General features: G+C 64.5%; 51 protein-coding genes, 1 tRNA gene and 2 pseudogenes. 35 read left to right on the top strand and 19 right to left on the bottom strand.

Features of this window, described 5'->3' with window-relative positions; all coding sequences use genetic code 11:
- The first annotated feature begins 179 nt into the window (after positions 1–179).
- Both ACWEKS_RS40515 and ACWEKS_RS40510 read left to right on the top strand, forming a co-directional pair.
- Entirely contained in the window at positions 180–752 is a 573-nt protein-coding gene (locus tag ACWEKS_RS40515; protein WP_452345016.1) for an ROK family transcriptional regulator, read from the top strand.
- A complete protein-coding gene (locus ACWEKS_RS40510) occupies positions 713–895 on the top strand; it encodes a hypothetical protein (protein ID WP_452345015.1) in 183 nt (60 codons plus the stop codon). The genes ACWEKS_RS40515 and ACWEKS_RS40510 overlap by 40 nt, the downstream gene beginning before the upstream one ends.
- Before the next feature lie 5 nt (positions 896–900).
- Here ACWEKS_RS40510 and ACWEKS_RS40505 read toward each other — a convergent pair whose 3' ends face one another.
- The 3 genes from ACWEKS_RS40505 to ACWEKS_RS40495 form a co-directional block, all read right to left on the bottom strand.
- Complete coding sequence (locus ACWEKS_RS40505) at positions 901–1932, bottom strand: zinc-binding metallopeptidase family protein (protein WP_452345014.1); 1032 nt, start codon at positions 1930–1932, stop codon at positions 901–903.
- Between the two features lie 129 nt (positions 1933–2061).
- Entirely contained in the window at positions 2062–2280 is a 219-nt protein-coding gene (locus ACWEKS_RS40500) for a hypothetical protein (protein WP_452345013.1), read from the bottom strand.
- Positions 2281–2569: 289 nt separating this feature from the next.
- Positions 2570–2872, bottom strand: a complete 303-nt coding sequence (locus ACWEKS_RS40495; protein WP_452345012.1) for a hypothetical protein — start codon at positions 2870–2872, stop codon at positions 2570–2572.
- A gap of 146 nt (positions 2873–3018) precedes the next feature.
- Here ACWEKS_RS40495 and ACWEKS_RS40490 point away from each other — a divergent pair, with 146 nt between their 5' ends.
- Positions 3019–4242, top strand: coding sequence for a hypothetical protein (locus tag ACWEKS_RS40490; protein ID WP_452345011.1), 1224 nt, complete (start codon positions 3019–3021; stop codon positions 4240–4242).
- A gap of 245 nt (positions 4243–4487) precedes the next feature.
- A tRNA-Val gene (locus ACWEKS_RS40485) sits at positions 4488–4562 on the top strand.
- An 8-nt stretch (positions 4563–4570) separates the two neighbouring features.
- On the opposite strand, the gene ACWEKS_RS40480 is transcribed toward ACWEKS_RS40485, so the two are convergent.
- Positions 4571–6211, bottom strand: coding sequence for a recombinase family protein (locus ACWEKS_RS40480; protein WP_452345010.1), 1641 nt, complete (start codon positions 6209–6211; stop codon positions 4571–4573).
- Between the two features lie 1195 nt (positions 6212–7406).
- A pseudogene (locus ACWEKS_RS40475) lies at positions 7407–7526 on the bottom strand (reverse transcriptase domain-containing protein); the annotation flags it as partial.
- A 273-nt stretch (positions 7527–7799) separates the two neighbouring features.
- Between ACWEKS_RS40475 and ACWEKS_RS40470 the strand changes: the two are divergent.
- The 5 genes from ACWEKS_RS40470 to ACWEKS_RS40450 all read left to right on the top strand — a co-directional run bounded on the left by ACWEKS_RS40470 (position 7800) and on the right by ACWEKS_RS40450 (position 11511).
- A complete protein-coding gene (locus ACWEKS_RS40470; RefSeq protein ID WP_452345009.1) occupies positions 7800–9890 on the top strand; it encodes an MMPL family transporter in 2091 nt (696 codons plus the stop codon).
- 222 nt (positions 9891–10112) lie between these two features.
- Entirely contained in the window at positions 10113–10397 is a 285-nt protein-coding gene (locus tag ACWEKS_RS40465) for an NAD(P)-binding protein (protein WP_452345008.1), read from the top strand.
- 196 nt (positions 10398–10593) lie between these two features.
- The gene (locus ACWEKS_RS40460) at positions 10594–10773 is read left to right on the top strand and encodes a hypothetical protein (protein WP_452345007.1); all 180 of its coding nucleotides are present in this window, start codon (positions 10594–10596) and stop codon (positions 10771–10773) included.
- 2 nt (positions 10774–10775) lie between these two features.
- Positions 10776–11291 (top strand): DDE-type integrase/transposase/recombinase, encoded by a 516-nt coding sequence (locus ACWEKS_RS40455; protein ID WP_452345006.1) that lies wholly within the window; start codon positions 10776–10778, stop codon positions 11289–11291.
- The gene (locus ACWEKS_RS40450; RefSeq protein ID WP_452345005.1) at positions 11284–11511 is read left to right on the top strand and encodes an integrase core domain-containing protein; all 228 of its coding nucleotides are present in this window, start codon (positions 11284–11286) and stop codon (positions 11509–11511) included. Before ACWEKS_RS40455 ends, ACWEKS_RS40450 begins: the two co-directional genes overlap by 8 nt.
- 533 nt (positions 11512–12044) lie before the next feature.
- Here ACWEKS_RS40450 and ACWEKS_RS40445 read toward each other — a convergent pair.
- The gene (locus tag ACWEKS_RS40445) at positions 12045–12875 is read right to left on the bottom strand and encodes an SDR family NAD(P)-dependent oxidoreductase (RefSeq protein ID WP_452345004.1); all 831 of its coding nucleotides are present in this window, start codon (positions 12873–12875) and stop codon (positions 12045–12047) included.
- A 195-nt stretch (positions 12876–13070) separates the two neighbouring features.
- Here ACWEKS_RS40445 and ACWEKS_RS40440 point away from each other — a divergent pair, with 195 nt between their 5' ends.
- From ACWEKS_RS40440 to ACWEKS_RS40420, 5 genes are read left to right on the top strand one after another with little or no spacing between them, the layout of a single operon-like run.
- Positions 13071–13622, top strand: coding sequence for a Chromate resistance protein ChrB (locus ACWEKS_RS40440; protein WP_452345003.1), 552 nt, complete (start codon positions 13071–13073; stop codon positions 13620–13622).
- A gap of 27 nt (positions 13623–13649) precedes the next feature.
- Positions 13650–13871 carry a hypothetical protein gene (locus ACWEKS_RS40435; RefSeq protein WP_452345002.1) on the top strand — a complete coding sequence of 74 codons (222 nt, stop codon included), beginning with the start codon at positions 13650–13652 and terminating at the stop codon, positions 13869–13871.
- Between the two features lie 3 nt (positions 13872–13874).
- Complete coding sequence (locus tag ACWEKS_RS40430) at positions 13875–14261, top strand: phosphatase PAP2 family protein (RefSeq protein WP_452345021.1); 387 nt, start codon at positions 13875–13877, stop codon at positions 14259–14261.
- Positions 14261–15394 carry an MFS transporter gene (locus ACWEKS_RS40425; RefSeq protein ID WP_452345001.1) on the top strand — a complete coding sequence of 378 codons (1134 nt, stop codon included), beginning with the start codon at positions 14261–14263 and terminating at the stop codon, positions 15392–15394. The genes ACWEKS_RS40430 and ACWEKS_RS40425 overlap by 1 nt, the downstream gene beginning before the upstream one ends.
- Positions 15391–15987, top strand: coding sequence for a hypothetical protein (locus ACWEKS_RS40420; protein ID WP_452345000.1), 597 nt, complete (start codon positions 15391–15393; stop codon positions 15985–15987). The genes ACWEKS_RS40425 and ACWEKS_RS40420 overlap by 4 nt, the downstream gene beginning before the upstream one ends.
- A 110-nt stretch (positions 15988–16097) precedes the next feature.
- On the opposite strand, the gene ACWEKS_RS40415 is transcribed toward ACWEKS_RS40420, so the two are convergent.
- Positions 16098–16919 (bottom strand): hypothetical protein, encoded by an 822-nt coding sequence (locus ACWEKS_RS40415; protein ID WP_452344999.1) that lies wholly within the window; start codon positions 16917–16919, stop codon positions 16098–16100.
- Between the two features lie 280 nt (positions 16920–17199).
- Between ACWEKS_RS40415 and ACWEKS_RS40410 the strand changes: the two genes are divergently transcribed.
- The 10 genes from ACWEKS_RS40410 to ACWEKS_RS40365 all read left to right on the top strand — a co-directional run bounded on the left by ACWEKS_RS40410 (position 17200) and on the right by ACWEKS_RS40365 (position 26695).
- On the top strand, positions 17200–18378 hold the full coding sequence (locus ACWEKS_RS40410) for a CaiB/BaiF CoA transferase family protein (protein ID WP_452344998.1): 1179 nt from the start codon (positions 17200–17202) through the stop codon (positions 18376–18378).
- A gap of 2 nt (positions 18379–18380) precedes the next feature.
- Positions 18381–18902, top strand: coding sequence for an FAS1-like dehydratase domain-containing protein (locus ACWEKS_RS40405; protein WP_452345020.1), 522 nt, complete (start codon positions 18381–18383; stop codon positions 18900–18902).
- Positions 18902–19357, top strand: coding sequence for a MaoC family dehydratase (locus ACWEKS_RS40400; RefSeq protein ID WP_452344997.1), 456 nt, complete (start codon positions 18902–18904; stop codon positions 19355–19357). The genes ACWEKS_RS40405 and ACWEKS_RS40400 overlap by 1 nt, the downstream gene beginning before the upstream one ends.
- Entirely contained in the window at positions 19350–21137 is a 1788-nt protein-coding gene (locus ACWEKS_RS40395) for an acyclic terpene utilization AtuA family protein (protein WP_452344996.1), read from the top strand. The genes ACWEKS_RS40400 and ACWEKS_RS40395 overlap by 8 nt, the downstream gene beginning before the upstream one ends.
- Positions 21134–21505 carry a DUF7508 domain-containing protein gene (locus ACWEKS_RS40390; protein ID WP_452344995.1) on the top strand — a complete coding sequence of 124 codons (372 nt, stop codon included), beginning with the start codon at positions 21134–21136 and terminating at the stop codon, positions 21503–21505. The genes ACWEKS_RS40395 and ACWEKS_RS40390 overlap by 4 nt, the downstream gene beginning before the upstream one ends.
- Positions 21502–22683 carry an acyl-CoA dehydrogenase family protein gene (locus tag ACWEKS_RS40385; protein WP_452344994.1) on the top strand — a complete coding sequence of 394 codons (1182 nt, stop codon included), beginning with the start codon at positions 21502–21504 and terminating at the stop codon, positions 22681–22683. Before ACWEKS_RS40390 ends, ACWEKS_RS40385 begins: the two co-directional genes overlap by 4 nt.
- A gap of 113 nt (positions 22684–22796) precedes the next feature.
- Positions 22797–23804, top strand: a complete 1008-nt coding sequence (locus tag ACWEKS_RS40380; RefSeq protein ID WP_452345019.1) for a phosphotransferase family protein — start codon at positions 22797–22799, stop codon at positions 23802–23804.
- Between the two features lie 28 nt (positions 23805–23832).
- On the top strand, positions 23833–25104 hold the full coding sequence (locus ACWEKS_RS40375) for an acyl-CoA dehydrogenase family protein (protein ID WP_452344993.1): 1272 nt from the start codon (positions 23833–23835) through the stop codon (positions 25102–25104).
- Positions 25104–25850 (top strand): SDR family NAD(P)-dependent oxidoreductase, encoded by a 747-nt coding sequence (locus ACWEKS_RS40370; RefSeq protein WP_452344992.1) that lies wholly within the window; start codon positions 25104–25106, stop codon positions 25848–25850. The genes ACWEKS_RS40375 and ACWEKS_RS40370 overlap by 1 nt, the downstream gene beginning before the upstream one ends.
- Before the next feature lie 119 nt (positions 25851–25969).
- Positions 25970–26695 (top strand): IclR family transcriptional regulator, encoded by a 726-nt coding sequence (locus tag ACWEKS_RS40365; RefSeq protein WP_452344991.1) that lies wholly within the window; start codon positions 25970–25972, stop codon positions 26693–26695.
- A gap of 37 nt (positions 26696–26732) precedes the next feature.
- Here the strand turns inward: ACWEKS_RS40365 and ACWEKS_RS40360 are convergent, their stop codons facing one another.
- The 3 genes from ACWEKS_RS40360 to ACWEKS_RS40350 form a co-directional block, all read right to left on the bottom strand.
- Positions 26733–27143, bottom strand: a complete 411-nt coding sequence (locus tag ACWEKS_RS40360; protein WP_452344990.1) for a nuclear transport factor 2 family protein — start codon at positions 27141–27143, stop codon at positions 26733–26735.
- A gap of 31 nt (positions 27144–27174) precedes the next feature.
- Entirely contained in the window at positions 27175–28092 is a 918-nt protein-coding gene (locus ACWEKS_RS40355; RefSeq protein ID WP_452345018.1) for an NADPH:quinone oxidoreductase family protein, read from the bottom strand.
- Between the two features lie 461 nt (positions 28093–28553).
- Positions 28554–29324 (bottom strand): FadR/GntR family transcriptional regulator, encoded by a 771-nt coding sequence (locus ACWEKS_RS40350; RefSeq protein WP_452344989.1) that lies wholly within the window; start codon positions 29322–29324, stop codon positions 28554–28556.
- Positions 29325–29489: 165 nt separating this feature from the next.
- On the opposite strand from ACWEKS_RS40350, the gene ACWEKS_RS40345 reads away from it, so the two are divergent.
- The 5 genes and pseudogenes from ACWEKS_RS40345 to ACWEKS_RS40325 all read left to right on the top strand — a co-directional run.
- Positions 29490–30569, top strand: a complete 1080-nt coding sequence (locus ACWEKS_RS40345; protein ID WP_452344988.1) for an oxygenase MpaB family protein — start codon at positions 29490–29492, stop codon at positions 30567–30569.
- A gap of 136 nt (positions 30570–30705) precedes the next feature.
- Entirely contained in the window at positions 30706–31494 is a 789-nt protein-coding gene (locus ACWEKS_RS40340; protein ID WP_452344987.1) for an enoyl-CoA hydratase/isomerase family protein, read from the top strand.
- Positions 31495–31560: 66 nt separating this feature from the next.
- Positions 31561–32553 carry an NAD(P)H-dependent flavin oxidoreductase gene (locus ACWEKS_RS40335; protein WP_452344986.1) on the top strand — a complete coding sequence of 331 codons (993 nt, stop codon included), beginning with the start codon at positions 31561–31563 and terminating at the stop codon, positions 32551–32553.
- Complete coding sequence (fadD5, locus tag ACWEKS_RS40330) at positions 32550–34106, top strand: fatty-acid--CoA ligase FadD5 (protein ID WP_452344985.1); 1557 nt, start codon at positions 32550–32552, stop codon at positions 34104–34106. The genes ACWEKS_RS40335 and fadD5 overlap by 4 nt, the downstream gene beginning before the upstream one ends.
- A 100-nt stretch (positions 34107–34206) precedes the next feature.
- Positions 34207–34642, top strand: a pseudogene (locus ACWEKS_RS40325) (SDR family oxidoreductase); the annotation flags it as partial.
- A 67-nt stretch (positions 34643–34709) separates the two neighbouring features.
- Here ACWEKS_RS40325 and ACWEKS_RS40320 read toward each other — a convergent pair.
- Positions 34710–35363: a TetR/AcrR family transcriptional regulator gene (locus tag ACWEKS_RS40320; protein ID WP_452344984.1), complete on the bottom strand. Its 654-nt coding sequence runs from the start codon at positions 35361–35363 to the stop codon at positions 34710–34712.
- Positions 35364–35580: 217 nt separating this feature from the next.
- Here ACWEKS_RS40320 and ACWEKS_RS40315 point away from each other — a divergent pair, with 217 nt between their 5' ends.
- Positions 35581–36231: a TetR/AcrR family transcriptional regulator gene (locus ACWEKS_RS40315; RefSeq protein WP_452344983.1), complete on the top strand. Its 651-nt coding sequence runs from the start codon at positions 35581–35583 to the stop codon at positions 36229–36231.
- Here ACWEKS_RS40315 and ACWEKS_RS40310 read toward each other — a convergent pair.
- The 6 genes from ACWEKS_RS40310 to ACWEKS_RS40285 form a co-directional block, all read right to left on the bottom strand.
- Positions 36219–37658, bottom strand: coding sequence for an aldehyde dehydrogenase (locus tag ACWEKS_RS40310; protein ID WP_452344982.1), 1440 nt, complete (start codon positions 37656–37658; stop codon positions 36219–36221). The genes ACWEKS_RS40315 and ACWEKS_RS40310 overlap by 13 nt on opposite strands.
- 323 nt (positions 37659–37981) lie before the next feature.
- Positions 37982–38857 (bottom strand): SDR family NAD(P)-dependent oxidoreductase, encoded by an 876-nt coding sequence (locus ACWEKS_RS40305; protein ID WP_452344981.1) that lies wholly within the window; start codon positions 38855–38857, stop codon positions 37982–37984.
- A 687-nt stretch (positions 38858–39544) separates the two neighbouring features.
- A complete protein-coding gene (locus ACWEKS_RS40300) occupies positions 39545–40717 on the bottom strand; it encodes a thiolase family protein (RefSeq protein ID WP_452344980.1) in 1173 nt (390 codons plus the stop codon).
- 64 nt (positions 40718–40781) lie between these two features.
- Entirely contained in the window at positions 40782–41939 is a 1158-nt protein-coding gene (locus tag ACWEKS_RS40295) for an acyl-CoA dehydrogenase family protein (protein WP_452344979.1), read from the bottom strand.
- Positions 41940–42001: 62 nt separating this feature from the next.
- On the bottom strand, positions 42002–42769 hold the full coding sequence (locus ACWEKS_RS40290) for a crotonase/enoyl-CoA hydratase family protein (protein WP_452344978.1): 768 nt from the start codon (positions 42767–42769) through the stop codon (positions 42002–42004).
- A gap of 246 nt (positions 42770–43015) precedes the next feature.
- A complete protein-coding gene (locus tag ACWEKS_RS40285; RefSeq protein WP_452344977.1) occupies positions 43016–43780 on the bottom strand; it encodes a 3-hydroxyacyl-CoA dehydrogenase in 765 nt (254 codons plus the stop codon).
- A gap of 309 nt (positions 43781–44089) precedes the next feature.
- Between ACWEKS_RS40285 and ACWEKS_RS40280 the strand changes: the two genes are divergently transcribed.
- The 4 genes from ACWEKS_RS40280 (at position 44090) to acs (ending at position 50570) form a co-directional block, all read left to right on the top strand.
- Positions 44090–45196 (top strand): CaiB/BaiF CoA transferase family protein, encoded by a 1107-nt coding sequence (locus ACWEKS_RS40280; RefSeq protein WP_452345017.1) that lies wholly within the window; start codon positions 44090–44092, stop codon positions 45194–45196.
- The gene (locus ACWEKS_RS40275) at positions 45193–46623 is read left to right on the top strand and encodes an aldehyde dehydrogenase (protein ID WP_452344976.1); all 1431 of its coding nucleotides are present in this window, start codon (positions 45193–45195) and stop codon (positions 46621–46623) included. Before ACWEKS_RS40280 ends, ACWEKS_RS40275 begins: the two co-directional genes overlap by 4 nt.
- 111 nt (positions 46624–46734) lie before the next feature.
- Entirely contained in the window at positions 46735–48363 is a 1629-nt protein-coding gene (locus ACWEKS_RS40270; protein ID WP_452344975.1) for a flavin-containing monooxygenase, read from the top strand.
- A gap of 212 nt (positions 48364–48575) precedes the next feature.
- Positions 48576–50570, top strand: coding sequence for an acetate--CoA ligase (gene acs, locus ACWEKS_RS40265; protein WP_452344974.1), 1995 nt, complete (start codon positions 48576–48578; stop codon positions 50568–50570).
- 63 nt (positions 50571–50633) lie between these two features.
- On the opposite strand, the gene ACWEKS_RS40260 is transcribed toward acs, so the two are convergent.
- Together ACWEKS_RS40260 and ACWEKS_RS40255 are read right to left on the bottom strand one after the other, a co-directional pair.
- Positions 50634–51755 (bottom strand): NDMA-dependent alcohol dehydrogenase, encoded by a 1122-nt coding sequence (locus tag ACWEKS_RS40260; RefSeq protein ID WP_452344973.1) that lies wholly within the window; start codon positions 51753–51755, stop codon positions 50634–50636.
- 440 nt (positions 51756–52195) lie between these two features.
- Positions 52196–53587 carry a LuxR C-terminal-related transcriptional regulator gene (locus ACWEKS_RS40255; protein ID WP_452344972.1) on the bottom strand — a complete coding sequence of 464 codons (1392 nt, stop codon included), beginning with the start codon at positions 53585–53587 and terminating at the stop codon, positions 52196–52198.
- Positions 53588–53885: 298 nt separating this feature from the next.
- On the opposite strand from ACWEKS_RS40255, the gene ACWEKS_RS40250 reads away from it, so the two are divergent.
- Positions 53886–54109 (top strand): hypothetical protein (locus ACWEKS_RS40250; protein WP_452344971.1); only part of this gene is annotated, 224 nt, incomplete at its 3' end.

The raw sequence follows: 54109 nt of genomic DNA, 5'->3' as shown, positions 1-54109 counted from the left end.
CTCCTGGATCGACCGGGTACTGACCCGGCTCGGCTCGGCCGCCGCGCTCACAGGCCGCGACCGGCTGCGTGACCAGCTTGCGGCGCAGGGTTTTCAGCTGCGCTGATGGCGCCGATCGAACCACTCTGCCGTCGGGGAATCGATCATGTCCCGGCTCGGTGGGGTGAGATGAGGAATCGATGGTGACCGGGGACAAGAGCGCGGGGGCGGTGTTGCGTGCCGTGCTCGCCGAGGGCACGGCGCCGCGCAGCGTCATCGCCCGCGTGGCCGGATTGTCGCCGGCGACCGTGACCTCGCAGGTGCGGGCGCTGGCCGCGGCGGGATTGCTGACCGAGCTGCCGGAGACGGCCGGGCCGGGCGAGATGGGCCGCCCACATTCGCCGCTGGTGCTGAACGTCGCGGGCAATGTGGTGCTCGGGCTGCACATTGCCGCCGACCATTGCACGGTCGCGGTGCTGGATATCGCCGGAACCGTGCGGCTTTCGCATCGGGCGCCGCATCTCGGCCTGGATCCGGACGTGATCCTGGCGTCCGCCGCCGCCGAGGTGCGGCGGCTGCGGGACGAGCTGACCGAACGCGTCATCGGGCTGGGTGTCGCCCATCGGCGGCTGGGTGGACGGCCCGGCCGGGTCCGTCGTCGAGCACGGCACCTTGCCCTGGCGCAATGTTGCTGTGCGGCAGTATCTCTCCCGCAGGCCGCACCACCATCGTCGTGGCCCACCGCCTGGCCACCGCCGCCGACGCCGATCTGATTATCGTGATGGGCGACGGCCGTCTGCTGCAAACCGGCCGCCACGCCGACCTTCTCGAGATCGACGGCCCCTACCGCCGGTTGTGGTCGGTCTGTGTCGGCGACGACGCCCCCGCGGACCACGTCGCCGCCGAATCATCATGAGTACGCTATCCCCGAGTTGCCGAAGCTGTTGCGCGGCCGATCAGCTCGTGGATGAATCGCATCTTGTCCAGTGCCGCCGGGGCCAGGACGAAGGGATAGAGGTCGGGGTGGCCCATCGACCGGTTGACCTGGTTGAGGGCCCATGACAGTGGCAGCCAGTGCTCGATGAGCCGATCGAAACCGGTGTTGGCGTGTAGCCGCACTTCTGATCGGGTGCTTTCCCGGGTCATCGCGAATGCTGCTGCGGTGTAGAGGGTTTCACGGATATGGAGGTAGTGGGCGAAGGTCTCGGCCCAATCCTCGACGGGATGCATTGCGGCATACGCGGACACGAACCGATCCGGCCAGTCCGGTGGCGGGCCGATCCGATAGTTCCGGTCCAGAGCGGCCGCATAGTCCTCGTCGGGGTCGCCGAACAGTGCTTCGAATCTCGGCTCCCGTAGGCCGTCGCCCACCAGGACCTGCTGGTAGTGGTGGCCGAGCTCGTGGCGGAAGTGGCCCACGAGCGTCCGGTATGGCTCGTCCATCGATACGCGGAGCCGTTCGCGGTGCACATCGTCGCTTTCGGCGAGATCCAGCGTGATCACCCCGCTGTGGTGGCCGGTCGTCACCTCCTCACCCGCGCTGGACAACAGATCGAAAGCCAGGCCGTGGTCGGGATCCTCGTCTCGCCCGACGATCGGCAACCCGAGTTCGTTCAGCTCGAAGATCACCCGCCGCTTGCTCGTCTCGGCTTCGGCGAATTGGGCGAGTGCCGGGGAGTCGTTGTCCGCGGGCCGTGTTCGGGTCAACCGGCACGAAGAGCACAATTCACCGCCGGCCCCGGTTGCCGCTGGGACCAGCCAATTGCACCGGGCGCGCTGCAGATTGCCGCATGTCCGCCAGCGCCGACCGTCGACAGTGGTCGTGCCGTGCGTATCGAGGACGAGCATGGTGCGACTGAGCGGGTGAAACCCCAGCGCCCCACCGCACCTCAGGCAGACAGAATTCTCGAACGACAATCGCTGTCCGCACCGCCCGCACGTGAAGTCTCGCAAGGGATTCCTTCCCGTCGACCGACATCGGCGAGCCGATCGTCTGACGTCCAGCCGGGCCACCGTGGTATTGAGCCTGACCCAGTGCAGCGATGTGGTATCGAGACGGCGGACTGATCCAGAGCCGAGAAGCTATCCCTTGGTCGAATCATTCTCGGCCGAAACGCTTTTGCGCAGGATGCGGAAATCCCGCTGCAGATCGCTGAGCGATACCGCACACACCCGGCCGCCGCCGATAGGTCGAACCTCCACGTACGGAATCGGGTTGTGTCGCACCGCAGTGACCTGAATGGGAGCACCGAGCGCGGTGTCGTGGATGGGGACCAGACGCGTTCCTTTTGCGATTTCCACGGTTCTCGACCTCCCGGGTATGGCGCGATCTGTTTCGTATTCGCGATACCCGCCTGGGCTTCGGTCAAACGGCACCAGGTTTCCGGCGCGGAGGTTATCGGCCGCCCACGGTTGGCCCCGTCGGCGGTCCCCCCGGCCCCGAGTTGCCTTGGCGGCCACGACCGTTCCATCGCGCCCTGACGGCGCTCCCGGTCGTCTTCATGCCCTCGGCGCCCCTGCCCCGAGCCGTGAGGGTAATGGGGGAACCGAAGCCTGGCCAGGCGCGATGCACTGGCCAGGTGGGCAGTCGTCAGTTGATGGAGAAGCTGCCCGCCATCGGGGGCGTGCCGGCCGCTCCGGCCGCCACGGTGCCGATCGGATCGCCCGAGCAGTCGATGCTGGCGTAGAAGGTGGCGTCCTGATCCGTCGAGTTCGTCACGGTGGTCGTGTCCAGGTCGGTGAGCATGATCCGGACGCAACCGGACGGGTTCACGAGAACCCTGCCGTTCGAGACCAGGGTGCCGGTCGACGCACCCGCGGTCGCGGGCACCAGCACCGCCACCATCCCGGCCACCGCGGCAGCGCCGAGTACTCCAGCAATACGCAACTTCATTGGATCCTCCGTGGTGAATCTGCACCCGATCGCTCGGGCACCGTAACCCTGGCAAACTACACCGGCCGAAGGCGCCGCCATGTATCCAGAAAAATACGGCCGTGTTTCGGCGTGCGGCCGGACCGCGGCCCGCGAATGCCCCACCAGTGCAGACGATTACCCTGGCGCGGGTCTTCTCGGAAGGTGCGATCGCCGAGGACGGGCGATCCGCGAGTGCGGTGTCGCGGCCCGAGACCACCTGGCGCCCAGGTATCGGCGTTTTCGAGGCGCTTATCGGAGGCTTTGGCGCCAGCGGTGTAGTGATGTACTCGAATAGCGCAGTATTCCTGTGCAACAGGCAGATTCGTCTCGGGCACGGACACGCCGGGAATCGGACTGGGCAGTCATCGGATGCGCGTTCAGGGCGTGCCGCCGCGGGGATAGCCCTTATCGTCCGCGCCATGCCGTCGAACAACCACGAGGTGCCGTTGGAACGGTTTCGGGAGCGACCGGAGTTGGCCGCGAAGGTGGCCCGTGACGTCTTCGGCCTACCCGTTCCAGAGGACGCGTGCTGGCGGTTGGGACCGGAGACGGTGACCGTCCTCGGACCGCTCGAGCTGCACCTGGATGTCGCCCTGGTCGGCGGCAACCCGCAGCGGCCCGAATACGCGATCATCCAGGAGGTGCAGAACACCTGCACCGCCGACGACCTCGCGCGGATTCGGTCGAGCTGGCCCGAGTATGTGACCAACCTGCGCAAGCGGTTGGGGTGTCCGGTGGTGCTACTGGCTTACTGTCCGATCGAGCGAGTCGCGGCGGCTGTCGGACAACCGATCGAGACCGGCCATCCGGGTTTCGTCTTCACGCCGATCACGTACTGGCCGGGGCGGTTGGGGCCGGTCACCGATCCGGACCAAGCGCGAGAATGGCCCGAACTGGTACTGCTGTCAGCTCCTGGGCATGTGCAAGACGAGTCGCGGCGCCCGGTACTGGAGATGGTGCTGCGGGCGCTCGAGACCTTCGGGCCCGAGAGGGGCCTGATTTACTATGACTACATCAGCGCGCGACTGCCTGAGGCAGCCCGCATCGAGCTGGAGGCCATCATGCCGATTTCGGTCGAGAACTACCAGTGGGAGAGCGAATTCGCCCGGCGCCACCAGGCGATCGGTCATGCGGAAGGCGTGGCGGAAGGCAAGGCCGAGGGCGTGGCCGAAGGCCGGGCCGAGGGGGAGGCTTCGGCGATTCTCACGGTTCTGGCCGCTCGGGGGATCGAGGTCGACGGGGCCGCCCGTGAGCGGATTCTGGCATGCGCTGATCTGGAGCGGCTGTCGGATTGGCTGACCCGGTCTGTCACGGTGGCCGCGGTCGCGGAGCTGTTCGATTCGCCGTAGCGTCAGCTCGCTCCTGCGGATCTGGCCATGGTCGCCCACGTCGAAGAGAACGTCGCTGCCGCTGAAATAGCCCTCACTACAGCGGAATTCGACGCTGCGGCCGACACCGACCGAGTCGGCTACCGCGCGCCGCAGCGAGCGATGGTGCACCCGATTTGGCATGACGGTGGGTGGACGCGCTAATGTTCTCTCAGCCGGAGCGGGGGAGACCCCGAACCGGACAGTCGCCTCGAGCGACGAGCTACGGTTCTATAGCTCAGCGGGAGAGCACTCGCTTCACACGCGAGGGGTCGCTGGTTCGATCCCAGCTAGAACCACCATGAGGGGCTTATTCCAACCGGCGTCCGCTCGCTGGTTCGAGTAAGCCCCTTTCTGTCTGCTTTCTGTGCGGTGGGGGACTGGTGCAGGCGCGGCCGGCTTGATGGAGGGCGGCGAACAGGTCGGTTTTCTCGTCGCTGATCGTCGGTTCGATGGTGTCGTGATGATCGTCGATGTAGAAGCGTTGGTAGAAGGTTTCGTTGAGCAGGCGGCGGACGTCGGTGCTGGCGTCGCGGTACAGGACGTAAGGGTCGGCAACGAGGTCCAAGGCGTGGCGGAGCACTCCCGCGCCGATGGTGAGCTCTTCGGAGGTGTTCGTGAGCCCGGCTTCGAGGCGTTTGCGTTGGGTCTTGATGTCGATGAGCTTCATGCGGACTTTTGCTTGGGGCATCGAGCCGTCGGCGAGCAGGTCGATCAGGCGGTTTTCCTTGGCGTCGAGCTGTTTCAGTTGACGGTTGAGGCTGGCGTGTCGGTCGCGGACGGTGGTGTGTTCGTCGGCGACGACTTCTTCGAGGAGCCTTCGGGTCTCGGTGGCAAAGGATGTCGAGAGCTGCAGTGTGCGATAGTGCTCGGCCACCGCTTCTTCGACCATTTCGACTGGGAGGTAGGGGAGATCGCATAACCCCTCTTTGCTTCTGCGGCACTTGAAGTATGTGTACTTGCTGCCGTTGCGGCTGGTCGACTGGTTGAACACCAGCCGTGAGGTATGCCCCTGGTTGCGGCAGCGAGTGCAGAACAGGAACCCTTTGAGGTAGTGGTTGTGAACCCGGTCGCGGTTCCCATTGGCGCTGCGCTGCCGGAGCACATCCTGAACGCGTTCGAACAGTTCATGGCTGATCAGCGGTTCGTGGCGCCCGGGATAGATCTGGCCCTTCCACGTGACGTAGCCGACGTAGTACGGGTCGCGCAGCATGTTGTGCAGGGTTGAGGCGGATACTGGTCGTTGTGCCGGGTAGCGGCTGGTCGGAGGAGAAGTCAGCCCCAGGTCGGCCATTGCCGCTTCGAGATCGTCGAGGCCGTGCTCACCGGTTGGGTAGAGTTCCCAGGCCTGCACGACGAGCGGTGCACGGTCTTCGTCGATCTTGATGGTGTTGACCTGGCGGCCTTCGAACAGTATGCGGGTGTTGACGTATCCGAGTTTGGCTCGGCTGCAGGTGCCCCCGCTCATGGCCTTGTTCAGCATTTTGATGCTGATGTCCTGGCCGGACAGCCTGTTCTGGGTGTCGTTGAAGATGTCAGTGATGGCGGCCATCATGTCGGCGTAGATACCTTCGCCGAAGTCTTCCCGAGCCGAGATCAGCTTCACGCCCATCTTGTCGAGCTGGCGCTTGGTGACCGCGGCGTCGATGTAGTTGCGGAAGGCACGGGACCGGGCATAGACGATGACGTACTTGATCTCGGGGTGCTCGTTCAGGTAGGCCAGCATCTCTTGGAACACGGGCCGGTTCTCGACGGACTTGGCCGATACTCCTGGCTCGACGAACTCCTTGACGATCCGGGTAGGAAGGTTGTCGGCACGCTTTTCGACGACGCTGCGTTGGGTCGCAATCGAATTGCCGTCCGGGTCGATGTCGATGGCGGTGTTCAACTGTTTCTTGTCCGAGACTCGCAGGTACGCGACGGCTGGATCGGCGGTCACGGTAGCTTTCACTGTTCCTCCTCAGCTGGTTCGGATTCCTTCGCCAGCGCGATGACGGCGCGGCTGAGCCTGCGGAGATCCGGTGGCTCACGCCTGTCGCTGTCCACGACCAGGCGGTGCTCACGTCTGTCGCCGATCGGAGTCTCACCGCGGCTAGACATCCCGTACTCGCCTGCTGGGCGCTTTGGTGTTGCTACGGCCTAGCTGTTGACCGGAGCGCCCTCCAAGATTCTGTTTTCGCCTTGCATTGCAAGAGGATTCGGTTCGCTAAAAGATAGCCATGGATGGCAAGGGAGTTCATGACCTGCGCACAAGCGCCCAGCGGTGGCGGTATCGGGAAGGGGCAAGTTTGGCCATGGGATCACTTGCCATGCATTGCATTTGCTGTGCCACGGACACATCCTGGCGGCGTTGGTCTGTCCTCCGCCTTCTTGGTGACGCTCGTACGCGCGAAACCCGAGCCTGCGACGACCCCCGGTGGAATAGACGTTGGGCGCACCAGGCTTGATTGTCATGGGTTCATGCAACAGAGCTGAGGACTTGATGCGCCAGCCGTATGCTGAACTGTGTTGTGCATGTTGAAGTTGGTTGTAGGTCCTTCTCTTCCAGCTTCAGGAACCTCAGAAGGCTGCGCTGATTGATCGTCCTGACGCTGATAGATCGTCCGAAATCGCTCTTCGATTCGGGGTCGGCACTGTCCAGTCGCACAGGGATCTGACCGCAGGCTCTGGGCGACTCAGCTTTGCGACGGGCACCTGTTGCTGAGCGCTGGCGGGCTTCCTGGCCAAAATCCCTCCCGCAAGCCCCAATCCGCGGGCGCGACGGATTCCCTCGCTCGATGGGCCTTGATGCATCGCCCATGTGGCCATGCCTGCGACGTGCACTACGCCGGCAGCCGCCAATCGACACTGGACGGTGTGCGTGTCGCAGATCACGGCTGGCGCGATAACCGGTGTGGCGCATGTAGTGTCTGGCCGTCAAACATGCTGAGTGTGATCAACATGGGCGATTACCCCCGAGCGAGCCCCAGGCTGATGTACTTCGGTCCTGGGGCTCGATTGGGTATCTCACGCGACAGGGACCGGGGGTTCCTGGTTGAGTCGGCCCGTAGCGCGGTGCCGGTGTTGCCGCCAGTCCGTTTCTACGGGCCGCTCGCCGAACCTGGCGTGCGTGTCTCCACGCACCGGGCTCTCCACGGCATCTGCCGTCAGGCGTGGTCGGCCATGGTCCAGGGGTTGGGGATCGTGTTGCCGCGATACCGATATCGTGTGATCGGCACCTTGGCGAGGTTGAACAGTTCGATCCCGTCCGCTGACGGCCTGTGCCAACACGGGCCGGTTCATAATTCGAATACGAAGCCGCTGCGGTCGAGATGTACTCGACCGCAGCGGTTTTCGCGTGGTGGGCGAGTTCGGATTTTCCGCGGTCGACCGGGTTGACAGCCCGTCGGGCTCTAGTAGAACGTTGTTCTATAGCAAGGATGCTGTCCCGAATCCGGGCCCATGCACGACCACGTACCTGATGGGAAACGCCAGTCATGTCTGACCAACTCCTGTCCGCCCCAACACCCGACATCGACGGAGCCAGCAGACTGGGGGGCTTGTTATATCGAAGGGCCCGTACGGTTCTCGCATTCAGTGTCCTCATTCTCATCGCTGCCGCCTTCCTGGGTGCGGGGGCGTTCGGCAAGCTGCAGGGCGGCGGTTTCGACGACCCGGCCGCGGCATCGAGCCGCGCGGCGGCCGCCATCGACGATCACTTCGGCGGTCAAACCAATCTGGTGCTCATGGTGCACGCGAACAGCGGCACGGTGGACACCCCCGCCGTCGCGGATGCCGCCCGGCAACTCACCGAGAGGGTGGCCGCGGAGCCCGGGATGAGTCAGGTCGCCTCGTACTGGACAACGGCCGCGCCGGCCATGAAATCTCGGGACGGCGCCAACGGGATCGTCGTCGCGCACATCGACGGCGACGCTGGCCAGGTCAGCGAACGTACCGCCGTGCTCGTCGAGCGATACCGGGGGGCGAGCGGGCCGATCACCGTCGGCGCCGGCGGAACTGCCGCAGTGCAACACGACGTCAACGATCAGGTCGCCAAAGACCTCGGGCTCGCCGAATCGATCGCGATCCCCCTCACCCTGATCCTGCTGGTGCTGGCCTTCGGCAGCGTGGTGGCCGCGCTGGTGCCGCTGATCCTCGGCGTGGTCGCCATCCTGGGGACCTTCGCCGAACTCGACCTACTGGGCCGAATCACCGCGGTGTCGGTGTATTCGGTCAATCTCACGACCGCACTCGGGCTGGCGCTCGGGGTGGACTATGCCCTGCTGCTGGTCGCACGGTTCCGCGAAGAGCTCTCCGGCGGCGCGGACGTGCGCGCAGCCGTCGCGACGATGCTGCGTACGGCCGGACGCACCATCGTGTTCTCCGCGACCACCGTGGTCGCGGCGCTGGCCGCACTGCTGGTGTTCCCCGAATTCTTCCTTCGGTCATTCGCGTACGCGGGCATGGGCGTCGTCGCCATCGCCGCGATCAGCGCGCTCACCGTCGTGCCCGCATTGCTGGCGGTTCTCGGCCGTAGGGTCAATGCCTGCTCGCTGCCCTGGTCGAACGCTCACCGCGGCTCGGACGCTCCGGCCTGGGGCCGGCTCGCCGCCGCTGTGACCAGGCGTCCGATCGCGGCTGCGCTGCCGGTCGTCGCGATCCTCGCGCTGGTGGCCGGTCCATTGCTCGGAGTCGGATTCTCCATTCCCGACGAGCGAGTGATGCCCGCCAATGCCGCGAGCCGTCAGGTGGCTGACACCTTGCACGACGGGTTCGCCGGCTTCGGTCATGCCTCCGTCGACGTCGTGATCGATGGTCCCGCAACAACATCCGCGATCGCCGACTACGCCGCCCGCGTATCACAACTGCCCGGCGTCACCGGCGTGACGACCAGCGTCGCCCAGCCGCGCTTGCAGCGACTCACGGTCGCCAGCGACCTCGACGAGAAATCCACTGCGGCAGGTGATCTGGTGCGTTCAGTACGTGCCGTTGCTGCTCCTGCCGGCACCGTCGCGCTGGTCGGCGGCGTCGACGCCCAGCAGATCGACACCGAGTCCTCGATCGGATCCCGGCTCCCCATCGCCGCTCTGATGATCGTCCTGACCACGTTCGCGCTGTTGTTCGCCTTCACCGGCAGCGTCGTACAGCCGCTGCGCGCACTGCTACTCAACGCTCTCGGCCTTTCCGCCGCACTGGGCGCCATGGTGTGGATCTTCCAGGACGGACATCTGAGCGGGCTGCTCGGATTCACTCCACGCCCCACCGACACCGCCATGGCCGTGCTGTTGTTCTGTGTCGCGTTCGGGCTGTCCATGGACTACGAGGTAATTCTCACCAGTCGCATCAAGGAGTTGCGCGACCAGGGTGCGGCCACGACCGACGCAGTTATCCACGGCCTGGCCAAGACTGGGCGGATCGTTTCGACTGCCGCCGGCTTGCTCGCGGTCAGCTTCTTCGCATTCGGTGTGTCGAAGGTCAGCTTCATCCAAATGTTCGGTCTCGGCACAGGTCTGGCGATCCTGATCGACGCCCTGCTGATCCGAGGCATCCTGGTACCTGCCGCCATGAGCCTCCTGGGCAGGACCAATTGGTACGCCCCCGCGCCGCTGCGTCGGCTGCACCGTTATATCGCCCTCCAGGACCACAGCTGAGGCGCAGCACGAAGGCGAACAGCCCGACCATTCGTTGACAGCTACTGTAGAACGGTGTTCTACTTCTGCTCGAGACGAGAAATCAAGTATTTGGATGTATTTGAAATCGGAGCCCGCTTGTGTGGGGCGCATATTGCATGCTAATGGTTCCGATTTTTCATAGGACGGAAATCGGCGCGATGACGAGCCCGGTATCGGGCCTCGCGTTCTTCGGAGGGAATTGTGCGTTCAGGTAACGGAAAAATATTGATAATCGGCGGCGGGATCGGCGGCGCCAGTGCAGCGATCGCGCTGCGTAACAGCGGCTTCGACGCCACCGTATACGAGGCCAGGAGTGCGCGTGGCACGCAATACGGCGGTTGTTACGTGCTCTGGTACGCGGGCGTGATGTCCTTGGCCAGACTCGGACTGCTGGACAAGGCAATTGCATTGGGTCATCGTGTCGATCGATTCGAGATGTGCGGTGAGCACGGCAATACGCATTACAGCGTGACGAGGGCCTTCTGAGCAATTGGGTCAAGGACGAACGCCGCCGCAGCGAGGCCGCCGCAGCACACGGTGACACGCCCCTGGATCCGGCCGAACGCGCCGAACTACTGGCCTTACGGCGGCGAGTTGCCGAGCAGGACAAAGACATTGGGTTCCTGAAAAAAGCCTCGGCGTACTTTGCCGCGATGCAGAACAACCGCAACGGTTCGCTCTGATGGCGAAGTACGCCTGCCCCGATGTCACCCAGATCGCCGGCACCGGGCAGGCATCGCACAGGTTCTCCATCACCGCATGGCACGCCTGCTGGACGTATCGGCATCTGGCTTCCATCAGTGGCGAAACCGCAGGGCTGCAAAAGAACTCACCTCGCGACAACAGCGACGTGCGGACCTGACGGTGAAGGTCCTCGACGTGCACGCCGACTCGCACGGCACCTACGGGTCACCACGGATCACCGCGGAGCTGCGCGAGCGCGGCGAGACGGTCACCGCCAAGACCATCGCCAAGATCATGGCCGAGATCGGGATCGAGGGTATCAGCCCGCGCACCTTCAAAGTCCGCACCACGATGGTCGATCCGGCCGTATCGTTCCCGCCGGATCTGGTGGTCCGGACCTTCGATCAGGGCCGTCTCGATGCCGTCTGGTTGACCGATATCACCTATCTGAGCTGCGGAGAAGGTGACATGTTCTTGTGCGCGATCCGCGACGGGCGTTCCCGCCGCGTGCTCGCCCACATCACCGCCGACCATATCGGCGCTGACATGGTCACCGCCGCCATCGACGCAGCGGTGGCCGCACGTGGTTACCGCCCCGAGGGTACGGTGCTACATTCGGACCGCGGTGGCGAGTTCACCGCCAGGCTTACCGCGAAAGCCTGTGCCCCGACACGGGCTTCGGCGGTCGATGGGTGAGACCGGGATCTGCTGGGACAACAGTCCTGCCGAATCGTTCTGGTCGAGTTTCAAGCACGAGCACTATTACCGGCACGTCTACCCAACGAAGACCGAACTCGTTGCCTCAGTTGGCAATTGGATAGACTGGTACAACAGTACTCGACGCCACTCCGCGATCGGAATGCTCAGCCCTCTGCGCTATGAGCAATCCCTGACAGCTACAACGGAAGCTGCCTAACCAACTGTCCACCGTTCGGGGTGAACCTCAGATGGTGTTGGAGTGCGGATGAGCAGTGTGCGCCCGTACCCAGGAGATGGCCAGTGCGGCACCTGTCACGGCCACGACAGTCGTCGTGAGTGCGATGGTCCGTAACCGCCGGCGCGGTGACCACCGCCCGGGCGCGAGCGGCTCGCCGGAATCGTTGCCGGTGCGGATCGTTAGTTTCGGGTCTCGTTGCGGCACAGCATCATCCTGCCGCAACAGCTCATCGCGGGACGGGTGTACTACGAAGCCACAGTTGACCCGGCTGATCGTCTGTGGCTGAGGCAGACCACTGTTCGAAAATCGTTTTCCGAACGGCGAACGTTTGGCGGTGGTGGGTGCGACTTGGAACCGTTCGGCGGCCCAACTCCGACAACGGGGTATTACGTTGGGACACGAAGACCTCCGGAAGTGAATGCGTTCCTCGACAGCTCGCACTTCACTCGGAGGTCTTCGCCATGTCAGCTCGCCACGCCGTCACCGACGTCCATGGTCAGTACACCTAATCCTCACCGGGCTTCGGGAAAGGGCACGAGCTCTTCCGCGTGCGCCCACAGCTCGACCTGATGCGGGTTGATGATCGTCATCCCACCGTGGATGGGAATGGTCACGCCGTTGATGTAGGCGGCCCTGTCGGAGGCGAGGAAGACCGCCATTTCTGCGATGTCGTCCGGCACGCCGAGTCGCTTCGTCGGCTGGGCCAGGAGATGCATGTCGCGCATGGCCGGCGGGAGGGAGGCAAAGGCTGTTTCGCTGAGAACGACGCCGGGAGCGATACCGTTGCAACGGATCCCATGCTTGCCGAAGCCGGTGGCGACGTACTTGATCAAGGAATCGATCGCGCCTTTCGACACGCCGTACGCCGTTTGGTTGACGGTCGCGTGGTGGGCCCCGACCGACGACGTCATGATGATCGATCCCCCGCCACGTTTCTTCATCTCCGGGATTGCGTGCTTGCATCCCAGCATCGGCCCGCGGACGTTGATGGCCATCACGCGGTCCCAGGCTTCCACGTCCATGTCTTCGACGGTCGTGTCGTGCCGCATGAAATTCGGGTCGACGAGCGCGGCATTGTTGTGGAGGATGTCGAGTCCGCCGAAGGTCTCGACTGCGAGTTCGACCATGGCTGCGATCTGCTCATCTTCGGCGATGTCGACAGTGATGGCCACGGCCTGACCACCGGCTTCGGTGATTGCGGCGGCGGTGGCTTCGGCGCCCGCGGTATTGATGTCCGAGACGACGACCGCGGCGCCATCGCGAGCCATCAACGTGGCCGAAGCCGCGCCGATACCGCTTCCCGCCCCGGTGACGGCTGCGATCTTTCCATCCAGTAGTGCCATCGATCTTCCCTGCTTCCTGTGCTTCCTGATCACGTGACTTCCGGCGAGGCGCTGATGCGGCCTCGGTGCCAGAGGCACAATACTAGATCGATCTATCTATTGTGGAATTTCGCGAATGCGCCTGGAACTTCATCCCTACGCGACGATGTGTCCTCCGATACCAACATTAAAGTAACGTCTGTTACATTTCGTGTCGTGACAGAGAATCGAGCGGTGGCGCGGTGGCTGGTGCTGTTGGTCCGGGTGCCGACCGAGCCGTCGCGGCATCGGGTGGCCGTGTGGCGTGAACTGCGCCGTGTGGGTGCTTTGCAGGTCGGCCAGGGTGTGTGGGTGGTGCCCGATGTCCCGGTGTTCGCCGACGGGGTCGCGCGGGTGATCGAGCTGGCTCGACGCGGCGAGGGTGAGGTGCTGGTGCTCGATGCATCGGGCCACGCCGAGACCGACACCATGCGGTTGGAGGCGATGTTCACCGCCGAGCGGAGCGAGGAGTGGGCGGAGTTCCTGGCTGATTGCGGCGGGTTCGATGCCGAGATCGACAAGGAGATCGCCAAGGCCAAGTTCACGATGGCTGAGCTCGAGGAAGAGGAGCAGAGCCTGGAACGGCTGCGGCGCTGGCATCGCGACATCAAGGCCCGCGACGTGTTCGGTGCCCCCGCGGCCGCCGAGGCCGGGCAGCGGCTCGAGCACTGCGCCGATCGGTTGGCCGACTACACCGAGCGGGTTTTCCAGGCCCTGCACCAGATGTAACCGACCGCTGGACCCGAGGGAACCCCGATGAGCGTGGACACACGAATCTTCTACGACATCAACGACTTTGCCCGCGATACCCCGTGGTTGCATCCGATCGTGTCCGGCTACGCCAATGACGGTGTCGTGCTTTTCGCGGTGCTGCTGCTGGCCGGATGGTGGATCGCCCGCCGCGACGCCGATCCCGCTGCGATGGTGGCGGCGGTGTGGGCGCCGCTGGGCATGTTGATCGCGCTGGTGATCAACTAGCCGATCGCCGCCGCAGTCGACGAGACCCGCCCGTGTAATGCGTTGCACGACATCGTGATCCTGCACTGCAACACCGATGCCGGGTTCCCCAGCGACCACACGGTCATGGCCGGCGCAGCCGCGGCCGGGCTGTGGCTGGTGCACCGGCGACTCGCGGTGCTCGCCGCAGTGGCTGCGGTCGTGATGGCGTTCGCTCGGGTGTACATCGCCGCGCACTATCCCCAGGACGTCCTCGCCGGACTCGCTCTCGGGGCTGCGGTCAGCCTTGTCGGGTTCTACCTGGCACGACCGCTCGTGACACGGTTGCTGGCCCTGCTCGCTCGTACTCCGCTGCGCATACTGCTCACCGACACCGCAGCCGAACTCGCTGCCGCGCAGCAAGAATCGTGATGACTGCTATCCCCGGTACCCGGACCGGTACAGGACGGGCACGGCTGCTGCCGCTGTACTCGGCCGGGTTCGTGACCGCGTTCGGAGCGCAAAGCATCGCAGCCAGCCTCGCCGGATACACCGGACAACAGCACGCGAGCCTGCTCACCCTGGGGCTGCTGCTGGCCGTCTACGACGGCGCGGAGGTGCTGCTCAAACCCGTCTTCGGGACGCTGTCCGACCGCGTCGGGGCTCGGCCGGTGCTGCTCGGCGGGCTGGTGGTGTTCGCGGTCGCGTCCGCGGCGTTCGTGCTGGTCGGCAATCCAGGCCTGGTCGGGGTCGCGCGGTTCGGTCAAGGCGCGGCCGCGGCCGCGTTTTCCCCAGCCGCTGGGGCGATGGTCGCCCGGCTCACCCCGGCCGGCGGACACGGGCACGCGTTCGGCAGCTACGGCGCATGGAAAGGCTTGGGCTACACCCTCGGCCCACTGCTGGGCGGCATCCTCGTCGCCGCGGGCGGCTACGGCCTGCTGTTCACCGCCCTCGCGGTGCTCGCGGTCGGGGTCGCGGTGTGGGCGGCGCTCGCCGTGCCTGCTGTCGAGGTGCTGCCGAAAACCCGTCAGACCGTGCTGGATCTGGCCCGCCGCCTCACCAGCGGCCCGTTCCTGCGCCCGACGGCCGCCCTGGCCGGAGCCACCGCCGCGCTCGCGGTCGGGGTCGGATTCCTGCCCGCGATCGGTGCCCGCCACGGCCTGGGACCGCTGGCCACCGGCGCTGTCGTGTCGCTGCTCGCCGCCACCGCCGCGCTCGTTCAACCACGCGCCGGGCGCGCCCGCGACACCGGACGGCTACAGGATCGATCCGGTATGGCAGCCGGGCTGCTCCTGGCCGCGATCGGGATCGCCATCGCCACGGCCCTGCCCGCAACAGCGGGGACGGTGTGCGCTGCGGTCATCATCGGGGCCGGTACCGGACTCATCACCCCCCTCGGATTCGCGCACCTGGCCGCGACGAGCCCACCTGAACGGATCGGCCAGACCATGGGAGCCGCCGAACTCGGCCGCGAACTAGGCGACGCCGGTCGGATCTGGCCGGCCAGATCGCACACGTGTGGGCAGATCAGCACAGCGTTCATGTCCTCGTCGACGGTCGGTTGATCAAGACCGTTCCTTCCAATCTGACGGTCGACGACCTCCACCAGCTGGCCATGCGCGGCGCTCGGCCGGCGGGTCCACCACCCGGTGCCACGGTTGCGCGACGTGTCGAGCGGTTCCCGGCGGCTGCGGTCATCGAGCTGGAACGGTCGGTCAACGTCAACGGCGTCGTGGGCATCTGCAACCATCGGGTCAAGATCGGCCCGGAACTCGCCGAACGCAGGATCGTTCTGCGCCTGGACGGGCACCTGCTGCACGCCGTCCACGACGGCGTACTCGCCAAGACGCTTCCCGCGCCGATGCCGGTCGAGGAACGCGCCAAGCTCCGAGGCGCTCGTGTCGTCACCACCCCGTTGCCAGCACCGGCACCCGGACCGATAAGCGTCCAGCGGAAAGTCCCGCGCAACGGAGTCATCATGGTCGCCCGCCAGAACCTGCGGGTCGGCCGCACCTACGCCGGACGAATCGTCACCGTCCACGCCGAAGACACCCACTTTCGCGTCACCTGCGATGGTGCCGAAATCGGCATCTATCCACGCATCACCGACGTCCCGATCCGACGTTGGAAAGCCAAGATTCACGCCCCGAAACTGTGAACCGATTCGTCCAGCATGTCCTGAAACTGTCAACGATCTGCTGAGCCGAACCTGTCAACACCCCTTGTGCACCCCGGGCAGGAATCGAACCTGCTGGAACAAATGTATCGCTATCGCTCGGCGGTCGGAATCGGCCACAGGACTGCATCGTCCAGGACGATGTTCGCGAGGGCAGTTCTTCCGCGGAACCGATCGATATGTCCTTCACCGGTCTTGTCGGCCGCCAGTACGACGTCGCCCGCTTGGAACCGCTCGATGCGGCCTCCGCCCACCTGCAGTTCCAGGCAACCGGTCAGGACCAGGACCAATTGGTTGACGACCTCGGGGTGCATGCCGATGTACTCCTGGTCGGCGAAGTCCCCGAAGTGAAGGCCGACGGTCGGTCGGGCCCGGGACCAGACATCCGGCTCCGCGGGGAACAGATCGTCGAAGTCGTGGAAGTAGGCCGCGTCGCCGACTCCCTTGCGCATCTGCTTGAAGTTCGGGCCGTTGCGGTCCGGCAGCGTGGCGACCGCATCCGCAGTGGCCCACTCGCCCGCACGCTCGACCGGTCCGTCCAGATCGAATTGGACTAGTCGCGTGTCCGGTTCGGCGGTGATCTGCGCTGCCCCACCCGGTCCGATGTCGAGGAGGCCGATGTCGCCCGGAAGGATCTCTGTGTCCCCGCTCGGGGTGGGCATGCGCAGGCAACCCGTGGCGACGAAGACCAGCCCGCTGAGATGGTCGGCGACAGGCGCCGCGATGGCTCCGCCGCTGAGAACGATCGAACGCAGATAGGTGACGGGTACATAATCGCGAACCACCAGCGGCAATTCGCCGCGTGCGCGTCGCCGGTACAGGTCTGCGTCGAAGGGGCCGCTCAGGTGGGGGAGCGGTAGGACAAGGGCTTCGACTCGCAACTCATCGTTCCCTCTGACCTTCACTGCTTTCATGGCTGACCTCCTGTGCGTCGCTCACCGGGATAGTCCGAGCGGACCCAACATCCAAGGTCGGCATGCGGACGGGTGCGGACGGTATCGGAGAGCTGTCGCACCTCATCGTCCCTTGATATGTACGAGTGAATGTATATACGCGCGGCGCCACTACTGCAAGACGATGCGGAAGCGCTGCGGGCGGCTGGTGGGAGGGTCACGTCTCACGCCCTTGCGTAGATGTTCGGTGCTGTGGTTAAGTCCGTAATAACGGACGAGTGAACGTATATAAGGACAAATTATGCTCAGTGGCATCACGGTTATGGACCTTGGTCAGGTGTACCTGGGTCCCTACTGCTCGATGCTCCTCGCGCGCCTCGGTGCCGACGTCATCAAGATCGAGCCGCCGGGCGGTGAGGCGGTACGGCTCCGGCAGACCGACGAACCGACTGCCGCGTTCGCGCTACTGAATGCCGGAAAGCGAAGTGTGCGTTTGGATCTGAAGACCGGTGAGGGTCGCGAGATTCTGAAGCGGCTGGTGGCCCATGTTGACGTTCTGGTCGAGAACTACGCCCCGGGGACGATGGATCGGCTAGGACTCGGTTACAGCGTCCTGCGCGAGATCAACCCCGGACTCGTCTTTGCGTCAGGCAGCGGCTACGGGAGCTCCGGTCCGAACGCGCATTTGAAGGCGATGGACCTCACGATCCAAGCAACGACCGGCCTGATGGCCGTCACCGGCTTCGCGGACAGGCCGCCAGTGAAGGCCGGTATGGCCGTCGCCGACTTCATGGGCGGCGCGCACCTCGCGGCGGGCGTTCTGGCCGCCTTGGTGCAGCGGGGTTCGACCGGCCTCGGTGATCACGTCGAGGTCGCCATGCAGGATGCCGTAATTCCGAGTCTGGCTTCGAATCTTGCCGGCTATCTCGACAGCGGCGGAACGGTGCCCGAACGTACCGGCAATCGGCACGGAGGGTTGGGTGTGTCGCCGTACAACGTCTACCCGACATCGGACGGGTGGGTGGCAATCATCGGAATCAGCGACCGGCATTGGGAATCGTTGTGCGCGTTGATCGCCGCCCCAGGACTGGCCGATGACCCGGGCTTCGGGTCGAACGATGCACGAGCGAAACGGATCGACGAGGTCGATGCCTTCGTGGCCGGCTGGTCATCCGGTCTCACGACCGGCGAGGTGATCTCGGCGTTGGAGGACGCCAAGATTCCTTGCGCACCCGTCAAGGCATTGCAGAGTCTCTTCGACGACGAGCACATCAGATCGCGCGGGATCCTGACGCCCCTGCAACTCGAGGACGGCCGGGAGCAGTGGGTCTTCGGCTCACCCATCCGGCTCGCCGAGGGTAGTAGCGCCGCGCCCTCTCCAGCACCGTTGCTCGGGGAGCACACCGAAGAGATCCTACGCACGCGACTAGGGATGTCCGCCGATGAGTTGGCGGTACTTCGGAAAGAGCGAGTGATTTGAACGTGCAGAAGCTGGCAGTGGACGAGGACCTCGTCGAGAGGCTCCGCCGTCATCAGGAAACAGTATCCGTGGTCGAGTTGGGGGAAGTGACGCCTCTATTGATCCAGCGTTACGCGCGGGCGATCGGAGCAACCGACCCGATCCATTTCGACGAGGAGCACGCGCGCTCGCTGGGCTTCCGATCGGTGGTGGCCCCAGTCAACCTGCTGCCCTCGATCGTCGACTGGACCGATGGCGGCGACGAACGTGATCTCCGTGCGGACGGGACGGTCCACGATCCTCTCTCACCGGGCATTCCGAGCTCCGGTTACCGGCTCATGGGTGGCGGTGAGGCGATGACCTTTCACACCGAGCTCCAAGGGCGGGACCGGGTGCGATGCCAGACCCGCCTCGATGACCTGATGCTGCGGCGGACCCGGAGCGGACCCATGTTGGTCGTCGTCTACGAGAACCGATTCCAGACAGGTGAAGGTGAGTCGATCATGACGTGTAGGCGTACGATCCTCGTCCGCGAGGCCGCGTGATGACGACGATCTCTCGCCTGTTCGACGACGTATCCGTCGGTGACGTTTTCGAGGACTTTCATCGGACCCCGACCCATGTCCAGCTCTTCCGCTACAGCGCGGCAACGGGCAATCCACACCGTATCCACTACGACCAGGCCTACGCGGCCAGTGAGGGCTATCCCGACGTCCTGGTCCAATCGCACCTGCACGGGGCGTTCGTCGCCCAGGCGTGTGCCGAGTTCGCCGGTCCGAACGGGCGCGTGAGCGAGCTCGATGTCTCGATCCGGCGCTTCGCTGTACCGGGCGATGCGCTTACCTGCGCGATCGAAGTGGTCGGCAAAGAAGAATTCGACGAAGCATTCGGGCTGGTTCGCGTCGAGGTACGCGAGACGCGGCGATCGGATGGAGAGGTGTGCGTCCCTGCGACCGCATCGATCCTGCTTCCCCTGAACGAAGGAGCAAGACATGCGTGAGCGACTACTGGTCGCCAACTGCTCGGCATTCTTCGGCGACCGCTTTTCCGCGGCCCGCGAGATGGTCGAGGGCGGTGACATCGACGTCCTGACCGGCGACTATCTGGCTGAATTGACGATGTTCATCCTGTGGAAGAACAAGGTACGCGACCCCAACGCGGGTTACGCGACAACGTTTCTGAGGCAGGTCGAGGAAGTGCTCGGCAGCTGCCTCGACCGTGGGATCAAGATTGTTGCCAACGCCGGGGGGCTGAACCCCGCCGGCTTGGCTCGCGCGCTCGACGACCTCTCTGCTGCGGCCGGTCTGCGACCGGCGATCGCCTACGTCACCGGGGACGATCTACTGGACCGGCTGCCCGCTCTCCAGGCCTCTGGCAACGCCTTCACACACCTCGATACCGGCGCTCCGCTCTCGGACATTACGTCGTTGCCGGTCACGGCCAACGCGTACTTCGGAGGCTGGGGGATCGCCACCGCATTGCGCTCAGGCGCCGACATCGTAGTCACGCCGAGAGTGACGGATGCGGCGCTGGTCGTGGGTCCGGCCGCCTGGGCGTTCGACTGGGCGCACGACGACTGGGACCGCCTGGCAGGCGCGGTTGTCGCGGGACACGTGATCGAGTGCGGGGTGCAAGCAACCGGGGGGAACTTCTCGTTCTCTCACGAGATCCCCGACATGAGGCACCCTGGATTCCCCATCGCCGAGCTTCATCGGGATGGCTCGTCGGTCATCACAAAGCACAGCGGCACCGGCGGTGCGGTCACCGTTGAGACGGTGACCTCGCAATTGCTGTACGAGATCGACGGTCCGTTGTATGCGAATCCCGATGTGGTCGTGGACCTTCGAAGCGTCAGTCTTGATCAGGCCGGCCCCGACCGAGTACTCATCTCGGGGGCCCGGGGCTATCCGGCACCGGACATGACGAAGGTGTGCCTGAACTACGTCGGGGGGTACAGGCAGAGCGTGACGTTCATGATCACAGGGCTGGACGTCGACCAGAAAGCGCAGCTCGCGATCGACGGCTTCTTCGAACAGCTCGGCGGTCGAGAGCAATTCGACGAGGTAGATATCCAGCTGCTGAAATCCGAGGGCACAGACCCGGTCTTCAATCTGGATGCCCTGTCGCGGCTCGTGGTCACGCTGAAGCACAGCGATCCATCCCTGCTGGGCCGCCGCGTTTTCGATGCGGCCGTATCACTGGCCTGTGCGAACTACGCCGGATTCTTCATCGAAGGCGACGGCCACCGCCGGGCGAGCGCCTACGGAGTCTACTGGCCGGCTTTGATTCCGGCTGTCGACGCCGTGCAGTCGGTCGTGCTGCCGGACGGTTCCAGCGTGGTCGCGCCGGTGCCGCCTCGTGCCCCGTACCCCACGGTCGACGATGCCGAACGGCCCACCGAGAACCGCTGGGCCGATGAAGCGACGATCAGGGTTCCCATCGGCGCCCTCTTCGGCGCGCGGTCGGGAGACAAGGGCGGCAACGCGAACGTCGGTTTGTTCGCGCGATCGGACAGAGCCTGGGATTGGCTGGTCCACACCATCGACGAAGCCGCCTTCAGACGCCTCCTTCCAGAAGCCGCCGAATTCGAGATCAGCCGCACCGAGCTGCCTCTGATCCGGTCGGTGAACTTCGTCGTCCGCGGACTGCTCGGTGAGGGTGTCGCTTCGTCGGTGCGAATCGACGCTCAGGCCAAGGGGCTCGGCGAATTCATTCGTGCCCGTTGGGTCGACATTCCGAAGTCCCTCGTACTGACTGACCGAGCCGAGGTCGTCGCATGAGGCCCGTGCTGAGCAAGCCCTGGAGGCCGCTGAACCTCGAAGAGGTGAGGACGGTGCCGGCCAGCCTCGGTGTATACGAGATCGCCCGCATCGACGGCACCATCGTGGACATCGGCTACGCGGGTGGCCGTTCGACGTTCGGCCTGCGCGGTGTCCTCCTCGACATTCTCGGTGCGGACGAGACACCCCGGCAGTTCCGTGTCGAGATCAACGCCCAGTACATGTCTCGTTTCGACGAGCTGCTCATGAGCCATACAGCCACCTTCGGGTGCCTGCCATCGATGGTTGCCGACCGCGGAGTGCGAGCACCCGGCCGCCTCCGTCCCTTCCCTGCCGGGACCCCTTTGAAAGCCGAGGAAGTCCAGTGATCATTCGTCCGACACCCGAGCAGCAGGAACTCGTCAAGATGGTTCGCCGGTTCGTGCGCGACGAAATCGTCCCGCTCGAGCTGGAGCTGGATCCGGATGAAAGCCGCTTGCCGCCCGCAGATCACGAACGGCTGGCCAAGCGTGTTCAGCAGATGGGGCTGTTCAATATCGACATGCCCGAGGAGGTCGGCGGACCTGGACTCGACACTGTTACGAGAACTTTGCTGGCCATCGAGATGTCGCAACACCGGGCCGGGCTGTACGCACCGTGCTACGACGTCTTCGGCGAACCCGCGATCAATGGCTTGGCGAACGCTACCCCAGACCAGAAGGAGCGGTATCTGGTCCCGACGGCGCGAGGTGAAAAAAGGGGCTGCTTCGCTCTGAGCGAGCCCTCGGGCGGTAGCGACCCTGCGCGATCGATTCGTACGAAGGCGATCCGCGACGGTGACGATTGGATCCTGAACGGTTCGAAGATGTGGATCAGCTCGGCCGCAGAGGCCGACTACGCGCTGGTGTTCGCCCGGACCGGCGATTCCGATTCCGGCCGCGCGGGCGTGACGTGCTTCATCGTCGATACGGACTCCGAAGGGTTCCATGTGCGTCGAGTGATCCACACGCTCCGTTCGGGGCACTATGCCACCGAGCTGCAGTTCGAGAACGTACGCGTACCGGGCAAGAATGTCCTGGGTGAGGTCAACGGAGGCTTCTCTGTCGCCAATGACAAGCTCTCTGCAGGGCGTATCCCATACGCCGCCGCGTGCATCGGGGTCGCGGTGAAGGCTCAGGAACTCGCTGTCGAGTATGCCAAGGTTCGAGAAGTCTTCGGGAAGCCACTAGCTGAGCATCAAGGCATCGAATGGATGCTCGTCGAGAACGAGATCGATATTCGCACCGCAACCATGCTCGTCCTGCAGGCGGCCGACCGTGCCGATCGAGGTGCCTCCTTCCGGACCGAGGCAGCCGTCGCCAAGATCGTGTGCACCGAGTCGTCGGCGAGGGTGGTCGATCGAGCGATGCAGATCCACGGCGGCATGGGCATGACCAAGGAGATGCCGCTCGAACGCTGGTTTCGGGAGTTGCGGATCCGGCGGGTCGGGGAGGGCCCGAACGAGGTTCAGAAGATGATCATCGGCCGACAGCTGCTGAAGAACCCGTACCAGTTCTTTCTCAGCTGATGTCATCGGAAAAAGGAACCTCGATCGTGTCGGCCGTGAACAAGGGGGGCGGTGCGTTCAGCCTTGGTGCCAACGGCGCCGGTGAGGTCGGCGAGTTGGTCGACTTCGACGAAATGCGCGCGTGGATGGATGAACAGGGCATCGGAATCGGGGAACTCACCGGATTCGAGGCGATCTCGGGCGGCACCCAAAATGTGATGATTCGCTTCAACCGGAGCGGGCAGTCCTACGTCCTGCGGCGGGGTCCGGTGCATGCCCGGTCGGACTCGAACCGCACTATCGAGCGCGAGATGAGACTGCTACGCGCCCTGCGTGGTACGCCGGTGCCGCACGCATCCTTTATCGCGGGGGCAGTCGATCCGGGTCTCATGAACGGTCATGCCTTCTATCTAATGGAAGCCATCGACGGCGTGAATGCGGCGATCAGCCTCCCCGACGTGCTTCGCTCGGACGCGGCACGGACCGTGATGGCGATGGCGACGATCGATGCCCTCGTCGCACTCGGAGATCTCGACCATGCCGCAATCGGACTCGCCGAGTTCGGGAAGCCTGCCGGGTTTCTCGAGCGTCAGGTGCCGCAGTGGATGGCACGGCTGGAGTCGTACTGTCAGGACAACCGATACGACGGAGTACGCCCCGAACAGATCCGGACGATCGCCGACTGGCTGGAACGGAACCGACCCGGCGAGTCGATACCAGGGGTGATTCACGGCGACTTCCATATCGGCAATGTCATGTTCGCCCCCTCGGCGCCGGAACTAGTCGCGATCGTCGACTGGGAGATGGCGACGATCGGTGATCCGTTGCTCGACCTGGGCTGGCTGCTGTCCGTGTGGCCGTCACCCGACGACGAAGAGGACCTGCTGGGCACCGTCTATTCGCGCGCCGGTGGCCTGCCGACCGAGCACGATCTCGTTGCCCGCTACGCGGCCGGGTCACGCCGCAGCGTCGATGCAATCGACTGGTACGTCGTACTCGCGGCTTTCAAGTTCGCCGTCGTACTCGAAGGCACCTACGCCCGGGCAAAGGCAGGCGACGCAACTGCCGAGACCGGCGAACGCCTGCACCGGGTAGCCGGTGAACTTTTCGCGCGCGCCTGCCGCCGCATCTCCTCGATATGACGAACCCCAAATCCGACAAGGAAGCATCATGACAACCAGCGCGACCCGTGCTACCCGTTTGCTCGACGGGCTCACCCAATTCATGGAGGACCGCATTTACCCCGCGGAGGCCGCGTTCGAGCGCGAACTCGAGATCGGGTCGTCCCGCCGGTCCGGGGTAATGGAACGTCTGAAAGCGCAGGCGCGCGACCACGGTCTGTGGAATCTGTTTCTCCCGCACCGGGTCGGCGCACACGAGCCGCTGACCAACGTCGAGTACGCGCCGCTGGCCGAGATCACTGGCCGGAGCCTGCACCTGGCCCCCGAGGCGCTCAACTGTTCGGCGCCCGACACGGGAAACATGGAACTGCTCGCCATGTTCGCGACCGATAGGCAAAAGAAGCGATGGCTCGAGCCGCTGATGGCGGGCGAGATCCGCTCGTCGTATGTCATGACGGAGCCGGACGTCGGCTCTTCGGACGCGAGCAACATCGCCACCACAATCCGGCGGGAAGGCGACGAATGGGTGGTCAACGGGCGCAAGTGGTGGATCACCGGAGCAAATCGTCCGGACTGCGAGCTTCTCATCGTGTTGGGGCTCACAGATCCCGGCGCCGACCGGCACCAGCGTCACGGTATGGTGCTGATCCCGAAGAACACCCCCGGCGTCTCCATCGTGCGTGAGTTGAGCATCATGGGGTACCACCCTCGCGAGAGTCACGTCGAGATCGAGTTCGACGACGTACGGGTCCCGGTCGGGAGTCTGCTGGGTGAACCCGGTGCCGGGTTCGCGATGTCGCAGGCGAGACTGGGTCCGGGCCGGATCCATCACTGCATGCGGATGGTGGGTGCCGCTGAGCGGGCCCTCGAGCTGATGATCGACCGGGCCAACGGGCGAGAAACATTCGGAACGAAGCTGGCGGACCAGGGTGTGATCCGCGAGTGGATTGCAGACTCGCGGATCGAGATCGATCAGGCAAGGCTCTACATCCTCCACGCGGCCCACCTGATGGACACCGTCGGCAACCGGCAGGCTGCCAGCCAGATCTCCGGCATCAAAGTCGTCGCGCCCGCAATGGCTGCCCGTGTTATCGACCGTGCCATTCAGACCTTCGGTGCGGCGGGGATGAGCCAGGACCTGCCGCTCGCTCGGCTGTGGGCCGAGATTCGAGCGCTGCATTTCGCCGACGGGCCGGACGAGGTCCATCGGCGCGCGGTCGCCCGTGCCGAGCTGAAGCAGTACACCGTGGCGTCGGCCGAGGGAAACCGCGGGCTGCGCGCGCATCTGAATTCGGTCGGCGTGACGAACGGAGTGTTGTGATGGAGTACGGCTTGACCGGCAAGGTTGTCGTGGTCACCGGCGGAAGCCGCGGTATGGGAGCCGAAATGGTCCGTGCCTTTGCCGCCGAGGGCGCGACCGTAGTGATCGCGAGCCGTAAACTCGACGCTTGCCGTTCGCTGGCAGAGGAGATCGAGCGCGAGTACGGAGTTCGATCGCTGCCGCTCGCTTCGAACGTCAGCGACTGGGCTCAGTGCGACGCACTGGTAGACGCCACATACGACCGGTTCGGCCGTGTCGATGTATTGGTGAACAATGCCGGCCTGTCACCGCTCTACCCGAATCTGGCGGAGGTCAGCGAAGAGCTGTTCGACAAGGTGATCGCCGTCAATCTGAAGGGGCCGTTCCGTTTGGCGGCCCTCATCGGTACTCGTATGCACGCCGGTGCCGGCGGCGCAATTATCAACATAGGGTCGATCGAGGCGATCCGGCCGGCACCGGACGCCCTTCCGTACGCCGCCGCCAAGGCCGGCTTGCGCACGATGACGGAGGGTCTTGCCCAAGCCTTCGCTCCGAGTGTGCGGGTCAACTTGATCCAGCCCGGACCTATCCTCACCGACATCTCGACACATTGGTCGCCCGATGTCCGTGAGCACATGGCGAGCCAGGTGGCGCTCAAGCGGTGTGGTGAACCGCGAGAAATCGTGGGAGCGGCCCTGTACCTGGCGTCGGACCTCGCCAGCTACACGAACGGCGCCGTCCTTCGCGTCGACGGCGGCTGGCGCTGACGAGATCCTTCACCGGATGGGTTACGTAGTGGGTCTGGCGCTGTCGCCTGCGGGCCCTTCTAGACTCCCTGCGGGAGTACAGAGGTCCATAGGTCCGTCCCATGAGTAGGAGAAGTTGAGTGGCTAGCGGCAAGCACCACCGCACCGTCGATCGGGTCGTTCTGGCGCTCGAAATGATTGCACGGTCGCCGGACGGCCTGACCTTGAAGGCGGTGGCGGAAGCGCAGGGCGCGCCGAAGAGCTCGGTGCAGCAACTGCTGAGCGGATTGGTCGCCACCGGCTACCTCGACAGTGACGGCACACGCTACACCCTGGGCCCGGGGCCGCAGCTCTTGAGCCTGATGGCCGGCGCGCCACTGCCGGCGCTCCGAGTGCCGCACGAGAAACTGGTGGCCCTCGGCGGCGCGCTCAATCGCAGCGTCTACGTCGGCGTGCGTTTCGGCGACTCCTGCATTTCCCTCGACCAGGTCGGCCTCACGCACATGTGGGACTTCGCGTCGTGGGATCGCTCCAGGCGCCCATTGCTCATCACCGCGGCCGGAAAAGTGATCCTCGCCGGACTGCCCGATGCGGACTTGCACAGCTTTCTGAGCTCCGCGCGGAAATCCGAACCCCACCATGTAGAGACATTCCTCGCTGAACTCCCGGAGATCAGGGCGACCGCCCTGGCGTACAACTACGGTGCGACCTATCGGGAGGTCATCGCGGTCGCCACGCCGTTGTACGACCGGCAGGGGGCGTTCGTCGCGGCGGTCTGCGCGACCGACAGCAAGGAAAACCTGGACGGGTTGACGGCGCTCGGTCATCGGCTGAAAGACGGTGTCGCAGGCTGGGTTCTGAAGTAACCCCGGCGTACGCGAATCGGATGGGCGATGACGATCATTATCTGAAGTGGGAATCCAGCTCGATCATTTTGGATTTGTAGCGCCACTCGGTGCCGACACGCACGAATCGGTCGGTGTAGGTCCCGGTGGCCTGCACTCGCGGCCCTGACACCCCAGCGATCAACAGCACCAGGTACGAGATCGCTGTACACGTATCCGGGGTCTCTTCCGAGAAGAAGGTGTTCGTGACGACGTGGCGCATCTGCTCCGACCGTCCATGCATGCCTTCGCGTAGCCGGGCTTTGACGGCCTCCAGTCCTATGAACGGCCCGTGGACCTCCGTGCCCCTGATCACAGTCGTGAACTCGGCGTCGTCTGCATAGAGAGCCGCGAGCTCATCCAGCCGCTGGTGGTCGTACAGCCACGCCGAGTAATGGATCAGCTCGCGTAGGGCGTTCTTATCCGCCATTCGTCGGCTCCTCGTCTCTGTTGATTGTGAGTCAGCCGTTCAGTTTGACGATCATCTTGCCGGGCCGAGGATCGAGTTCCAGCGACGCGATCGCGGCCGGAACCTCGTCGAATGACCATGTGCGGCTGATCGGCGCGCGCACGCTGCCGTCGGCAGCCATACGGCCGAGTGCCTCGAACGTCGCCTGATCGCGGACCGGTCCCATCGCGCCGGCGAAGACGCCGACGATCGTGTGGTTCGATAGTGCGGTACGGACAGGGTCCGGCTGGTGCCAGCTGCCGCTGGCATAACCGACGACCATCATGCGGCCGTGCGGTGCCAACAGCTTCACCGCCGTCTCGCTGGCCGCGCCGCCGACGGGGTCGAAGATCGCATCGACCGTGGTCTCGCCCAGTACGGCCTTCACACCCTCGTCGATCGGCACCTGCTTCCTGTCGATGACCGCGTCGGCACCGAGTTCGCGGCAGAACCGCGTCCCGGCCGGACCGCTGGCCACCGCGATGGTGTGAGCGCCCAGAGCCTTTCCGACCTGGATCGCTGTCGCCCCGCTGCTGCCCGTGCCGCCCAGCACGAGCAGTGTCTCGCCGGCTTGAACCTTCCCCCGGTGGACGAGAGCTCCGTAGGCGGTGCGGAACGGGATGAAGAAACCGGCAGCCTCCTCGTCGCTGAGCATGTCGGGCGCGGGGCAGACGCGGTAGTCGTAGGCGAGGCAGCAGTCGGAGAAACCGCCCCATCCTTCGGCGTACTGAGTCAGCGCCAGGACTCGGTCCCCGGGCTTGAATCTGGACCGGGCGCCGGCGTCGACGACAATGCCGACGACCTCTTGACCAGGTGAAATCGGTGGTTTTGCAACCAGGGGGTAGCCACCGCGTGTCATGAGAAGGTCCGGGAGCCCGACGCCGGTGGCGGCCACGCTGATGCGAACCCCGTCGTCCGGCGGCGGTGGCACGTCGAGGACCTGTACTCGAAGCACCTCTTCGGGCGCTCCGAACTGTTCTGCTCGCCAGCCTCGCACAGTAGTAGTCACAGTGCTTTCGCCACCTCTCGGATCTCCCGCGTCGGTGAGTCAACCACCGTCGCGAACGTATATGCGTACGAGCATCCTTTGATGTGTACACCGTGGCGATCATGGCTCATGCGGGTCAGGCCTGTCCACCGTTGACGGGCTTTGTGACCCAGGCTACTATACCGGCTAATCATCTATATATTTAGCCTGATGAGCCCCGGTGTGGGGCGGAGGAGGAGTTGGGCGACATGACCTCGAACGATCACGCGCCCGCTTCTCCGATCGGGCGCGCTCGTAGGGTGGAAGGGCGGAGCTGTGAGCGGCGGCGACTGCGTCGGTTCCGACCGCGACGTGGTGCGCTTCGTCGAGGTCGGAACCGTAGTCATTTGTCGGTTGCGGCCCTGCTACCGGCCTGGCTCTCCGAGAACGTCGACCACTGTTTTCGCGCCGTGCCGCTGCAGCACCTTCTTGCTGATCTTTGTCATCTCGATGCGCCAGAACTGCTCGGCCTTGTCGGCGTCACCTGCCTCGATGAGGCTGAGGCCCTGTTCGACGCCTTCGACTCGCTGGGCGCGCTGGGTCGCGGTCACTCGGGTGCCGATGTCCTTGACCTCACCGGCGAGGACGTGTTGCAAGGTTCCCCACAGAAGGGCGAGGGTCTTGTTGCCCGAAAGCTCCACCAATCGCTGGTGGAAGTGGGTGACGGCGGTCCCGTAGGCATCCGGGTTGTCGATGACTTGCGCCTCGTACGCGAGCAGACCACGGAGCTCGGTAAGGGCCTGCCCTTGCTGAGGCGAGTCGGCGAGAAGCCGTACGGCCTGTGGTTCGATCGCCACACGGGCCGTGTAGACATCGGCGAGGGTGATTCGCTCGGCCTGCATGACGAGTCCGAGGTAGTTGGCCGCCACCGCGACGCTCGGCCGGCGCGCCTTGACTCCGCCTTGCTTCCCACGGCGGACGACGACGAGTTTCTCGGACTCCAAGACCCGAAGCGCTTCGCGCAGCGACGGGCGCGAGACGCCGTACTTTTCCATCAATTCGGCCTCGGTGAGCAGGTCTGCGTCGTAGAGCTCGTTGCGGAGGATCTCTCGCCGGAGTGCGGCCGCTACCACGTCGGCGGTCTTGGGTACCTGGACGCGGCTAGCGCTCGCTTGTCCAACATTGCGGGGCATCATGCATCAAGCCTAATCAGATAGATGATTAGGCGAATGGGGGGCTAGGCCATTGCTTACCGGTAGAAGAAGAGATACTTTCGAGTATCAGATAGCGCCAGATTGGCGAGGAGGGTCGAAATGACTTCAGAGATATCGGCTACCACCGAACGTATGGATAACGGGCCAGTGGCCGACGAACTCCCCTTTGATCCCAAGCTGGCCATTCGTGACCGGGTGATCACCCTGGACGACTGTGCCCGCAACCACGAACTGTTGCGTAAGCGGGTGTCCGATCCGAACGCCGGCCTCTTTGGCCCCGACTCGATGATGTGGCGGATGGTCGCCCCCCTGCCTGTGGTTCCACACATGCTGATCCATGCAGGCCTTCTGGAACAGGTCATTCCAGAGATCATGTTCGGAATAATGGGCTCCGTCGTCCTCGAGGACTACGCCGGGCGGGTCTCGCGGGTCTACAACTCGTTCATGTCCTGGTTTGTGGAGGATCTCGACACGGCATTGAAGGTGTCGCGAAAGATCAACGGTTACCACAGCATGGTCGGGGGCATGGCGCCGGAGAACTGCGGTCACATGCGGACGGGACAGCCTTATCGTGCCACTGAGGAACTCGTCATGCAGAAGACCGTTGCGACGCAAGTGATCCCGATCAAGCAACTCTACGAAATCCTGGAAGGGCCCCTCACCAAGGAGGAGGCGGATCGCTACTACGAGGAGTGCAAGATCTTTTCGATGCTGTTCGGCATCGACGAAGAGCTCGTTCCCGGGACGGACTGGGACTCCTACGAACAGTGGTGGATGGAGCGGGTCCGGTCGGGGGAATTCGAGCTCTACCGCGGCGCGAAGATCGCGTTCGGGTCGGTCGATGGAGACGGCCCCAAGCAGCCGCTGCTGTCGCGCGTGGTGACTAACTGGTACATGTCGCTCGAGATGAACCTGCTGCCCGACGAGGTACGGGTGCTTTGGGAACGTCGTAGTTCTCTCGGCAAGCCACGTCCGCTCATGGCCAAGGTGAGCTGGTTTGTCCTCACGAACATCTACAAGCGGCTCCCGAAGGGGATCATCACCGCACCGCGGATGCGCGCTGCGCAGCGCCGGGTCGGCACCGCCGGTGAGACGCTTCGTGGTGAGGAATGGGTAGCGGGCAAGATGCGTCATCCGTTCGGATCCGCGACGCCGACCTTGACCACCCCGTCGCGTCCCGAACTCGCGCCGAACCGGTCGTCGGCGTTGACACTGCGTCCCCGCTGATTCGCACCACACCTCGTACCAGGGATGAGCAATTCGCGCCCGACGTCGCGAATCCGGCGACGCCGGGCGCGACCGCGCCACATGGGACTGAAGAAGACAAGCCGTTGGCGTGTGTCACGCCTGGAAGGAAGTCGTCGTGGCTGACGAGCCCGTATTGATCGTGTCGGCAGACGGCAGTGTGCTGACTCTGACGCTGAACCGTCCGCATCGCAAGAACGCACTCAACGGTGAGTTGTGGGCCGCGCTCGCCAGGACTCTATCGGCCGTGCGTGAGAATCCCGACGTACGTGTTGTCGTGCTGGCGGGAGCCGGCGACGCCTTCTGTGCCGGTGCCGACCTCGCCTCCGGCGAGGCCGGTGAGCATCCACTGCGGGCCATGCTCGGCGTCAACGAGGTGGCACGCGCTCTGCACGATCTGCCGGTGCCCGTGATCGCAAAGGTCCGTGGCATCGCAGTAGGCGCCGGATGGAACCTCGCGCTCGGCTGTGATTTCGTCGTCGCGACTCCGGATTCGCGCTTTTCCCAGATTTTCGCGCGCCGCGGCCTGTCGCTCGATCTGGGCGGATCATGGCTGCTCGCCAGGCTTGTCGGGTTGCAGCAGGCCAAGCGGCTGGCTCTGCTGGCCGAGACGATCGATGCCGAGGAGGCTCACCGTCTGGGCCTGGTCACCTGGGTTGTGGACAGTGCGGACATCAACGGTTTCGTGGCGGACCTCGCCAGCCGACTGGAGGGGGCGCCGCCGATCGCACTGGCGCAATCCAAAGCGCTGCTACACGAGGCAGTGAATCGCACGCTGGCGGAGGCGTTGGCGGGTGAGGCGAGGGCTCAGACGGTCAACTTCGCCACCGCGGACGCCCCGGCCGCCTTTGCCGCATTTATCGATAAACACGAGCCGGTCTTCACCGGAGAGTGGCTCCTCAAGTGACGATTCTGATGAACAAGCGCGTGCTCGTTGGTGAGCGTCCGTGCAGGGAACGAGTAGGAGGAATCTGTGCTGCGAACACGCCTGACCGAGGAATTCGGTATTGATCACCCGATCGTGCAGGGCGGGATGATGTGGGCAGGCCGCGCACAGCTTGTCAGTGCTGTTGCAAATGCCGGTGCTCTGGGCTTCATCACCGCGCTGACGCAGCCGACACCCGCGGATCTCCGCAAGGAGGTGGACCGATGTCGCGCTCTCACCGATAAGCCGTTCGGCGTCAACCTCACGATTCTGCCCGCGATCACGCCGCCGCCCTACGACGAGTACTGCCAAGCGATCATCGACAGCGGTGTGAAGATCGTCGAGATCGCTGGAAGCAACCCGGAGACGTACACCGAGGTGTTCAAGCACCACGGCATCAAGGTGATCCACAAGGCGACCAGCGTAAAGCACGCGCTGAAGGCGCAGAGCGTCGGTGTCGATGCGGTCAGCATCGATGGCTTCGAGTGCGCTGGACATCCGGGTGAGACCGACATACCGGGCCTGGTGCTCATTCCGGCCGCAGCACGGGCATTGGAGATTCCGGTCATCGCTTCCGGGGGCATCGCCGATGCGCACGGGCTCGTCGCGGCACTCGCGCTCGGAGCCGAGGGCGTCAACATGGGCACCCGCTTCTTGTGCACCAAGGAGTCGCCGGTTCATCAGAGGGTGAAAGAGCGCATGGTCGCCAGCAGCGAACTCGAAACCAACCTGATCCTCCGGACCCTCCACAACACCGCTCGTGTAGCGGACAACGCCGTGAGCCGCAAGGTCGTCGAGATCGAGCGGGCCGGCGGGACATTCGCCGACGTGGCCGACCTCGTATCCGGCAAACGTGGACGTGTTGTGTTCGAAGAAGGTGATCTCGATGCGGGGATCTGGACCGTCGGACTTTGTCAGGGGTTGATCGAGGACATTCCGTCGGTGGCAGAGGTCGTGGATCGGATGGTTCGCGAGGCCGAGCAGATTGTGCATACCCGGCTCGCGGTGATGACCGGCGAGTTGCCGGTGGTAGGAGCATGACCATGGGCGTAGACCCTCGTTCGCTTACCGGTAGCACCGAACAGCCGCGGCGCTCGCGGCGCAACCATTGGATGAATCAGGTCGCTATCCATGCCCAGATGCGACCCGATGAGGTGGCTATCCGCTTCGATGGCGTGGATACCACGTGGCGGCAGCTCCACGAGCGCTCGGACAGACTTGCCGATGCGCTGTTCCGCCGTGGGGTGTCCGAGGGCGACCGGGTGCTGATCCTGATGCTCAACAACACCGAGTACCTGGAGTCGGTGCTGGCTATCAACGCGCTGGGAGCGATCGCGGTCCCGGTCAACTTTCGGCTGGCGGACAACGAGATTTGCTACATCGCCGAGGACAGCGGCGCCAAGGGCGTGATCACCGACAGCACGCTCGCCCCGCTCGCGGCCGCCGTGTGTCGGCGCATACCTCGGCTCGGCCTCAGCGTCACGCGGGGGGAGGAGTACGAAGCGCTGGTCGCCGAGCACGGTGCCTCGCACCCGCCCATCGACGTTGCGGAAGACTCCGCTGCCCTGATCATGTACACGTCGGGAACCACCGGCCACCCCAAGGGCGCAGTCCTGTCCCATGTGAACCTGCACGCCCAAGCACTGACCGCTATCCATGGGCTGCGGACGACCGTGGACACGGTGCATTTCTGCGCCGTGCCGCTGTTCCATATCGCCGGCCTGGGCGGAATCGCGCCGAATCTCGTACTCGGCACCAAGACCGTGATTCAACCTCTCGGCGCCTTCAACGCCACCGACACGCTCGACGCGTGGGAGCGGGAACGCGCTACGTCCGTATTCCTCGTACCCGCGCAATGGCAGATGATCTGTGCGGATCCCTCCATCCGCGAGCGTGACCTGGCTTTGGAGGTCATCAGTTGGGGCGCGGCACCCGCATCGGACGCAGTCCTGCGGGCAATGGCCGAAACGTTCCCCGCCGCGCTGATCGTCGCGGCATTCGGGCAGACAGAGATGTCACCGGTCACCTGCCTCATGAACGGTGCCGACGCGATCCGCAAGATCGGTTCCGTGGGCAAGGTGATCCGGACCATTGCCGCGCGTGTGGTCGACGAAGAGATGAACGATGTCGCCGTCGGCGAGGTCGGTGAGATCGTCTACCGCGGCCCCACACTGACGGCGGGCTACTGGAACAACCCACAGGCGACCGCGGAGGCGTTCGCCGGCGGCTGGTTCCATTCCGGTGACCTGGTCCGGGTCGATGAGGAGGGCTTCGTCTACGTCGTCGACCGGAAGAAGGACATGATTATTTCCGGCGGCGAGAACGTGTACTGCGCCGAGATAGAGAACGTGCTGTTCGAGCACGAGAGAATCCTGGAAGCCGCCGTTGTCGGACGATCTGATGACAAGTGGGGTGAGGTTCCGGTCGCCATCGTCGTAGCCGATACACCGCTGACGTTGGCCGAGCTGGAGCCTTTCCTGAATGAACGGCTCGCCCGCTTCAAGCACCCCAAACACCTTGTGCTCGTCGAGAGCCTTCCGCGCAATGCGAGCGGAAAGGTCATCAAGGCGCAATTGCGCAGGGACTACGCCTGACCCGGGAGGCACGAACGGGCTGTGGCCCATTCGAAGGTCGGGCGATCCGGGGAAGCAGCGAGATTCCGATGACCTCGTACGAACAGAAAGGGAAGGCCTGATAGGCCATTTCAATGGCAAGGTTGCGGTCGTGACGGGTGCCGCACAGCGGCAGGGGCGTTCCCACGCGGTGCGGCTGGCCGAGGAAGGCGCCGACATCATCGTGATCGATATCTGTGCGCAGATCGACGTCGTGGAGTACCCCCCTGGCGACGCCGGAGGACTGGGTGGAGACCGCGCGTGCGGTAAAGGACCTGGGCCGGCGAGTTTTCATAGGCACGCGGGTCAACAGTGTGCACCCCAGCGGGGTGGTGACACCTATGGTGCAGAACGACGCCTTGCCCGGTGGATAGAGCGATTCCCGGACTTCGGCAATGTCATGGCCGATGCGCTGCCGGTGGAGCTGTTTGGAGCCGACCGATATCGCGAACGCCGTCGCGTGGCTCTGCTCTGACGAGGCGCGCTACGTGACGGGCGTGGCATTGCCCGTCGATGCGTGTGTGAGCAAACAGGTCGGCCGTACGCCCGGTCGCGCGGAGGGATCCGCCCGACCGGGGCTCATCCTCAGTGACACTCCCGCGGCGCGCCGACGATGCGCAATGCGATGGCGGAATAGCGCTCGACGATGTCCGCAGGGGTGAGGTCGCCTTCAGGGCTGTACCAGCTGGCGATCCCGTTGCACGCGGCCAGGATCGCTCGGCGCGCGTCCTCCGGATGGTCAGAGTGGAATTGGCCGCGCGATATGCCGTCCCGGATCACTTTGTCCCAGGTTTCGACGCTCGCCAGGGTGCGCTCGTGGAATCGGGCGCTGTTCTCGGGTTCGATGTTGCGGTGTTCCAGGAGTGCGATGTTGCTGTCGATGCGACGTTCGATCCGGAACTCCACCAGGGCGCGGACGAGGTTTCGTAACTGGCGCACCGCGTCGTCGCCTGTGTCTCGAAGCGCCTCGGCGCATCGGCGCTGGTAGTCGTCGTCGATGTCCTCGATGAGTGCTGCCAGCAGAGCCTGCTTGTTCGGGTACCAGTAATACAGCAACGACAGGCTGACTCCAGCACGCTTTGCGATGTCACGAATCGATGCACCGTGATAACCCCGCTCGGCGAAGATGTCGCGCGCTGCATCTGTGACTGCTTGCAGGCCGGCTCCGCGCTGACGGGACTCGGGGGCGTCAGGCTGCGGGGGCAGTTCGGCTCGCGAGGTGTCTGATGCAGGTTTCACCGTCCCAGCATAGGGAGAGTCTTTATCGAGCGATCGCTCAGCGGGGCGGTTTGGTCGATGCATAAGGCCGCCGTTCTGGTGAGTGTGGCTGAAGACGGTGGTTCTAGGGGGTCGACGCCAGGTGCCGGTCCTGGAAGTCGGTAAGGTACGTCTGCGTGGGTGTCGTTGTGCAAGAACCGCATCGGTGGTTCTGAGGCGCTGAGGAAGCGTAGAGGTCGTGACAGGGACAGAGCGCATTTACGGGGGTATGTCGGCGGCGGAGCGTCGCGCTCGGCGTCGGCGCCAACTGTTCGAGGCCGGCCTCGATCTGTTTTCCCAGCGGGGCATCGCTGCGGTCACGATCAGCGAGATCTGTAACAAGGCCGGCCTGATCAAGCGCTATTTCTACGAGCAGTTCGACTCGATGGACCAATTTGTCGATGAGCTCATGGAAGATCTGATGCGCGAGCAGCTCGCGGTCGAGCCACCCGGGAAGCCGGGGCCCCAACGATTACGTAGCCGTCTGAGGATGTCCATGGAAGCGATCTCGGAGGACCCTAGGCTGGCACGGTTTGTGATCGTCGAGACCTTCGGCGCGACAGGCAGTCTCACGCGTCTGCGCCAGTCCATAATCCACCGGTCGGTCGAGACACTGCTGTCCGAGCTGGACGTCGATGCATCGGGGCCGGTGGATCGACTGCGGATGGAGATGTCGGCTTACGCATTGGCCGGCGCTTATGGGGAACTCGTGCTCGCGTGGGTGGAAGGCGACGTTCAAGCCTCGTCCGAGGACATGGTGAACTACCTCGCGGAGCTGTTCGAGTCGGCGGCCGACATCATCCGAAGTCGGCCGCCGACATCATCCGAAAGTGAATGTCAGCCGAGGTAGACCGACTGTATCTGCTGGAAGCCGGAGAGCCCCTCGGGCCCGAACTCTCGCCCCATCCCGCTTGCCTTGACCCCACCGTACGGGTTCGCGAAGTCGATCCCGTATCCATTCACGCCGACCGTTCCGGTCTGAATGCGTTTCGCGATAGCGAGTCCCCGTTCGTGGTCGGCTGTCCACACGCTGCCGCCCAGCCCGTAATCAGAGTCGTTGGCAATGCGGACTGCGTCCTCGTCGTTGTCGAACGCGATGATGGACAGCACCGGTCCGAAAATCTCCTCCCGGGCGATGGTGTGTGAGTTGTCGACGTCTGCGAAGACGGTCGGCTCTACGAACCAGCCTCGGTCTTTGCCGCCGGGGCGACCGCCGCCGGCAACAAGCCGTGCCTCTTCGCGACCCTTGGCGATGTAACCTTCGACGCGGTCGCGCTGGTTGCGAGTCGCCAGCGGACCCACAGCCGTTTCCGGGGCAAAGGGGTCTCCGACAGGAATCGTGGTGACCAGAGCGGCGAACGCGTCTACGACCTCCTGGTAGCGCGAGCGCGGCGCGAGGATGCGGGTGCCGATGTAACAGGTCTGACCGCTGTTGAGCAGGGTGCACCCGAAAAGCTGCTCCATATTCGCAGCGAGGTCAACGTCGTCGAGCAGGATCGTTGCGGACTTGCCTCCGAGTTCCAGGGTGACGGGGCGCAGTAGTTCGCCGCAGATCCTGCCGATCGCACGACCCACGGTAGCCGACCCGGTAAATGACACCTTGTCCACTCCGGGATGCGACACCAGATATGCGCCGACGTCACTTCCGCCGGGCACGGTGTTGACCACACCTGGTGGCAGCCCGGCGGCGTGGGCAGCCTCAGCGACCAGGTGTGCGTCCAAGACGGTTTGCGGTGCCGGTTTGATGACGGCCGTATTCCCGGCAGCCAAGGCCGCAGCGAGCTTGGCGAAGGTCAGGGTCTGTGGAAAATTCCACGGAACGATGATCGCGACGACACCGATCGGGAGACGGCGTACGAGCGTCGTGCCACCCGTGATCGAAGACCGCGTCTCCTCGGCTGGTGTGCGCGTGATGAGATCGGCGTAGTAGCGCAGCAGTACCGATGGCGCGACGGCCTCGGACTGTTTGGCGAGCGAGGTCGGCATGCCCATCTGCTCGGTGGCGAGGTCGGCGAGCCTGTCGGAACGTTTGTCGAGCTCCGTCGCGAACCGCTGCATGGCCTCAGCCCGTTGGCTGGGGTCCCAGTTCGCCCAGCCGCTGGGATCATCGAACGCCCGCCGGGCGGCGGTCACAGCCGTGTCGATGTCGACTTCGTCCGCCTCGGGAACAGTGCCGACCACCTCTTCGGTGGTCGGCGAAAGGATCTCGATCGTGCGTTGGCCGTGTGGCCGACTCCAATCGCCGCCGATGTAGAGCCGGTCGTATGTCTGGACCACAGCGTTCCCCTTTCTTGAGGCAGGCGCATCGCTGCCACGTCGGCGCACTACGTCGCGCGCACATCGAACGTTCGTTAAGTTTTACCTGACGGTAGCCCGCCTCGAAAGGGGTGGCGCCGTATTCGGTTGTTACCGGAGCAATCGGGGGCCTCGGCACATGTGGCGATTCACGCCAGAGCCGGACAGGTCGGTCGGAAACCTGCCTCGGCACTTCTACCGCAGACTCGGCCCTGAGTCAGGTGCCGACGTGCCGAAATCTTCCGAGGGCCGATTCGAGCGTGTGCGGGCCTACAAGACCCGAACACGCTCCCACCGGTCAAGGCCTAGGTCGACACGGGATTCTCGCCCGAGAGGAGGATGCCGGGGATCTTGTCAACGCCGTGTCGACCATCGAATTCGGCGAAGGTGCGCTGAAACTCGTGGTGCACTCGCAGCATCAGTGGCTCCCATTCTCGATGGGTGATGACCAAGAACTGTCGTTTCTGCATCGCCTCGACGACCTGCTCGCCCACACGATCGGGATCGGCGCCCATACCGAGGCCCGCCTGGTTGCGCTCAATGATTTCGTAATTCGGCTCCCGGCCGAGCAGTTCCGCCTGTGCCAACTCCATGTTCTCGCCCAATTGTGTTGCCACCGAGCCCGGACAGAGCACAGACACACCGATGTCGGTCCCTTCCAGCTCATCACGCAGCACCAGGGACATACCGATGCTTCCCCACTTCGATGCAACGTACGCACCCTGGTCCCTCATCGGCGTCAGACCGGCCATCGATGCAGTGTTGATGATGTGCGCGCGCCGTCCGAGATTCTCGAATCGCGGAACGAACGTCGAGATACCGATGAACTGTCCTTCGAGGTTGACCCGGTTCACCCAGCGCCAGACCTCGATGGGCGTCTTGGCGAGCGCTGAGCCGCCATTGGTTCCGGCGTTGTTGCACAAGATCGAAACCGGTCCGAGCGCGCTCTCGACGCGATCCGCTGCGGCCTTCCAGCCTTCGGCGTCGCTGACGTCGAGTTTCACCGCGAGCACAGTGCCTCCGGCCTCGGACAATTCTCGCTCGACATCAGCGAGCCGCGCGCCATTGACGTCGGCGAGCGCAACCTTCGCGCCCGCAGCGACGAGCGCCCGTGCGATGCCGAGTCCGATACCTGATGCGGCACCGGTAACGAGGGCCGTTTCCCCATGAGGCCAGACCATAATGTTCTCCTTTTCATTCCCGTCGAATTCCGTACTCGTCGACGAAGGTGTTATTGATCGGATGAGATCGCTGGAGATCTGCCGGCTCGCATCATTCGCGTGGCCTGGCCATTCCCGCATCCGCCGAACGGACTATCTCGAGCGCGAAGACCCGCCGGATGGCGGGCATGCGCGCATGAAGGAATAAGGCGCGGCGTCGACGAATTCCTGTCGAACACCGCGTCGGCGGCTTCGATCGCTGCGGCGACCCTCATCGATCTGCTGGACGCCGACCTCGCGCCAGGACCTCGACAGGGGCATGTCGACGTCTTAACTGCCTTATCCTGCATATGTTTAGCCTATTCCGGAACGGTTCGCAAGGGGCCCCGGAACCGCAACCAGGAGGTGTGTGCCAGCCGCTCACACGAACCGAGAGAAGACCATCGGTCGCCATTGAAGGCCTTCACGGGCACGTCTGCGGGGAGTGATCGCCGACAGCGTTGCGCCCACCGTCGTCGGACGGCGAGGCGATCCGGCTCGACGCAGCCATCCGGATGGCGCCCCGCTGGGCCCGTGGGTCGGGCACCGCGCCCCGACGTCCGGCCGACTACAGACGTAGCAAGAAGCGCCCGCGCCGGGTCCCAGGCGGGCGCTTCTGACTCTCTGGTGAGGCGTCTCGGGGTAACCGACCGACTCGAGGCCTACATCTCAGATCAGCTCGAGGATGGTGGCATTGGCCATGCCGCCGCCCTCACACATCGACTGCAGTCCGTAGCGAATGTCGTTGTCCTTCATGTAATGAACCAGCGTCGTCATCAGCCGGGCCCCGGAGGCGCCCAGCGGGTGGCCGAGCGCCATAGCTCCACCGTTCGGGTTCAGCCGTTCATAGTCGGCGCCGGTTGCCCGCTGCCAAGCCAGTGACACCGGTGCGAAAGCCTCGTTGATCTCGAATGCGCCGATCTGATCGATCGACAGCCCGGAACGGCGCAGCACCTTCTCGGTCGCGGGGATGGGCCCCTTGAGCATGGTGATGGGATCGGCGCCCGTCACCACACCGGTGTGGAATCGTGCGATCGGCGCCCAGCCATTACGCTCGGCGATCTCGCTGGTGGTGATCAGCAGGGCGGCCGAGCCGTCGGTAATCTGCGAGGCATTGCCGGCCGAGATGACGCCGTCCTCCTTGAATGGAGTTTTCAGGGCGGCAAGCGTTTCCAGGGTCCCGCCCGGACGAACGCCTTCGTCCGTGTCGAAGACCCTGGTGTTGCCCTCGGCGTCGGTGACGGTTACCGGGGTGATCTGCTCCTTGAACCGGCCCTCCGCAATGGCGGCCGCGGCTCGCGCGTGCGAGTCGAGAGCGTGTTGGTCGAGCTCTGCTCGCGATAGTGAGAACTCCTGGGCGATCATCTCCGCGCCGATGCCCTGATTGAATTCGACGCCGTTATAGCGATCGGACACGCCCCGACCGCCGATGCGCCCGTACTTGCCGTCGGCAGCAGTGGCATTCATCGGGATTCGCGACATGGATTCGACGCCGCCGGCCACGGCAATGTCGTACTGGCCGGAGATGATTCCGGCTGCGACCTGATGCACTGCCTGCTGCGACGAACCACATTGACGGTCGACCGTGAGGCCGGGGACATGCTCGGGCCACCCAGCGGCCAGGACGGAGTAACGTCCGATGCAACCGGACTGCTCCCCGACCTGAGATACGCATCCCCACACCACGTCGTCGACGGTGCCAGGATCGAGGTTGTTGCGCTCAGCCAGCGCCTTGAGGACGACTGCCGACAGATCGGCGGGGTGAATACCGGACAACGCGCCGCCCGGTTTGCCTTTGCCGAGCGCCGTACGCACGGCATCGACGATTACTGCATCTCGCATCGTTTCTCCAATGGTTGGGAGTGAGGTCTTGCGGGCGCGAGCCCCGGGGCCCGGCGGGGATCGGTCAGAGACCGAGGGATTTTGCGATGATGGTCTTCATGACCTCGCTGGTGCCGCCGAAGATGCGGGTGACTCGTGTATCGGCGTACAGACGGGCAATCGGGAATTCGGTGATGTACCCGTAGCCGCCGTGCAGCTGAAGACACTTATCGATTACCCGTCCGGCAACTTCGGTGCAGAAGAGCTTGGTCTTTGCCGCGTCGGCTGCGGTGAGCTCGCCGACGTCGTGCAGCTCGAGGGCGCGGTCCACCATCACCTGAGCAGCCTCCACTTCGGCCGCGCATTCGGCGAGGACGAACTTGGTGTTCTGGAATGCTGCCACTGGCCGGCCGAAGACCTCGCGATTCTTCACATACTCGCAGGCCAGGTTCACCGCTGAGGTCGCGGTCGCGACCCCGCCGATCGCGATGCCGAGCCGCTCCTGCGGCAAGTTGTACGACAGATATTCGAATGCGCGCCCTTCCTCTCCCAGCAGGTTCTCCGCCGGGACATTGACGTCGACGAACGAGAGCTCGGCGGTGTCCGAGGCTTTTTGGCCGATCTTCTGGAGTGTCCGACCGACGGCGAAGCCCTCCGCCGCGGCGTCGACGCACAGGATCGACAGCCCGGCGCGACGGTTGTCCGGGTCGAACGGCGTGGTGCGTGCAACCACGAGGACCAGATCCGCGAGGGCACCGCCGGTGATGAAGGTCTTCGCTCCGTTCAGGATGTAATGGCTGCCGTCCTCCGACAGCACGGCCCGGGTCGAAATGCTGGCCAGATCCGATCCGGTACCGGGCTCTGTCATCGCGATGGCGGTCATGATCTCGCCGGTGACGAAATTCGGCAGCCAGCGCTTCTTCTGCTCCTCGGAGCCGTATTCGAGGATGTAGGGCGTCACGAGGTCGGTCTGGACGGGGGAGGCGCCGAATGTGACGCCCGCGCGGGCGAGTTCCTCGGCGGTGACGGCCGAGTATTTGAAGCTCATGGCGCCGCTGCCGCCGTACTCCTCGGGGACATTGATGCCGAGCACGCCGATCTCGCCGAGCCTGTGGTAGAAGTCCCGTGGGGGGTGTCCGAGGGTTTCCCACTCACCGTAGACGGGAACGACCTCGGCTTCGATGAACCGCCGCAGCATCTGGCGATAGGCCTCGTGGTCCTCGTTATAGACGGTGCGTTTCAAAACAGCCTCATTTCTGCGTTATATCGGGGGTCTTTGATTGCGCTCGCCGAGCGTGTCGCCGGTCAGCGACCGGTCCACCGCGGCTCACGCTTCTCGGCGAATGCGCGCGGGCCTTCCTGGGCATCGGCAGAGATGAACACGTGATGCGTTGCTTCACGCATCCGTTCCCAGGTCTCACCCACCGGCCAGGTCTGGGCCTCGATCAGCACCTGCTTCGACACACGGACCGCGAGCGGGCCGTTCACGGCGATCGAGTGGGCGAGCGATACGGCTTCATCCAGCGCCTGCCCAGGTTCTGCCAGTCGGTTGACCAAGCCGTAGGAATGTGCCCGAGTGGCATCGAGAAAGTCGCCGGTCAACGCGATCTCCATCGCGACGGAGTAGGGGATTCGTTGCGGTAGCCGCAGCAGGCCGCCGCCAGCTGCCACTAGTCCGCGCTTGACCTCGGGAATGCCGAACTGGGAGTCCTGGGCGGCGACGATCATGTCGCATGCGAGCGCGAGCTCGCACCCACCGGCTAGTGCATATCCCTCGACGGCCGCGATTACCGGTTTCCGAGGCAATGCCTCCGTGATCCCGCCCAGGCCACGCCCTTCGATCGCCGGCGATTCGCCCGCCAAGAACGCCTTGAGGTCCATCCCGGAGCTGAAGGTGCCACCCGCGCCGGTGATGATGCCGACGACCTGGTCGTCACGGCGGTCCAGTTCGTCGAGTGCGGCCGCCAAGCCCTCCGACACCGATCGGTTGATCGCGTTGCGTGCACGCGGGCGATTGATCGTGACGATCGTGACGCCATCGTCGCGGAACTCCGTCAACACCTCGTCGGTCATAGGACTGCCTCTCCACGGTATTTGTCGAACGTTCGTTAAGTTAGCCATCGAATGCCGGGACTGTCCAGCCCCGATACACATTTGTCCTATGTCGGCAGTCATGACCGCGGGCCCCGAAGCTGCACCGGGGCTGTCCCCTGGAGAAAGGGAAAGCGCCTGTCCGGGACACTGGGTGGGCGCTTTCTTTGCATATCGGATGCGTCTGCAGTCGGTCGGACGCCGGGGTGCGGCGCCTGGCCGACGGGCTCAGCGGGGCGCCATCCGAATGGCTCCGTCGAGGCGGATCGTCTCGCCGTTCAGCATCGGGTTCTCGACGATGTGCCGGGCGAGCGCGGCGTACTCGGTGGGGTTCCCGAGACGGGCCGGATGCGGCACCTGAGCGCCGAGCGCTGCGAGCATCTCGTCAGGTGCCGCCGTGAGCAGCGGTGTGCGGAAGAGCCCGGGCGCGATGGTCAGCACGCGGATCCGCAAGCTTGCGAGATCCCGGGCGATCGGCAGCGTCATACCGGCGATGCCAGCCTTGGACGCCGAGTACGCGGCCTGGCCGATCTGGCCGTCGAACGCCGCGACCGATGCGGTGTTGACGATTACGCCGCGCTCCTCACCCTCCAGCGGCTCGCTGGCCGAAATCTGTTCAGCGGCAAGCCGGATGACATTGAACGTGCCGAGAAGGTTGACGTTGACCACCCTGGCGAAGTCGGCCATCGGAAACGGGCCCTGTTTGCTGACCGTCCTCGCCGCCACGCCGATCCCAGCACAGTTCACGACGATCCGGAGCGTGCCCAGGTCGGCGGCGGCCGCGAGTGCAGCCTTGACGTCGTCTTCGTTGCACACATCGGCCGGGGCGAAGATTGCGCCGTCGCCGATTTCCTCCGCGAGCCCCTTGCCGTCCGACGACGGCAGATCGACTATCACCACCCGTGCGCCCTGCGCGTGAAGCTCGCGCACGGTGGCCAGTCCGAGCCCGGACGCGCCTCCGGTGACCAGTGCAACCGAACCATCAATCCTCAATGCCTTCTCCTTCTTTGCTGAGCAAGCCCAACGATTTCTGCTTGGTCGAGTTCGCGGCCGACGTGATTCCGTGGACGGCCCTGTCGCTGGCGAAGCTCGACAGAAACGCTCTTCTCGACCCAGCTGGCGGCCTGCGATTCTAAATAGTACATTGCTCTATAGGTTTAACTTGTATGGCGGCTCTGCTGGTCGCCCTGGAAGAGAGACGGTGACCGTGAAAACGACTAGCGGCGAACAGGTTCGGGGCACTGCCCATTTCGCTGTGCCAGGTGCCAGTGGCATGGATCGAGTCCTTCGATGACGACGGGGATGGCCGAGACACAGTGCGGTCCGCTCGCGGGCCTACGCGTCGTCGAGCTCGGCGGTATCGGGCCGGGGCCGCACGCCTGCATGGTCCTTGCCGACCTCGGCGCAGAGGTCATCCGTGTCGAAAGACCGGAACCTCGAAGCTCGATCCCCGGCGTCGACACCGAATCGGACTCGTTACTGCGCGGTCGCCAGATCAGATATGTGGACCTCAAGAACCCTTCCGGCCTGGCCGAGGTGCTGGAACTCGTAGATGACGCTGACGTGCTCGTCGAAGGTTTCCGGCCTGGTGTCACCGAGCGGCTCGGGATCGGGCCGGACGACTGTCTGTCCAGGAACCCGCGATTGGTGTACGCACGCATGACTGGGTGGGGGCAAAGTGGGCCGCTGTCGCACACGGCGGGGCACGACCTCAACTACATCGCGCTTACCGGTGTGCTCGACAACATCGGGCGCGCCGGCGAGCGTCCGACACCGCCGCTCAACCTTGTCGGAGACTTCGGTGGCGGTTCGATGTTCCTTGTCACGGGCGTCCTCGCCGCCCTGTGGGAGCGGGTCCACTCCGGGCGGGGACAAGTCATCGACGCCGCAATCGTCGATGGAACCGGGGTTCTCGCTCAGATTCTGTGGTCGTTTCGCGGCATGGGTACCTGGTTCTCGGGACGTGGCGTCAATCTTCTCGACGGGTCCGTGCCGTTCTACGACACCTATGAGTGTGCGGACGGTGGATACGTTGCGGTCGGCTGCCTGGAGCCGCAGTTCTTCGCGACCATGGTGCGGGGGCTGGGGTTGAAGGTCGAGGAGCTGCCTGCGCAGTGGGATCGGGCGCGGTGGGACGAGATGCGGACCGTACTCACGGCAGCTTTCTCGAGTCGCGGCAGGGATGAGTGGTGCGTGGTCTTCGAAGGAACCGATGCCTGCGTGACCCCGGTTCTGAGCTTCGAAGAAGCGCTGGATCATCCGCATCTGAAGGCGCGCAACGCGTTCCTTCGGGTCGGGGGCGTCGATCAAGCGGCGCCGGCTCCCCGATTCTCTCGAACACCGGCGAGGGTCCCAGAGGTACCGATCACCTCGGAGATCCACGGCTACAGCCGGACGGGACGAGCATGAGCCGGGACATTGATACCCACTACATCCACGGGCGTCATCAGCAGGCGCACTCGACAGAGGTCCTGCCGGTCGTCAATCCCGCGACCGAACAGGTGATCGGCTCCATCCCCGACGGGGATCGGACGGATGTCGATGCCGCAGTCCAGTCGGCGCATCGGGCGGGGCCAGGGTGGGCCGCGGTGCCGGCGGTCGAGCGGGCCGCGGTTCTGCGCCGTTTCGCGGACGCATTCGAAGCCCGCAAGGACGAGATCGCGGCTCTGATCACGTCGCAGAACGGGACACCGATCAGAGTCTCCCGGGCGATGCAGCGGGCCGTTCCGCAGTACTACCGCTACTTCGCGACTCTGGGCGAAAACCTGGCCGACGAGGTGTCGCTGACGAGTTCGGTCGGCCCCGTTCGTCTCCAGCGCACGCCGGTGGGTGTGGTGGGGGCGATCACCCCGTGGAACGGGCCGCAGCCGCTGCTGTCCTGGAAGCTGGGCCCCGCGCTCGCCGCCGGCTGCACAGTTGTTGTCAAGCCGGCACCGGAAACAAGCTTGGACGCGTTCTTGATCGCCGAAATGGCCACCGAGGCAGGGGTTCCGGATGGCGTGATCAATGTGGTCAGCGGCGGCCGCAGAGCCGGCGCGGCGCTCGTGGAACACAGCCTTGTACGGAAGGTGGCCTTCACGGGATCGACCGACGCAGGAAGGGCCATCGCCGAGATCTGCGGGCGTGACCTCAAACCGGTCACTCTCGAGCTCGGCGGCAAGTCGGCCGCGATCCTGCTCGACGACGTCGATCTCGACGAGTTCAAGCCGTTCGTGGCGACAGCATGCTCGCCCAATACCGGCCAGGTATGCAGCTCCTTGACCCGTGTGCTCGCCCCGGCCTCGCGGTATGACGAAGTGGTCGAGGGAGTCAGCGCCGCATTAAGTGCTATTCCGATCGGTGACCCGACGGATCGCGCGAATATCTTCGGACCGCTCGTCTCCGAACGGCACCGCGATCGAGTCGAGTCGTATATCCGGCTCGGTCTCGAAGAGGGTGCCACCCTCGTTTCGGGCGGAGGGCGGCCCGCTGCGTTTTCCCGGGGCTACTACGTGGAGCCGACAGTCTTTCGGGACGTCACCAACAGCATGCGTATCGCGCGCGAGGAGATCTTCGGGCCAGTACTTGTGGTGATCCCGTATCGCGATGTCGACGATGCGATTTCGATCGCGAACGACTCCGAGTACGGCCTTGGTGGTGGTGTCTTCTCGCGCGACGAGCACCGCGCGACCGAAGTCGCGCGCCGCGTCATCACGGGCACGATCGGCGTGAATTCCGCAGCGGTGCCTGTCGAGGCTCCTTTCGGGGGCGTCAAGAACAGCGGCTTGGGACGCGAACTCGGGCCGGATGCCCTCAATCCCTACCTAGAGACGAAGACCATCGTCGGCGGCCGTTGAGTGCCGAGTTCGGCGGCCGCCGTACGGCAGTGACCAGCTGTCGGTCGCGGCGCATGTGACAGAAGAACAGACCACAGCCGCCGCAAAGGCGGAAAAAGGAGTAGACGCACAATGTCAGCAGCGAGTCGGTACGACGTGATCGTCATTGGCGCAGGGTTCGCAGGCATGTACCTCCTGCATCGGTTGCGAGACCAGCTCGGGCTGTCGGTTCGCGTCTACGAGCGTGGTGAAGGGGTCGGCGGCACCTGGTACTGGAATCGGTACCCCGGAGCCCGCTGTGACGTGGAGTCGATGTTCTACTCCTACTCGTTCTCGCCCGAGCTCGAGCAGCAGTGGGAGTGGACCGAACGCTTCCCCGCCCAACCGGAGCTTCTGCGCTACGCCAACCACGTCGCGGACCGCTTCGACCTCCGCAAGGACATTCGATTCGGGACGACGGTGGTCGGTGCGGCCTACGACGAGGGCCGCAACGAGTGGGACGTCACCTTGGGTGATGGCGACCGGGCAATCGCGACCTACCTCATCACGGCGGTCGGATGCCTTTCCGCCTCACGAATCCCCGATATCGCGGGCATCGAAAGTTTCGGCGGCGATACCTATCACACCGGCCGATGGCCTCATGAGGACGTCGATTTCACTGGCAAGCGTGTAGCGGTGATCGGGACCGGATCATCCGGGATCCAGGCCATCCCTCTCATCGCGCAACAGGCTGACCACCTCACCGTCTTCCAGCGGACCGCGAGCTTCTCGGTGCCCGCACGCAACCGTGAACTCGAGCATGCCGAACAGCAGCGGATCAAGGCAGACTACCGGCGGCTTCGAGCGACGGCCCGCAGGTCGATTACCGGGGCTGTCGAACCCGAGCCGATCGGCAAAGCGCTCGAGATCGACGACGATAGGCGCGCCGCAGAGCTGCAGCGTCGTTGGCACGAAGGGGGAGGTTCGTTTCTCCGCGCGTTTGTCGACACCATGCTGGACGAGGAGGCCAACCGTTTGTCAGCGGACTTCGTCCGTGAGCGCATCCGCGAGATCGTCAAGGACCCAGCCACAGCCGAGCTCCTTTGCCCGACGACCTACCCCATCGGAAGCAAGCGCATCTGCGTCGACACCGACTACTACGCCACATTCAACCGGGAGAATGTCACGCTTGTCGACGTCCGCGAGAAGCCGATCGAACAAGTCACGCCGACCGGTCTGCGCGCTGGCGACACGGTTCACGAGTTCGACGCAATCGTCTTCGCGACGGGGTACGACGCGATCACGGGCGCGCTCGACGCCATCGATCTCCGCGGCGTGGGGGGTCAGGCGCTTGCCGGGGCTTGGGCGGCCGGGCCGCGAACGTATCTGGGTCTCGCTTCAGCAGGCTTCCCCAACATGTTCATGGTCACGGCCCCGGGCAGTCCGTCCGTACTGAGCAACATGATCGTCGCCATCGAACAGCACGTGGACTGGATCACGGAGCTGATCTCGTTCGCCCGAGACAACGAGATCACCCGCGTAGAGGCCGAAGTGGAGGCTCAGGACGCCTGGGTGAACCACGTGAACAAAGTCGCTGCAAGCACCTTGTATCCGATGGCTGCATCCTGGTACATGGGTGCGAATGTGCCGGGGAAGCCTCGAGTCTTCATGCCCTATATCGGCGGCGTGGGGAACTACGGACAGATCTGCCAGGAGGTCGCCGCGAACCGCTACCGCGGGTTCGCGCTGACCTCTTCGACCCAGGTCCACCAGCCCGCATGATCGGCGTGCGGCCACAGGGTGCCGTCCCGCGTTCTGGCTCAGTCGGATGGCGGTCACGCGGTCCCGAATCTGCGACAGACGGCGGTACTGCGGCGCCCCCTGCACCGACATCGTGAGGGAGCCGTCCCCAGCGCGCGGTGCCTGGAACCCGACAAGGACCAGGCGTTCGAGCGCTGGTCCGGACCGCGACCACAGAAGGAGCAAGGAGAGCAATGATCGATCCAGCAACAACGAATGACGAGCCCTCGTCGAACCTATTGCGTGAGCAGCGCCGGTTCGAGCCGCCGGCGGAGCTGGCCGCGAATGCCAACGTCACCGCTGCGGCCTACAGCGAGGCAGCTGACAACCCCGAGGCTTTCTGGGCTGCCCGAGCTGAGCGTCTGACCTGGGACACGAAGTGGGATCGCGTTCTGAACTGGGACAACCCACCATTCGCGAAATGGTTCGAGGGCGGCAGGATCAACGCGGCATACAACTGCCTCGACCGCCATATCGAGGCCGGGAACGGCGACCGAGTCGCGATCCACTGGGTCGGCGAGCCGACCCAGGACCAGCGCGATCTAACCTACGCCCAGCTGAAAGACGAAGTCTGCCAGGCGGCGAACACTCTCGCCGAACTGGGCGTCGAAGCGGGCGACAGGGTCGTGATCTATATGCCGATGATCCCCGAGGCGGTCGTCGCAATGCTGGCCTGCGCACGCCTCGGAGCACCGCACACCGTTGTCTTCGGCGGCTTCTCCGCGGACGCGCTCGCCTCACGTGTCGTGGACTGCACCGCGAAGGTCATCATCACTGCCGACGGAGGTTTCCGCCGCGGCGCAGCCTCGTCTCTCAAGCCGGCGGTCGACGAGGCACGCCGAATCGCGGACGAAGCCGGTCATCGAGTGGAGAGGGTCCTGGTTGTCGAGCGGACGGGCCAGGAGATCGACTGGGATGACGCGGTCGACGTGTGGTGGCATGACACCGTCGCTCACGCCTCGACCGAGCACGCAGCGCAGCCCTTCGAAGCCGAGCATCCGCTGTTCGTCATGTACACGTCGGGAACCACGGGTAAGCCCAAGGGCATCCTCCACACCACTGGCGGCTACCTGGTCTCGGCGGCGTGGACCCATTACGAGGTCTTCGACCTCGACGCAGAGACAGATGTGTACTGGTGCACCGCGGATATCGGCTGGATCACCGGGCACTCCTACATCGTCTACGGCCCGCTGGCCAACGGCGCGACGCAGGTGCTCTACGAGGGCACGCCGGACTTCCCCGAGCGGGGCCGCTGGTGGAAAGTGATCGAGGAGAAGAAGGTCTCGATCCTCTACACCGCCCCTACCGCGATCCGGTCGTTCATGAAGCAGGGCCGGGATATTCCCGATCAGTACGACTTGTCCACGCTGCGGATCCTGGGCTCGGTCGGAGAACCGATCAACCCCGAGGCGTACCTCTGGTATCGGAGCGTGATCGGTGGAGACCGCACACCCGTCGTCGACACCTGGTGGCAGACAGAAACCGGGTCGATCATGATCAGTCCGCTACCAGGCGTGACTGCTGGTAAGCCCGGGTCGGCGATGACTCCGCTTCCCGGTGTGGGGGCCGACGTGGTCAATGATGAAGGTGTGTCGGTGCCCAACGGGTCTCACGGCTATCTCGTGCTCACTCGCCCGTGGCCCTCGATGCTGCGGACGATTTGGGGGGACGACGAGCGGTTCGTCGAAACCTACTGGGCGCGGTTCGGCAACCAGGGCTACTACTTCGCGGGTGACGGCGCCAGGCGGGATGAGGACGGCGATCTGTGGGTCCTGGGCCGCATCGACGACGTCATGAATGTTTCCGGGCATCGCCTGTCCACGGCCGAGATCGAATCGGCGCTGGTCTCGCACGTGAAGGTCGCCGAGGCTGCGGTTGTCGGTGCCGCCGACGCGGATACCGGCCAGGCCGTTTTCGCGTACGTGATTCTGCGTGAGGACGCGGGCATGGGCGGCCCGGCGACAGTCAAGGAGCTCTCCGACCACGTCCGCAAGGAGATCGGCCCAATCGCCAAGCCGCGCCAGATCATGATCGTCCCCGAGTTGCCCAAGACACGCTCGGGAAAGATCATGCGGCGCCTGCTGCGCGATGTCGCTGAGGGTCGACAGGTCGGCGATACACAAACTCTCGCCGATGCTTCGGTCATGGACCTGATAATGGCGTGCCAGGACATGAACAACGAGGACTGAAGCAGCGGCTCCCCGCCGTTCCGACGATAGGTCGGTGGGGAGCCGCTTCGGTTCGATGAGCAGCTAGGAGGGAAAGCGGATGACACCGCGAATGTTCCGGCCGGCGTGCATATCGGCGTACCCCTCGTTGACGTCGTCGAGCGAGTATTCGGTTGTCACCATTTCGTCGAGCTTCAGCTGCCCATCTGCATAAAGATCGAGCAGCCAAGGCACTGCCCGCTGCGGTGACAGCATCCCGTACAGCGCTCCCTGAATACGCTTCTGAAAGATGGGGATCTGGAAAAGGCTGATGTCGGGAATGCCCTTCGCCCGGCTGTCACCCTGCGCGGCGACAACGCATGTTCCGGCCTTACGAATCGCCGCGAATGCCTGGCTGATGGCTTCCCCATCGAGAAGACCAACCGTGACGATGCTCGAGTCCGCACCTTGCCCGTTCGTGACGGTGCGAGCGAATGCTGTCGCGTCCTCCATGTTGTCGAACGCTTGGGTCGCACCCACCCTGAGCGCCATGTCGCGCTTGAATTCCACCGGGTCCACCGCGATCACGTGCGATGCTCCGCAGTGAGCCGCGCCCTGTACGGCATGGATTCCCACGCCACCGGTGCCCATGACGATCACGACGTCTCCCGGCTTGACCTCCGCGGCGATGACCGCTGATCCCCAACCGGTCGGAACTGCGCAGGATGCGATCGCTGCCACCGGCAGCGGCACATCAGGACGGATCTTGACCAACGACATCTGGTCATAGACCTGCCACTCCGAGAAGGTGCCGAGCAGGCCCATCTTGGCGACCCCGTCGCCGCCGGGAAGGGTCATTCGGTAGGTGTCGCCGTCCCGCTTGCCTTTCAGGGTCGCAGCGCCGCTGTCACACAGGTTCTGCTGGCCGGTCGCGCACCAACGGCACCGGCCGCAGCTGGGGAGAAAGGATGTCACCACGTGGTCACCCTCGCCGAGCCCATAAACTCCCGGGCCGACCTTCCGGACGATCCCGGCGCCTTCGTGGCCGCCGCACAGCGGGAAATTGGTGACAAGTAGGCCTCCGGTGGCGATGTGCTCGTCCGAGTGGCACAGGCCGGCCGCGACCATCTGGACGAGAACCTCTCCTTGCTGTGGCTCGCCGAGCTCGACGTCGGTCACCTGCCATTTGCCTGGCTGTTCGAACATCAGCGCAGCGCGAGTTTTCATGGTGTGAACATCCAATCCGATGTTGAGGATCCGGCGAAGCGGACTACTGGAGATCCAAGGCTGTCTACTTCGGCTGGCCTCCAGCCTCCTTGAACCTATATAGGATTAGACCAATTGGTTGCCACTAATTCAACCTCGCATGCACGAAGGCCGGCGTGCCAGGGAAGGCTGGGGCGATGGCAGGGGCTGGCAAAATGAGCGCGAAGACTTGGGCGCTGGTGACGGGCGCTTCATCGGGAATCGGATTGGTGTTCGCCCGCGCACCGACCCCGGAGGGCCGTGATGTGATCCGCGCGGCGCATCGGCGCGATCATCAACGTGGCGTAACTGTGTGCTTTCGACCCATACCGCCGACGTACACGATGTATGGGGGCGCGAGAGCTTCTTGCTCAAGTTCGCTCGCTCGCTCACTCAGGGAGGAGTTAGCGGAGCGGGTGAATTCAGAGTTCGGGCTGCTCGGCCGCCCACGTTGCGATCTGTAAGCGCGAGGTGAAACCGAGCTTGGTCAGGATATGTTCGACGTGACCTTCCGCGGTGCGCTGTGAGATCACGAGCTGGGTGGCGATCGCCCTGTTGGACAAACCTCGGGCAACGAGTTCGGCGACCTGGCGCTCCCGTTTCGTCAGGGTCGCGCCGGGACCCCGGACGGGCGCGGCTGCGTCGGATTGCTCGCCGAGCGCGAAGGCCACGGCGGAATCGAACGTCATCGCCGCGCCCTCCCGCCGGGCCGCCTCGAACGCTCTTGCACCAAGAGCTTCCCGACTGTCGCTCGCGCAGTCGTCGCGGTGAACGACAAAATGGGGAAACACGAATGGGGCGCTGCCCGCGACGCTCACCAGCGAATCGGCGGCACCCATCAGCACAGCTGCGCGTCGGTGCTGGTGCTGCTCGGCGATGACCCAAGCCAGGGTCTCGGCACAGGCCGCAGCAACGAGCGGATCTGCCACCAGCCGGGCCAACCGAATGCCCTCCTCCAGCAAGTGCACAGCGCGGTCGGGCTCGCCCCCACGCCATGCGGTGTACCCCGCTGCCCACAATGCCCAGGACCGGAGCATCGTTTCGCCGGCGGATTCGGTGATCGCGAGCACCCGGTCGAAGCATCCGATGGCCCGCGACGTGTCACCGATCACTGCGTAAGACCATCCGAGGGAGATCAGCGCATCCAACTGCAGGCTGAGCTCACCGAATTCTTCGAAGATCTCGACGGCGCCGGCCACGAGCTCACGGGCGTTGTCCAGATCGCCATCGCCAGTCATGAGAACGGTGTTTCCGTCAGCGTGCGCGAGCAGAGCCCCGACCACGGGGTCGTTGGTCTGTTCGGCCACGTGCCTCAGTTGTGTCAGTTTGTCGGTGGCGTCGGCGAAGTCGCCTTGCAGCGTGGCCATCGCTTCGGCGGCATGCAGCGCCTTGGCGCGATCGATGGTCGGCGCTCCGGTCGTGTGGGTGAGCGCGCGAGCAGTCCAGCGGCGACCCTCGCTGCACCGTTCGCGCATCATCCAGAAGAGGAACAGAGCAGTGGTCATCCGCAACGCTGCTTCGTTCGCCTCGGACACGGCGAATTCCAGTGCCTTGCGGAGATTCGGCAGTTCCCGCTCCAGTCTGGCAACCCACTGCATCTGGTGCGGTCCGATCCATTCGGCCTCTGCCTGCAGCGCCAGACCGTAGCACCAATCCTGGTGTCGCCGAACGGAATCCATGTACTCATCGGCGTCCTCGGCCTGGTGCCTGCCGTATTCCTGGACGGTCTCGAGCATCCGGAAGCGGACAGTTCGATCGACTTCCTCGCGGATCAGAATCGACTTGTCGACCAGTGCGGACAGGGAGTCGAGCAACTCCGACTGCGTCAGATCGCCACCGCATATCTGCTCGGCGGCGTCGAGTTCGAAACCGCCTGCGAAGACCGATAATCGGGTCCACAACCGTTGTTCGTCCGGTGTGCACAGGTCATAGCTCCAGCCGATGCACCAGGCCAGAGTCTGCTGTCGCATCGGGGCGCCGCGACGTCCGCGAGTCAGCAGACCATAGCGGTCGTCGAGCCGGGTCAGAATCTGGTCGAGCGACATCGTGCGCAGCCGGGCCGCCGCGAGTTCGATTGCTAGCGGGAGTCCGTCCAAGCGAGCACAGATCCGGGTGACGCAGGCTCTGTTGTCGTCGTCGACCTCGAAGCCGGGTACCACCGCGGCGGCTCGTTCGGCGAACAAGGCCACGGCGTCTTCACGCGCCATTCTCGATGCCGACTTGATCGCTGGATCGGGAATTGTCAACGGGGGCACCGCGAGCACCGATTCTCCGCTGACATTGAGAGCCTCACGGCTGGTCGCCAGAATCCGCACGTCCGGACAGGCCCTCAGCAG

It is taken from the genome of Nocardia sp. NPDC004711 (assembly GCF_053601595.1).
This window is presented reverse-complemented; position numbering and strand designations above follow the sequence as displayed.

Bases quoted from the DNA above. Each gene is read 5' to 3' on its own strand.
- ACWEKS_RS40515 (WP_452345016.1), top strand. From the start codon at position 180: ATGGTGACCGGGGACAAGAGCGCGGGGGCGGTGTTGCGTGCCGTGCTC.
- ACWEKS_RS40495 (WP_452345012.1), bottom strand. From the start codon at position 2,872: ATGAAGTTGCGTATTGCTGGAGTACTCGGCGCTGCCGCGGTGGCCGGG.
- ACWEKS_RS40460 (WP_452345007.1), top strand. From the start codon at position 10,594: ATGGCGAAGTACGCCTGCCCCGATGTCACCCAGATCGCCGGCACCGGG.
- ACWEKS_RS40450 (WP_452345005.1), top strand. From the start codon at position 11,284: ATGGGTGAGACCGGGATCTGCTGGGACAACAGTCCTGCCGAATCGTTC.
- ACWEKS_RS40445 (WP_452345004.1), bottom strand. From the start codon at position 12,875: ATGGCACTACTGGATGGAAAGATCGCAGCCGTCACCGGGGCGGGAAGC.
- ACWEKS_RS40435 (WP_452345002.1), top strand. From the start codon at position 13,650: ATGAGCGTGGACACACGAATCTTCTACGACATCAACGACTTTGCCCGC.
- ACWEKS_RS40425 (WP_452345001.1), top strand. From the start codon at position 14,261: ATGACTGCTATCCCCGGTACCCGGACCGGTACAGGACGGGCACGGCTG.
- ACWEKS_RS40415 (WP_452344999.1), bottom strand. From the start codon at position 16,919: ATGAAAGCAGTGAAGGTCAGAGGGAACGATGAGTTGCGAGTCGAAGCC.
- ACWEKS_RS40410 (WP_452344998.1), top strand. From the start codon at position 17,200: ATGCTCAGTGGCATCACGGTTATGGACCTTGGTCAGGTGTACCTGGGT.
- ACWEKS_RS40400 (WP_452344997.1), top strand. From the start codon at position 18,902: ATGACGACGATCTCTCGCCTGTTCGACGACGTATCCGTCGGTGACGTT.
- ACWEKS_RS40395 (WP_452344996.1), top strand. From the start codon at position 19,350: ATGCGTGAGCGACTACTGGTCGCCAACTGCTCGGCATTCTTCGGCGAC.
- ACWEKS_RS40390 (WP_452344995.1), top strand. From the start codon at position 21,134: ATGAGGCCCGTGCTGAGCAAGCCCTGGAGGCCGCTGAACCTCGAAGAG.
- ACWEKS_RS40380 (WP_452345019.1), top strand. From the start codon at position 22,797: ATGCGCGCGTGGATGGATGAACAGGGCATCGGAATCGGGGAACTCACC.
- ACWEKS_RS40375 (WP_452344993.1), top strand. From the start codon at position 23,833: ATGACAACCAGCGCGACCCGTGCTACCCGTTTGCTCGACGGGCTCACC.
- ACWEKS_RS40370 (WP_452344992.1), top strand. From the start codon at position 25,104: ATGGAGTACGGCTTGACCGGCAAGGTTGTCGTGGTCACCGGCGGAAGC.
- ACWEKS_RS40360 (WP_452344990.1), bottom strand. From the start codon at position 27,143: ATGGCGGATAAGAACGCCCTACGCGAGCTGATCCATTACTCGGCGTGG.
- ACWEKS_RS40350 (WP_452344989.1), bottom strand. From the start codon at position 29,324: ATGATGCCCCGCAATGTTGGACAAGCGAGCGCTAGCCGCGTCCAGGTA.
- fadD5 (WP_452344985.1), top strand. From the start codon at position 32,550: ATGACCATGGGCGTAGACCCTCGTTCGCTTACCGGTAGCACCGAACAG.
- ACWEKS_RS40305 (WP_452344981.1), bottom strand. From the start codon at position 38,857: ATGGTCTGGCCTCATGGGGAAACGGCCCTCGTTACCGGTGCCGCATCA.
- ACWEKS_RS40300 (WP_452344980.1), bottom strand. From the start codon at position 40,717: ATGCGAGATGCAGTAATCGTCGATGCCGTGCGTACGGCGCTCGGCAAA.
- ACWEKS_RS40290 (WP_452344978.1), bottom strand. From the start codon at position 42,769: ATGACCGACGAGGTGTTGACGGAGTTCCGCGACGATGGCGTCACGATC.
- ACWEKS_RS40280 (WP_452345017.1), top strand. From the start codon at position 44,090: ATGGCCGAGACACAGTGCGGTCCGCTCGCGGGCCTACGCGTCGTCGAG.
- ACWEKS_RS40275 (WP_452344976.1), top strand. From the start codon at position 45,193: ATGAGCCGGGACATTGATACCCACTACATCCACGGGCGTCATCAGCAG.
- ACWEKS_RS40270 (WP_452344975.1), top strand. From the start codon at position 46,735: ATGTCAGCAGCGAGTCGGTACGACGTGATCGTCATTGGCGCAGGGTTC.
- acs (WP_452344974.1), top strand. From the start codon at position 48,576: ATGATCGATCCAGCAACAACGAATGACGAGCCCTCGTCGAACCTATTG.
- ACWEKS_RS40260 (WP_452344973.1), bottom strand. From the start codon at position 51,755: ATGAAAACTCGCGCTGCGCTGATGTTCGAACAGCCAGGCAAATGGCAG.